Annotated in this window: 48 protein-coding genes (2 of these 48 running past the window's edge); 24 read left to right on the top strand and 24 right to left on the bottom strand. The window is 44.8% G+C overall.

Features of this window, described 5'->3' with window-relative positions:
* Together R8O11_RS03665 and R8O11_RS03660 are read left to right on the top strand one after the other, a co-directional pair.
* A protein-coding gene (locus R8O11_RS03665; protein ID WP_017821873.1) for an ATP-binding cassette domain-containing protein crosses the window boundary here: on the top strand, positions 1-682 show its 3' portion. The gene continues 251 nt to the left of window position 1, outside the view; only the last 682 of its 933 coding nucleotides appear in the window; its start codon lies off the left edge, out of view; the stop codon is at positions 680-682.
* Positions 682-1,149: a hypothetical protein gene (locus R8O11_RS03660; protein WP_005374501.1), complete on the top strand. Its 468-nt coding sequence runs from the start codon at positions 682-684 to the stop codon at positions 1,147-1,149. The genes R8O11_RS03665 and R8O11_RS03660 overlap by 1 nt, the downstream gene beginning before the upstream one ends.
* Before the next feature lie 289 nt (positions 1,150-1,438).
* On the opposite strand, the gene R8O11_RS03655 is transcribed toward R8O11_RS03660, so the two are convergent.
* On the bottom strand, positions 1,439-3,409 hold the full coding sequence (locus R8O11_RS03655) for a replication initiator protein RctB domain-containing protein (protein ID WP_005374502.1): 1,971 nt from the start codon (positions 3,407-3,409) through the stop codon (positions 1,439-1,441).
* A 1,238-nt stretch (positions 3,410-4,647) separates the two neighbouring features.
* Here R8O11_RS03655 and R8O11_RS03650 point away from each other — a divergent pair.
* The 4 genes from R8O11_RS03650 (at position 4,648) to R8O11_RS03635 (ending at position 10,911) form a co-directional block, all read left to right on the top strand.
* A complete protein-coding gene (locus R8O11_RS03650) occupies positions 4,648-5,865 on the top strand; it encodes an AAA family ATPase (RefSeq protein WP_005374503.1) in 1,218 nt (405 codons plus the stop codon).
* 7 nt (positions 5,866-5,872) lie between these two features.
* Positions 5,873-6,847: a ParB/RepB/Spo0J family partition protein gene (locus tag R8O11_RS03645; protein WP_005374504.1), complete on the top strand. Its 975-nt coding sequence runs from the start codon at positions 5,873-5,875 to the stop codon at positions 6,845-6,847.
* A 105-nt stretch (positions 6,848-6,952) separates the two neighbouring features.
* A complete protein-coding gene (locus R8O11_RS03640; RefSeq protein ID WP_213895633.1) occupies positions 6,953-8,980 on the top strand; it encodes a tRNA(Met) cytidine acetyltransferase TmcA in 2,028 nt (675 codons plus the stop codon).
* A gap of 251 nt (positions 8,981-9,231) precedes the next feature.
* Entirely contained in the window at positions 9,232-10,911 is a 1,680-nt protein-coding gene (locus R8O11_RS03635; protein ID WP_064369548.1) for a DUF342 domain-containing protein, read from the top strand.
* Positions 10,912-10,966: 55 nt separating this feature from the next.
* Here the strand turns inward: R8O11_RS03635 and catC are convergent, their stop codons facing one another.
* Positions 10,967-11,626 carry a type C chloramphenicol O-acetyltransferase gene (catC, locus tag R8O11_RS03630; RefSeq protein ID WP_318193921.1) on the bottom strand — a complete coding sequence of 220 codons (660 nt, stop codon included), beginning with the start codon at positions 11,624-11,626 and terminating at the stop codon, positions 10,967-10,969.
* 88 nt (positions 11,627-11,714) lie between these two features.
* Here catC and R8O11_RS03625 point away from each other — a divergent pair, with 88 nt between their 5' ends.
* The gene (locus R8O11_RS03625) at positions 11,715-12,626 is read left to right on the top strand and encodes a LysR family transcriptional regulator (RefSeq protein WP_318193920.1); all 912 of its coding nucleotides are present in this window, start codon (positions 11,715-11,717) and stop codon (positions 12,624-12,626) included.
* A 208-nt stretch (positions 12,627-12,834) separates the two neighbouring features.
* Here R8O11_RS03625 and R8O11_RS03620 read toward each other — a convergent pair whose 3' ends face one another.
* From R8O11_RS03620 to murQ, 3 genes are all read right to left on the bottom strand, one after another.
* Positions 12,835-13,890: a porin gene (locus tag R8O11_RS03620; protein ID WP_033907247.1), complete on the bottom strand. Its 1,056-nt coding sequence runs from the start codon at positions 13,888-13,890 to the stop codon at positions 12,835-12,837.
* 148 nt (positions 13,891-14,038) lie between these two features.
* The gene (murP, locus tag R8O11_RS03615) at positions 14,039-15,493 is read right to left on the bottom strand and encodes a PTS N-acetylmuramic acid transporter subunit IIBC (RefSeq protein WP_033907248.1); all 1,455 of its coding nucleotides are present in this window, start codon (positions 15,491-15,493) and stop codon (positions 14,039-14,041) included.
* A gap of 28 nt (positions 15,494-15,521) precedes the next feature.
* Complete coding sequence (gene murQ, locus R8O11_RS03610) at positions 15,522-16,424, bottom strand: N-acetylmuramic acid 6-phosphate etherase (protein ID WP_017635657.1); 903 nt, start codon at positions 16,422-16,424, stop codon at positions 15,522-15,524.
* Between the two features lie 242 nt (positions 16,425-16,666).
* On the opposite strand from murQ, the gene R8O11_RS03605 reads away from it, so the two are divergent.
* Entirely contained in the window at positions 16,667-17,518 is an 852-nt protein-coding gene (locus R8O11_RS03605; RefSeq protein WP_033907250.1) for a MurR/RpiR family transcriptional regulator, read from the top strand.
* 19 nt (positions 17,519-17,537) lie between these two features.
* On the opposite strand, the gene mpaA is transcribed toward R8O11_RS03605, so the two are convergent.
* Positions 17,538-18,248, bottom strand: a complete 711-nt coding sequence (gene mpaA / locus R8O11_RS03600) for a murein tripeptide amidase MpaA (protein WP_033907251.1) — start codon at positions 18,246-18,248, stop codon at positions 17,538-17,540.
* A 141-nt stretch (positions 18,249-18,389) separates the two neighbouring features.
* On the opposite strand from mpaA, the gene R8O11_RS03595 reads away from it, so the two are divergent.
* Positions 18,390-20,015, top strand: a complete 1,626-nt coding sequence (locus R8O11_RS03595; protein ID WP_005383575.1) for an ABC transporter substrate-binding protein — start codon at positions 18,390-18,392, stop codon at positions 20,013-20,015.
* Between the two features lie 63 nt (positions 20,016-20,078).
* Here R8O11_RS03595 and R8O11_RS03590 read toward each other — a convergent pair whose 3' ends face one another.
* On the bottom strand, positions 20,079-20,663 hold the full coding sequence (locus R8O11_RS03590; protein WP_033907253.1) for a flavodoxin family protein: 585 nt from the start codon (positions 20,661-20,663) through the stop codon (positions 20,079-20,081).
* Positions 20,664-20,894: 231 nt separating this feature from the next.
* Here R8O11_RS03590 and R8O11_RS03585 point away from each other — a divergent pair, with 231 nt between their 5' ends.
* Complete coding sequence (locus R8O11_RS03585; protein WP_033907254.1) at positions 20,895-21,233, top strand: hypothetical protein; 339 nt, start codon at positions 20,895-20,897, stop codon at positions 21,231-21,233.
* 301 nt (positions 21,234-21,534) lie between these two features.
* Here the strand turns inward: R8O11_RS03585 and R8O11_RS03580 are convergent, their stop codons facing one another.
* From R8O11_RS03580 to R8O11_RS03550, 7 genes are all read right to left on the bottom strand, one after another.
* Complete coding sequence (locus R8O11_RS03580) at positions 21,535-22,128, bottom strand: mechanosensitive ion channel family protein (protein ID WP_033906604.1); 594 nt, start codon at positions 22,126-22,128, stop codon at positions 21,535-21,537.
* A gap of 493 nt (positions 22,129-22,621) precedes the next feature.
* Positions 22,622-24,736, bottom strand: a complete 2,115-nt coding sequence (locus R8O11_RS03575; RefSeq protein ID WP_005374556.1) for a type I secretion system permease/ATPase — start codon at positions 24,734-24,736, stop codon at positions 22,622-22,624.
* A gap of 15 nt (positions 24,737-24,751) precedes the next feature.
* Positions 24,752-26,665, bottom strand: coding sequence for an EAL domain-containing protein (locus R8O11_RS03570; RefSeq protein ID WP_005383568.1), 1,914 nt, complete (start codon positions 26,663-26,665; stop codon positions 24,752-24,754).
* A 5-nt stretch (positions 26,666-26,670) separates the two neighbouring features.
* Positions 26,671-27,354: a transglutaminase-like cysteine peptidase gene (locus R8O11_RS03565; protein ID WP_005374561.1), complete on the bottom strand. Its 684-nt coding sequence runs from the start codon at positions 27,352-27,354 to the stop codon at positions 26,671-26,673.
* Positions 27,355-27,468: 114 nt separating this feature from the next.
* The gene (locus R8O11_RS03560; protein ID WP_005374562.1) at positions 27,469-28,860 is read right to left on the bottom strand and encodes an HlyD family type I secretion periplasmic adaptor subunit; all 1,392 of its coding nucleotides are present in this window, start codon (positions 28,858-28,860) and stop codon (positions 27,469-27,471) included.
* Positions 28,861-29,033: 173 nt separating this feature from the next.
* Positions 29,034-30,257, bottom strand: coding sequence for a sigma-54-dependent transcriptional regulator (locus tag R8O11_RS03555; RefSeq protein WP_053308003.1), 1,224 nt, complete (start codon positions 30,255-30,257; stop codon positions 29,034-29,036).
* A complete protein-coding gene (locus tag R8O11_RS03550; protein ID WP_053308002.1) occupies positions 30,250-32,124 on the bottom strand; it encodes a sensor histidine kinase in 1,875 nt (624 codons plus the stop codon). The genes R8O11_RS03555 and R8O11_RS03550 overlap by 8 nt, the downstream gene beginning before the upstream one ends.
* 115 nt (positions 32,125-32,239) lie before the next feature.
* Between R8O11_RS03550 and pdxH the strand changes: the two genes are divergently transcribed.
* A complete protein-coding gene (gene pdxH, locus R8O11_RS03545) occupies positions 32,240-32,875 on the top strand; it encodes a pyridoxamine 5'-phosphate oxidase (RefSeq protein ID WP_149191681.1) in 636 nt (211 codons plus the stop codon).
* A gap of 73 nt (positions 32,876-32,948) precedes the next feature.
* Here pdxH and R8O11_RS03540 read toward each other — a convergent pair whose 3' ends face one another.
* On the bottom strand, positions 32,949-33,668 hold the full coding sequence (locus R8O11_RS03540; RefSeq protein WP_017820063.1) for a PAS domain-containing protein: 720 nt from the start codon (positions 33,666-33,668) through the stop codon (positions 32,949-32,951).
* Positions 33,669-34,639: 971 nt separating this feature from the next.
* Between R8O11_RS03540 and R8O11_RS03535 the strand changes: the two genes are divergently transcribed.
* The 4 genes from R8O11_RS03535 to putP all read left to right on the top strand — a co-directional run bounded on the left by R8O11_RS03535 (position 34,640) and on the right by putP (position 41,338).
* Entirely contained in the window at positions 34,640-35,452 is an 813-nt protein-coding gene (locus tag R8O11_RS03535) for an AraC family transcriptional regulator (protein WP_017820064.1), read from the top strand.
* A 405-nt stretch (positions 35,453-35,857) separates the two neighbouring features.
* Positions 35,858-38,989, top strand: a complete 3,132-nt coding sequence (gene putA, locus R8O11_RS03530) for a bifunctional proline dehydrogenase/L-glutamate gamma-semialdehyde dehydrogenase PutA (protein WP_318193919.1) — start codon at positions 35,858-35,860, stop codon at positions 38,987-38,989.
* Between the two features lie 11 nt (positions 38,990-39,000).
* Positions 39,001-39,708: a 1-pyrroline-5-carboxylate dehydrogenase gene (locus tag R8O11_RS03525; RefSeq protein WP_006740880.1), complete on the top strand. Its 708-nt coding sequence runs from the start codon at positions 39,001-39,003 to the stop codon at positions 39,706-39,708.
* Between the two features lie 136 nt (positions 39,709-39,844).
* Positions 39,845-41,338 (top strand): sodium/proline symporter PutP, encoded by a 1,494-nt coding sequence (gene putP / locus R8O11_RS03520; protein ID WP_005374582.1) that lies wholly within the window; start codon positions 39,845-39,847, stop codon positions 41,336-41,338.
* Positions 41,339-41,462: 124 nt separating this feature from the next.
* Here the strand turns inward: putP and R8O11_RS03515 are convergent, their stop codons facing one another.
* Positions 41,463-41,996, bottom strand: coding sequence for a GNAT family N-acetyltransferase (locus R8O11_RS03515; protein WP_042522265.1), 534 nt, complete (start codon positions 41,994-41,996; stop codon positions 41,463-41,465).
* A gap of 148 nt (positions 41,997-42,144) precedes the next feature.
* Between R8O11_RS03515 and R8O11_RS03510 the strand changes: the two genes are divergently transcribed.
* Positions 42,145-42,384: an RNA recognition motif domain-containing protein gene (locus R8O11_RS03510; RefSeq protein ID WP_005374587.1), complete on the top strand. Its 240-nt coding sequence runs from the start codon at positions 42,145-42,147 to the stop codon at positions 42,382-42,384.
* Between the two features lie 91 nt (positions 42,385-42,475).
* Here the strand turns inward: R8O11_RS03510 and R8O11_RS03505 are convergent, their stop codons facing one another.
* On the bottom strand, positions 42,476-42,910 hold the full coding sequence (locus R8O11_RS03505) for a hypothetical protein (RefSeq protein WP_017820067.1): 435 nt from the start codon (positions 42,908-42,910) through the stop codon (positions 42,476-42,478).
* Between the two features lie 18 nt (positions 42,911-42,928).
* Positions 42,929-43,462, bottom strand: coding sequence for a GNAT family N-acetyltransferase (locus R8O11_RS03500; RefSeq protein ID WP_085569453.1), 534 nt, complete (start codon positions 43,460-43,462; stop codon positions 42,929-42,931).
* Positions 43,463-43,820: 358 nt separating this feature from the next.
* Here R8O11_RS03500 and R8O11_RS03495 point away from each other — a divergent pair, with 358 nt between their 5' ends.
* A complete protein-coding gene (locus tag R8O11_RS03495; protein ID WP_005374593.1) occupies positions 43,821-44,069 on the top strand; it encodes a hypothetical protein in 249 nt (82 codons plus the stop codon).
* A 292-nt stretch (positions 44,070-44,361) separates the two neighbouring features.
* Positions 44,362-44,838 (top strand): Lrp/AsnC family transcriptional regulator, encoded by a 477-nt coding sequence (locus R8O11_RS03490; protein WP_005374595.1) that lies wholly within the window; start codon positions 44,362-44,364, stop codon positions 44,836-44,838.
* 102 nt (positions 44,839-44,940) lie between these two features.
* Here R8O11_RS03490 and R8O11_RS03485 read toward each other — a convergent pair whose 3' ends face one another.
* Both R8O11_RS03485 and R8O11_RS03480 read right to left on the bottom strand, forming a co-directional pair.
* On the bottom strand, positions 44,941-45,648 hold the full coding sequence (locus tag R8O11_RS03485) for a DUF445 domain-containing protein (protein WP_005383549.1): 708 nt from the start codon (positions 45,646-45,648) through the stop codon (positions 44,941-44,943).
* 591 nt (positions 45,649-46,239) lie between these two features.
* Positions 46,240-48,090, bottom strand: a complete 1,851-nt coding sequence (locus tag R8O11_RS03480) for an ABC transporter ATP-binding protein (protein ID WP_005374597.1) — start codon at positions 48,088-48,090, stop codon at positions 46,240-46,242.
* A gap of 404 nt (positions 48,091-48,494) precedes the next feature.
* On the opposite strand from R8O11_RS03480, the gene R8O11_RS03475 reads away from it, so the two are divergent.
* Complete coding sequence (locus R8O11_RS03475; RefSeq protein WP_033906610.1) at positions 48,495-49,496, top strand: arginine deiminase-related protein; 1,002 nt, start codon at positions 48,495-48,497, stop codon at positions 49,494-49,496.
* A gap of 265 nt (positions 49,497-49,761) precedes the next feature.
* Positions 49,762-51,000: a DEAD/DEAH box helicase gene (locus R8O11_RS03470; RefSeq protein ID WP_033906611.1), complete on the top strand. Its 1,239-nt coding sequence runs from the start codon at positions 49,762-49,764 to the stop codon at positions 50,998-51,000.
* 66 nt (positions 51,001-51,066) lie between these two features.
* Here the strand turns inward: R8O11_RS03470 and R8O11_RS03465 are convergent, their stop codons facing one another.
* Positions 51,067-51,759 (bottom strand): MOSC domain-containing protein, encoded by a 693-nt coding sequence (locus R8O11_RS03465; RefSeq protein WP_033906612.1) that lies wholly within the window; start codon positions 51,757-51,759, stop codon positions 51,067-51,069.
* 111 nt (positions 51,760-51,870) lie between these two features.
* Here R8O11_RS03465 and R8O11_RS03460 point away from each other — a divergent pair, with 111 nt between their 5' ends.
* Positions 51,871-52,686: a helix-turn-helix transcriptional regulator gene (locus R8O11_RS03460; RefSeq protein ID WP_318193942.1), complete on the top strand. Its 816-nt coding sequence runs from the start codon at positions 51,871-51,873 to the stop codon at positions 52,684-52,686.
* Positions 52,687-52,774: 88 nt separating this feature from the next.
* A complete protein-coding gene (locus tag R8O11_RS03455; RefSeq protein WP_042522260.1) occupies positions 52,775-53,767 on the top strand; it encodes a zinc-dependent alcohol dehydrogenase family protein in 993 nt (330 codons plus the stop codon).
* A 73-nt stretch (positions 53,768-53,840) separates the two neighbouring features.
* Here the strand turns inward: R8O11_RS03455 and R8O11_RS03450 are convergent, their stop codons facing one another.
* The 3 genes from R8O11_RS03450 to R8O11_RS03440 form a co-directional block, all read right to left on the bottom strand.
* Positions 53,841-54,536 carry a VC0807 family protein gene (locus R8O11_RS03450; protein ID WP_005383527.1) on the bottom strand — a complete coding sequence of 232 codons (696 nt, stop codon included), beginning with the start codon at positions 54,534-54,536 and terminating at the stop codon, positions 53,841-53,843.
* A 166-nt stretch (positions 54,537-54,702) separates the two neighbouring features.
* Complete coding sequence (locus tag R8O11_RS03445) at positions 54,703-55,233, bottom strand: sigma-70 family RNA polymerase sigma factor (RefSeq protein WP_318193941.1); 531 nt, start codon at positions 55,231-55,233, stop codon at positions 54,703-54,705.
* A gap of 120 nt (positions 55,234-55,353) precedes the next feature.
* Positions 55,354-56,040, bottom strand: coding sequence for a DJ-1/PfpI family protein (locus R8O11_RS03440; RefSeq protein WP_053350144.1), 687 nt, complete (start codon positions 56,038-56,040; stop codon positions 55,354-55,356).
* A gap of 126 nt (positions 56,041-56,166) precedes the next feature.
* Between R8O11_RS03440 and R8O11_RS03435 the strand changes: the two genes are divergently transcribed.
* A complete protein-coding gene (locus R8O11_RS03435; RefSeq protein ID WP_017820076.1) occupies positions 56,167-57,123 on the top strand; it encodes a LysR family transcriptional regulator in 957 nt (318 codons plus the stop codon).
* A 127-nt stretch (positions 57,124-57,250) separates the two neighbouring features.
* A protein-coding gene (locus R8O11_RS03430; RefSeq protein WP_031778865.1) for a CAP domain-containing protein crosses the window boundary here: on the top strand, positions 57,251-57,671 show its 5' portion. It continues 119 nt past the right edge of the window; the window shows 421 of its 540 coding nt (coding positions 1-421); it begins with the start codon at positions 57,251-57,253; its stop codon lies off the right edge, out of view.

Here is a 57,671-nt window from a genome sequence, read left to right as displayed (position 1 = left end):
ATCGGCTCTACAAGAATATCGCAGTAAAGTACAAATGGTGTTTCAAGACCCGTTTGGCTCTCTCAATCCAACTCATACCATTCGCCATCACCTAACACGTCCTTTAAAAATTCATAAACAAGTCAAAAACGAGCGCGACATCCCAGCCCGCTTGGAAGAGCTCCTAAAGCTGGTGGAACTACCTGAAGAGACATTGAATAAGTTCCCTCACGAACTCAGTGGTGGGCAACGTCAGCGAGTAAACTTAGCAAGGGCTTTAGCGGTAGGTTCGCAAATCATTCTTGCGGATGAGCCTACGTCTATGCTGGATGTTTCTATTCGCTTGGGAGTGTTGAATTTAATGCAACGAATGAAGCAAGAACTGGGAATTGGTTTTTTATACATCACTCATGATCTGGCGACTGCGCACTACATCGCGGAAGAAACCGCAGTAATGTACAAAGGGCAAATCGTTGAATGGGGCGACACTCATTCAATACTTAAGAATCCGCAGCATCCTTATACTAAGCTGTTGATTTCTGCCGTTCCTGATCCTGACTTACCTTTTGGTAACTTAGTGAAAAATGAGCCAAACTATTCGATAGATGCCGATGAAATTCGTCAACGTAGCAGCATAATTGTCGACGAATTTGATCAAATAGGGCCAAATCACTATGTAAAACAATGGACTGAGGCAGCGTAATGGATTTGAGTACTTGGCAAGATCAAATCGCCATGTGGTACGAACAGCGGAAACATGATCAAGTAGAAAAATTGGAAACGATCTTATATCAGGTGCCTGATGACGTGTTTGGACCCGAATTGAGTGATCTTCAAAGTAAAGCGATTGCTTGCTGGTTGGATGGATGTTTACGCGTGTTTCAACATGCAAGGTACCAAGACCCTCAGAAAGCATATCAAACCTTGCTTTATACGAGTGCAAAGCTTGAACAAGCAGCATGCCAAGTCTCGACTGATATTCTGATCAAAGATTGGTGTTTGAGACGACTTCAGCATCTCACCGTTGTGGCTTTAGAGTTTTGTAATCAGCAGTGTGATCAAAACAAGTGGCAGGAACAAGCCCATAGCTTAATCGAATCACATGTTGCGTTGATGCGTTCATTACATTGGAATGAACCCAAGAAGCATGATCAAGGTTTACCTCATTAGTCCGGAAAAATGATCAAGGCTTAATTAGCGGAATTTTAGGCAAAAAAAAGCGAGTTTCCTGAGGAGAAACTCGCGAAGTCTATTCAGAATGAATGTAACAATATGAGCCAATCTATTAATCATCAGAAAGGACAAAAGGTTGTCTATTCGGGATAAATAGTAGTATTAGGCTTAGCTTCTAATGTCAGTGGTTTGTAAGAGTTAAGTCTGTTTTTTATCATCGAAAGACATTGTTACATTTCAAACCGATACATCACACCTATAGCTTGATACACATCAAGCGACACTTTTAAATCGCCATTTCATCCAAGGCACGAAATACCATTTCATCCATGTGACCATCGAAGATTTGACGACAAACTTTCCGACGCACCGCTAACCCCGCAATCAGTCGCTCGATGGTAAGATGCTTAACATCGTTCTGGGTGTTAAACAGCTCGACGGTTTTACTTAATGTCTCATAAGGAATCGGCTCATCCCCTACCCTTAGCCAATCGAGCTTCTCTATGTAATCTGAGCACTCTTCTTTGATTGAGGCATACGAGTGCCCTGTCATCGCAGACAAAGCCGTTATACTGCGTTCTAGAGCCTCTGGTGAGGTATATTTAGATAGAGTAATGGTGATCTCATCAGCATTGATCTCTACCAAATGTTTTCTTTGCTTCACGCGTCGCCCTAAATTTCCTCTTGGAGACGGTGCTTTGCGTTGAATGGGCTCAAATTCGCCGTCTATGATGCCTGAGAGCTCCTCAAGCTGCTGTCGGGTTACCATCTCATTACGAAGCGGGTTTGGCAGCGTAGGCGCCATGTTGCGCTTGCCTGCGTTGGTTGTACGAGCACGTGAGTAACGCAGTACCTCTTCGACGTCACATTTGATGTCGATCTGGTAATCCATCACTTTATCATTCTCGATCATAGTTTCGATCGTTAAGTGATAGCCCCATAAGTTCACCACAAAAAGATCGTCTGTCCCTTTGCCGTCTGACAAGCGTTTCAGCTCACGGATCAGATCCATGGAGAACCGACGCCATTCAATGTTACGTGCAAGCTTCTGATTTAACTCACTCAGTAGCATGCAATCCGTGTGACGACGAACCATGCGACTACGGAAGAAAGAGTACAGTTGAAACACCAACGTATGTTGTTTCAAGATCTCTGGCGGAAACAAGAAGAAATAATCGCGTGTTAACAGCTCTTCATAAAACGAAGGTTCCCAAACTAAAATATATAAGTTTGGCTTGATACGAATTTCACCATCGCTACCCTCCACTGGTGCCTCTTCAGAGGCTGTGATGGTTCGTGCAAGAAAACGAAAACGATCACTTTTGAAGCCCTCTGGCATGTTTTCACTTAGCCAACGTCCAGTAAGTTCATGGAGCTGAAAATCAGTGAATTCAATGCGATCAATGCTATCGCGAATGGAATCACGAGCTGGCCCACTGTCTTTTTTGCCTCTGAGCGACAAAATATCAGTGATGTATAGCGGCGTTTTGTTTGGTACGTGAGCCGCATCAAGCTGATACTGATCTTTGTGATGATCATGATACTGAACCGTTAACGTGAAGAGAGCGAACAGGGTCATGAGATCATCCACAGTCATGATATTTTTGGATGATCGCGTCTCGATAACGGCTTTTGTGCCAGAGATCGACACCATGGATTTCTGATAACTTTTTCGAGTTCTTGGTGGCGCAAGTGCTTGATCAATGATCCCAGCCCAATTTGTTGGAGATACAACAAATTGATCGGCTTCATCTTTCATCGTGGGAGGTGTGTTTAACCCGTGCTCATTCAACAAACGTTTGTTTACTTGAGTCTGAGCCAATGCTTTCGAACGTTTTTGTTTCTCGTTCTGGCGAACTTTGTCGGTAACAAGACTTGTTGCTCCCAACACAGATATAAGCTGATTGGGATTCACAAATTTATGTAGCATCGTTTTACCAGCAAGTCCCTCTTCAAAACGCACTGGAGTTTGAGTAAATAAACCAATATTTACTGCCGCGCGCAAACGTTGTTGCAGGGCTGCGCGTGTGAGTTGCCCATCTGTTGCTTCCACAATCTCAGTGGTTGAAACCAAACCATCCTTGCTGCTGAAGCCTCGTAATGAGATCAGATTAAGCAACTCTAAGATGCTTTTGGTCACCCCTTTGAAATGTTGGTACTGCTCTACCCAATCCGCAGAGGATTCATGTACCTCAAAAAGATGGCCATCTTTGTGGCTTCTCGGTGCTTTAATCAGAATTTTTTCATCAGCCGTCATTTTAGATCCAGATCACACTAGCCGTAGTTGTGCTATGGTTCCGAAGAATAAAGAAAAACAGATCATAAATAAAGAAAAAAGATTGTTTTTTAAATAACTGATCTTTTTGATTAATCTGATCTTAATTGATTATATGATCTAATGATCTGGCTTGAAATTTTTCGCTAAGCTTTTGTTCTATAAGACTATTGCTTCCATGTATTTCGGAACTATGATCATAAGAAGTCTGAAAGTATGATCAACAATAACCTGAAAGCATGATCATATTTATTCGTAAGCATGATCATTAAGGTTATGAAAAGATGATCAAAAGAGTCTTGAAACGATGATCATGATGTTTTTACAGGTTATCCACAGATGCAGTATTTAATAATGATCTTCACGATGATTATATCGTGCATTGGTGATGTTATTTATACTCGGATCGATGATCAAGAGCCAATATATCTATCGTTCTGGCGTCCATATTGATGAGATATCACTCATCTGATTAAAATACATTCAAGTCGCTCATATTTAGAAGTAAATCCTAGTCTCTGCTTATTTACAGGAAGCATGATCATGAGAGCGTGATTTATCATAGCAACTTGAGCAATTTCATTGTTCCGGCTTCTATACCGTCAATTTCTGCTCAATCCCCCATTCTGTCTGCACTCAACCGTAAATCAGAGAAGAAAACTCATGCTTCCGAGAGATTCTAAGGCTTGATCATATTTCCGATTAATGGATCTTATTTTATTTGAGTGTTTACACCGTACTCTGCTCTATTTTTCCATGATCATGCTTTCGGATTTGTTTATTAACACGGAAGCATGATCATAAGCATACCTTGATCATACTTCCATAGATGTTTCGCTGGAACTGCCCTATTTTGCTCGGAGACATGATCAAGGTGTTCAGGTCTTTATTGTTCCGATATTACTTACTATTTTTCGTTTAAATTAGGTTGGTCTAACATAATCCGTAATTTAGCTTAAGATTATAATCGTTCCGGTAGAAAATTGATTTACATTGTAAATGAGTGACGCTGTAACACTTTTTATTTTTAAGTTTAGGTGTCCACTTATGAGAAGATTATTTGATTAAAAATAGTTATCTTTTTGACCATAAATCATAAAAGCGTCGATTTGGGTGTTTTTTTATGTGATGGTAATTCAAAATGTTCGTGCACCTTTTTGTTGTTTTTGGTCTTTACTGCTGTACAATTGCAATTATAAATCCTTCCAACGGAATTTGGCATGAAAAGAGAAAAAACGATTGAAAACCTTCTTGAGTTAGCGGAGCTGACTCAGCAGGTTCAAGCTGACCGTATTGAAATTGTTTTAGAAGAGCGAAGCGATAACTACTTCCCACCAATGTCGAAAGCGATGATGGAAACCCGTTCTGGTCTAACTCGCCGTAAGCTCGACGACGCGATTGGTAAAATGGAAGCCGCTGGGCATCAATTTACCAAAAACAACGCGAATCATTATTCAATTACGTTAGAAGAAGCACACATGCTCATGGATGCGGCTGAAGTGCCTAAATTTCATGAGCGTAAAAAGAATTCAGGTAACAAACCTTGGATTATTAATGTGCAGAACCAAAAGGGCGGTACAGGTAAATCAATGACCGCGGTTCATTTAGCGGCATGTTTAGCGCTAAATTTGGATAAACGATACCGTATTTGTTTAATCGACTTAGACCCACAAGGCTCGCTACGTTTATTCCTCAACCCGCAAATCAGCATGGCAGAGCATGATAATATCTATTCTGCGGTAGACATTATGTTGGGTAACGTGCCTGATGGTGTGGAAATTGACAGTGAATTTTTACGTAAAAACGTATTGCTGCCAACGCAATATCCGAACTTAAAGTCGATTTCAGCGTTTCCAGAAGACGCGATGTTTAATGCGGAAGCATGGCAAACGCTATCTGAAGACCCATCACTCGATATCGTCCGTCTGCTGAAAGAGCAACTGATTGATAAAATTGCTGATGACTTCGATATCATTATGATTGATACCGGTCCACACGTTGACCCATTAGTATGGAATGCAATGTATGCATCAAATGCCTTGCTAATTCCTTGTGCCGCTAAGCGTCTGGACTGGGCTTCAACAGTAAACTTCTTCCAGCATTTGCCTACGGTATATGAAATGTTCCCGGAGGACTGGAATGGTCTTGAGTTTGTTCGCTTGATGCCAACCATGTTTGAGGACGACAATAAGAAGCAAGTTTCTGTTTTAACTGAAATGAACTATCTTCTAGGTGACCAAGTTATGATGGCTACTATTCCTCGTAGCCGTGCGTTTGAAACCTGTGCCGATACCTACAGCACAGTATTTGATCTGACAGTAAGCGATTTTGAAGGCGGTAAGAAGACACTAGCCACCGCGCAAGACGCTGTTCATAAAAGCGCACTGGAATTAGAGCGTGTGCTGCACTCTAATTGGCCGTCATTGAATCAGGGGTAATAAGTAAATGGCTTTGAAAACGTCTGAATTAAACGCGAAATTATTTGGCAAAACGAATAAGCGTCGTGTTGTGACTCCGCAAGAGGCGCAAACTGCGGCAAAAGAGAAAGCTCAAACGATTGAACTAGCAGTTGCAGGTGAAAATATTGTTCAGTTTGAACTTGTGCGTATTCCTGCAAATAAAGTTGCGACAGAAACAACAGTATTTGTTGATAACGCTCGTGAGCAATCGTTTTTAAACGAACATGCTTTATCTGATGTTTTGGTCACACTCAAAGAGCGTGGCCAACAATATCCAGCTGTGGGTCGTAGAACTGAAGATGGCAAGATCGAAGTTTTAGATGGTAGCCGTCGTCGCATGTCTTGTATCCTCGCTGAACAAGATTTTTTGGTTTATGTTGCTGACAACATCAATACTGACCATGCTAAGTTTTTGTCTGATGTGGCAAATGCTCACAAGCCGCTCTCTTTATACGAAAAAGGGAAAGAGATGCAAGCTAAGCTTGATAGTGGTGAAGCTGAGGATCAGAAAGCATTGGCAAAAATGTTCCAGTGCAGTGAAGCGTTGGTAAGTGGCGCTTTAAAAGCCGCAGCATTACCGTTAGAACTGCTTCAAGCGTATCCGAATGTTGGCGATCTCGGTCGCCCAACAATCGTGAAACTGCACAAACAGTTTTCAACGCTAACGCCAGAGCAACAGCAAGAGCTGTTAGATAAATGTCGCTCTAGCGAAGGATTCTTATGGCAGCGAAGCACAGCTCAAGGCGTTGCTCGTCTGACAAAAGAAGTCACGGAAAGCATCGAAAATTGGATTACTGAACTTGCACCAGCAAAACCTGGTAAGAAGACGGAAAAAGTCGACTTAGTTAAAGGTCGAGCAAGCTATAGCCGAAAAGGTAGCAGCCTGGCGTTGAACTTGAAGAAAGTTGACGACAGCTTAATGGAAGAGATTCTTGCGTTTGTACAAACCAAACTGCAATAACAAATGATGATTGAATCAACCGCCTCCGGGCGGTTTTTTTATATCTGAGAAGCGTCAAATTAAAGATGTGATACCATTACGTCAGTTCAACGTTGGATAGACAAAATGCAGACACAATCTGATTTCCTTTCATCACTTCAACATCAAGCTCACCAATCTTTCCAAAGGATTGGTGTTGTCATTCAAGGCGAGGCTTCTTGGCAAAATGCGTTGATGTCAGAGTTCCATAAAACGCAGCGCCATCAACGTTGGTTTTCTGTTGGTGATTTTGGTTTGAAAAACGTATCCAGTGTTTCGTCTAAACAAGGGCACATGTTGCTAGGCAGAGAGTGTGACGTTCTATTGTTTGATGCTCGAAATGGCTTTGACGCTAATAGTTTTACCGCCGCGCTTGGCTCATTGGTTGGCGGCGGTTTTCTTATTGTCATTACTGAGCTGCGACAAAATGCGAATTTTGCTCAGCAATGGATGCACAAACAATGGGAGAAGCTCGTTGTTATTGAGCAAGACAAACCATTGCCAACGGCTCCAGACATCAAGCAAGCAGAAAAAGAAAGCCACTACACGGAACAAGAACATGCCATTTCTCTAATTGAAAAGGTGGTGACAGGACATCGAAAGCGACCATTAATTTTGACCGCTGATCGTGGACGTGGAAAAACAAGTGCCCTCGGAATTGCGTGTGCGAACTTATTACAGCAGAAGCCGCTTAGAATCTTAATTACGGCACCATCTATAAAAGCCGTTGAGCCTGTTTACCAACATGCTTTACGTTTACTCCCTAGCGCACAGCGTATTAAGAAGGACAGATTAGAATCAGGGCAGGGAGCCATTCAATTTATTGCTCCAGATGAACTATTATTGAGTCGACCTGAATGTGATTTGTTACTTGTCGATGAAGCGGCTGCAATTCCAGTTCCTATGCTCAAAAGCATTACCGAACATTATCATCGACTCGTTTTTTCTACGACTATTCACGGTTATGAAGGTTGTGGCCGGGGCTTTACGATTAAATTTGTTGATTGGCTTCAGAAACAGCGTTCGGGAATGAAAACATGGCACATGACACAGCCCATCCGCTGGAGCATGAATGATGCGCTTGAATCATGGCTCTATGACGCGTTTTTGTTGGATGCGGAGTTAACGCACCATCAACTTAAACAGGTCGACTCAATTTCCCTTTCTAAAGCCGATAAGAAAAATTTGATATCGCAGCCTAGTTTGCTGCGTGAGTGCTTCGCTCTTTTGGTGAATGCTCATTATCAGACCTCGCCGAATGATTTGATTCACCTTTTGCAAGACGACAACAGTCAGCTCTATTTTGCTAAGCAAGATAATGCGGTTGTGGGGGTGATATTAGCGGTCGAAGAGGGGGGCCTTGACGATGAATTGATTGAAGAAATCCAGCTTGGTAAGCGTCGTCCTAAAGGACACTTAGCCCCAATTACGATTGCAAACCACCTAGGATTCCCGAATGTCGCGAATCTATCGACGCTGCGAGTCATGAGAATTGCTGTTCATCCGGAATTGCAAGGAAGAGGCATCGGTCAAAAAATGCTGCAGCAACTTGATCAAATGGCGGCTAAATACATTGCTTACTTATCCACGAGTTTCGGTGCGACGGAAGAGTTGGTCCATTTCTGGCTACAATCGAACTTCCGTGCAATTCGTTTAGGGTCAATGCGCGATGCTGCTAGCGGTTGTTATTCAGTCTTGATGGTCAAACCTTGTGATTCCCAACAGACGGCTTGGGTCGATGAATCTCAGGCGCTATTTGAAGAAATGTTGTCTAACAATGTGGCTGACGTCTATCCAAAATTAGAAGCCTCTATTTTTCGAGCTCTATTACCGCAACCTTTGGGAATGAGTCCACTTCATCCCGCTAAGTTATTACTAATTGAATGCTATGCTGATGGTGGTAACAGTTATGAGTCCGTGTCTGCTTGGCTTCAGCAGTGGTTACTTAACTTAGGTTTGAACTCCGCTTCCGACTTGATGATCAGTAAGCTTTTTCTTAACCGTAGTTGGACTGAATGTGCTCAGCAATTTGGTTTACCTGGAAGAAGGCAAGTTGAGCAGCAGTTAAGGGACGAAGTAAGACACATTTGGAACGATTTACACTGTAAACACTAAAGGGAAATTTACACTGTAAATGAAATTATTAGGAGCTGATTTTACACTGTAAATCCAGCTCCTTTTTATTTCGGCGTGTATTTTGATTGAGCTTTAGGTTAAATCGAAATGCTCTCTTAATATCTGTTTAACCGTTATTGATGGATTACTTTCTTTAGTGACGTGAGCCCTATAATAAGAAATGCGAGGTTTGTTCAGAAAACGGATTTGGGTAGACTGAAAGTGTTGATGGGAAGCAAAGTGGTAAGGGTATGTGGAAGCTGTGTCTTGAGTTATCTGAAGATAAGACCAAGGTGATAGCCCGTCTTCCGGGAGAAGTGGACCTCGGTGGTGAGCTAAATCAAAATGAATTAAACGAGCAGCTCGTCGCAATGAACGCTGAAAAGATGTTTGTTGTTGAGGGGGAAGTCGTGAGATTCATTAACTGCGCCAAAGAACGTAAAGCCGAGGCCTACGAAGGCATCGTCATTGCGGAAAAACGCAACGCGCAAGTTGAGGTTGAATTATCGAATAATGACATGCTCGCCAGTATGAACGTTGTCGGCGCGTACGGAGGCCGAGGTTTACGTGGCCCCGAGATTGTTCAAGCCCTTGCTCAAGCGCGAGTTTCGAAAGGCATCAACAAACTGGCTTTGAAGAAAGTGTTGGTTGTCAGCACTCAGCTCAAACCCGGCGAAACTTTTTCTCAACCTGTAGCGGTTGGTAAGCAACCTATCAAAGGCAAAGACGCTCTTTTTACTCCTCTTGTTAAAGACATCACCAAACGCATCCTCAAACCCAAAGACGGCCAATCTGCTAGCGACAAAATTGATTTACGTAACCTCGGTGAAACTATCGCGGTTGACGTAGGCGATGAGGTGATGCGCCGCACGCCTGCGACCAAAGGTACGCCTGGTTTTACTGTTCAAGGGCGAGTGATTCCTCCACAAGCCGGAAAAGACAGCCCAATGAAGCCAGGCAAGGGCACCGAGATAAGCAAGCAAGACCCAAACCTATTGATTGCATCGGTATCCGGTACGCCTCTGATTAAAGACAAAACCATCGAAGTTGATAACGCACTCTGCCTCAATAGCGTTGGCGTGAATACAGGCCACGTGAAATTCAAAGGGAATGTGATTATCGGTGGCAACATTGAATCTGGCATGATTGTTAAAGCGACGGGTTCTATTACTGTAGGCGGCTTCATTGAATCGGCTGACGTACAAGCGCAAGACGACATTCAAGTTGGTAAAGGGATCATTGGCCACACCGTGAGTGATGGCCAGCCAAAGAGTTGTCACGTCAAAGCCAAAGGTTCGATTCGTGCCAGCTACGCCCAATATTGTGATTTGCAAGCTGGCGAAGATATTGAGTTGGCGGTGCACAGCATGAATAACGATATTGTTTGTGGGCGCAATCTGACGGTGCTGGATGCGAACGGTAGGAACGGTACGCTCAGCGGCGGAGATGCAAAAGTCGGTGACAAAGTGGTGTGCTTACAATTGGGCGTAGAAGGCGACACCGCCACTAAGGTAGAAGCGTTCGCGCGCTATTCTGCATTTAAGGAGCGATTAGTTGAGCTCAAAGATCAATACAAACGCGCTCAAGAAGGCACGATGGATGTGATTCGTAAAGAGCTCGAATTTAAGAAACGTCCTAAAGCCGAACGTACCGACGAAGAACAAGCTCAGATTGACGTGATGAAAACACAAAACAACGAGCAGCTTGAAGCGATAAAGCAAAAGCTAGAACAAACGGAACATGACTTTGAAGTCGCGTTAGAAGAAAATATTGTCGAAGCCAAAGAGCGTGTCTTCACACGCGTGACGGTGCAGTTTGGCGACGAACAAGTAACGACAAAGCGCACTCATGGCGGTTGTTCGTTCCGTTTCAATCAATACGAAATTAAAGTCTCGGCGAACTTGGAAGAAGAGGACGTCGCTGCGGTTTAAGCTTTCTTACTCACTGAGCCCACACGTCGCAACAAGATGTGTGGGCTTTTTTTATCTACAAATCGACAATGTGCTCTTGATAGTAGTCCGCAAGCGCACCGACTTGGCTGCTACACATTACTTTCATTGCTTGTTTAATGTGTTCTATTGGCCAGTTCCACCATTGGATATTGAGTAGAGTTTCAATCTCTTTATCGCTGAATCGTTGACGGACGACTTGGTTGTTTCCAACCACTACCGAATAAGGTTGCACGTCTTTCGTCACTACGGTGCGTGCTCCGATGACGGCTCCGTCACCGATTTTTACTCCGGGCATGATCATCGCCTCGCTGCCAATCCAAACATCGTTCCCCACCACCGTGTCTCCGGCACGCTCGAAACCGTCTTGTACGCCTTCTCCGAAGTCTTCAGGAGAGAAGGGGAAGGTCGAAATCCAGTCAATGCGATGACCTTGGTTTCCTGCCATCATGAAGGTAGCTCCAGAAGCGATGGAACAAAACTTGCCAATGATTAATTTGTCGATGCTATCGGGTTCTCTACTTTGCCATTCTTGAAGTGTGACGGGGTCACCCAACAAGTAGCGTACCGCTTGCTCTTCGAAGCTTTTTTGATGATAGAAGCCCGAGTAATAGCTGTAATCGCCAACGATGATATTGGGATTAGTGATGTGATCTTTAATGACTTGACCTTTTAACCACGTGTCGAAAACACTCATAACTCATCCTTTCAAATTTAGGTTGTACAGAGTTTAGAGGCTTTCTATTATTTCCAGTAGTTTGATTTTAGAGATTCAGAATTACTGTATGGAAATAAAATGGCTCAGCTACGTACCACTTTACGTCGCTTTGTGTGAGGAACGAAGTATTGCTGGTGCAGCAAAGCGACTGAATTGTTCGAATGCGCATGTAAGTCGGCAACTTAAACAGCTTGAAGACATATTGTCGGTGCAGCTTATTCAGCGAACTACGCGCCAGTTTAATTTGACCTACGACGGTTTGCGGTTTTATCAGCAGGTAAAGCAACTGCTCGAAAGCGCTGAGCAGATCAATGAGCAAGTCATGGCAAACGAGATCGTATCGGGAAAATTGAGAATAGCGGCGTCCGCTTCTTTCGGAGCCGCGTTACTCAGCCAAACATTGATCGAGTTTCGATTGCAACATCCACAAGTGAGCGTCGAAGTGATCTTCACAGAGACACCTCTCGACTTGATTGAGGCTGGGTTTGATATCGCATTCTACTTTACCGATACTCCCCCAGAGGGATACGTCGGCCATCAGCTACGCACTTTACACTGTAAACCGATCGCTCATCGCTCGTATTTAGCTGATAAACCAAATGTAAGTACGCCAGAGGAGCTTGGTGACTTAGAGCACATCCTTTATAAAAGTCGCGACTTGGTGTTAGATAAGTGGACGTTTATGCATAAGCAAACTCAACAGCAGTGCAGCATTGAGTTAGAAAGTACGCTGAGTTTTAATCTTGTCCAGTCCATGTTGCATGCTACTTTGGCTGGCTGTGGTGTAGCCATGTTAGATGAATTTGCACTGGCTAAACTCGACCCTGCACAAAAAGAAAAACTCGTGAGTTTGCTGCCAGAATGGCAAACGGATGCGATTTTGCCGCTTTATCTGCTTTACCCAAAACGTGAGCACTTACCAAGAAGAACGCGAGCGTTCATTGATCACTTTAGGAACATATATTCTGTCGGCGAATAGCGACAACAAACTCAGCAACAATTGTGGAAGCAAAGGAATGCGAAAACACTGTCACCAGCTTCCCTGATGCAGGCGTGTTTGTTAAAACAGGTAACGAAGAAAACATATGGCGAGGGTGAGCTTCTTCAAATCAGCATTAAAGGCAATAACTACTGACCGGACACAGAAGAAGCTCATGGATTCAGCTAACTTACATTAAGTATCGTGCTTACAGCTCGTAACGTAGACCTAAGTGGTAGTAGCTTTCGTCTGCGTGCGCACCGCCAAACGAGACTTCTTGTCCATTGCTGTAGCCACGCGAGCCGTTACGATCAACGTAGTTTGTGTAGATAGAAGAACGAGGCGTCAGTTTGTATTGCACTTCTAGCGTTGTATCTTTCAGCTCTAGCTCGTCACCATCACTGTTTTCTAAAGAACGATAACCAGCACGCAGTACCCATTTGTCATTTACACTGTAAACCGCCGTTAGTTCCATCACTTTGTCGGTACTGGTTTGTGAGTAATAGCCCTCTAGTTCATCTTCCGAGTACAACGCACCCAACATCAAATCACCTAGGTAGTAACGCGTACCTGCGCCCCAGAATGTGTAATCGGTGTCGTTGCTTTCACGTGCATCACCTTTATTCTTCTGCATCGCTATCACTGGTGCCAAGGTACCCAAATTCCCCATGTCTAGCGTATAACGCAGTGCAGCGTTGTAACCGTAGTCGAGCTCAGAAGTGTTGTTTCCTAAAATGTACGCGACAGAAAAATCGACATTACCTAGGCTGTTTTGGTATTGCAGCGTGCCATCTTGACGGAAAACTTGCGTTGCGGTTTTGTCGACTTTATTCGCTTGGCGCGCCATAGAAACATCGGAAGAGGCGAACACATCACCAATGTCGGTAAACATAATCAACCCAGATGCCACGCGACCACCAGTAATGCGACCATAATCTTTCGCATCAATACCTGCCCATACATAACGTGCGGTCAGAGACGGTTTGTCGTTTACTTGGTTTGCGTATTCAGCGGCACCCACTTGGTATTGCGCTTGGCCGATGATCGACGCGTACTCGTTGATGGTTTGTGAACCGTTTAAACCAATACGGCCATCAAACTCGCCATTTGCATCGCCATGCTCATCATTTTTACTGGTGACATTGAAACCAAGACGAGAGTAAATATTTAAAACTGACCCATCTTCCGCTTGATACAGCTGCGCTGCCATTGCGTTTGATGCCATCAATGTAGGGAGAAGTAGAGCCAAAATGTGCTTTTTCATGATTAACGACCTTTCATTTCTATTGTTTTAGGTACGACAAAGCCCCTTCCGAGTAACGGAATAAGAAAAATTGTCGTGAAGTAGAGAGAGGGTGCGCCCTTGTTTGCCAAGGACGCGAGCTAGTCCATTCCTATAGGGGAAGAATGATTTAGCTTAAATCGACGTCTTTGCAGCCAAAGAAGTAAGTCGCGAGGAAGCCGACGATGTAAGAGATAAGCAGGCCAGCAACAAACACCATCATTCCCGGGAAGATGCCATTTTCTGATGTCATGAGAGGAATCGCCACGATACCGGACGGGCCAAACACCGTATTAAGACCAACTGGTAAGCCAAGGTAAGAAACTAAACCGATAAAGAAGCCGCCCGCAGCGCCGCCAATACAAGCGGTAACGAATGGTTTTACGCGTGGTAATGTCACGCCGTAAATCAATGGTTCGCCAATGCCTAGAAGGCCAGGAATAATAGCGCCTTTAACTTGAGTGCGCAGTAGAGCGTCTTTTTTGGCTTTGAAATACAGCGCCATTGACGCGCCAACCTGACCGCCACCAGCCATCGCCAGGATAGGGAATAGCGAGTTAAAGCCCTGTGCTTCCATCAATGCAAAGTACACTGGAACAAAACCCTGGTGGATGCCAAATACCACAGAAATTAAGAACAAACCTGCCAAGATTGCAGCGCCTAATGGGTTATCGTTCAAGTTGAGGAACAACCAAGACATCCCTTTAAACAGCTCGCCGCCGATTGGCATGATGATCAAGAAGGTTACCGCACCCATGATCAACAGAGTGATAACGGACGTTAAGATCATGTCCAGATCATCTGGCATGTGTTGACGAACCTTACGCTCGACTTGCGCACCGATGATCGCCGCCAAAAGTACGCCGATAATGTTGCCGCGCGGATCAATCGCAAAGCCGAAAAACTCGTTCATGCCAGAGTAAATGCCGGATGTCGCCTCTGGGTTGTAACCCAGCACAAACAAAGAGGCGAGAATGGCACCATTAACACCAGAGCCGCCAAATGCTTGCTGCGCGTTGCAACCAATCAGAATACTTAGGAAAGCAAAAAGACCCTTACCAAAGACTTTCATGTAGGCGATCAAATCCAACATAAACTGGCTTGGTGTCTGGTCGAGAACAAACATCTGTTCCAATAACGTCGCAAAACCTAGCAACAAACCAGCGGCAATAAAGCCTGGGATCAACGGCGTAAAGATAGTGGCAAACTTGCTTAAAAAACGCTGAACCGCACTGGTTTGCTTACTCTTCATCTGTTTTTTCTGCTCGGCTGCGACGGCAGAAAGATCTTGTTGCGGCATATCTGCTTCTTCACTGTCACCAGAGGTTAAGCTGTCGATCAATTGATTCATCATCTCAGCCGCTTGTTGAGCTTTTCCGGGACCGAGAATGATCTGAAACTGCTCATCGCTTTCCACCACACCCATTACGCCGGGAATTTGCTTGATAACTGATTGATCAGCCAAGCCATTGTTGGCGAGCGATAAACGCAAACGCGTCATACAGTTACCACATTTGCTTACGTTGCTACTGCCACCCACTGCGGACAGCAACTGCGATACTGTGTTTGAAGTTATTTTTGCCATAGGGTCTATCCTTCAGAACTCGGATTATTTAGTTATTATTTAGTGCTGCGCGAATAAAGCCGTTGTGCGCGGCGAGGCGTGATTTGGCTTGTTCGGCATCCAAATCGGCCAAAATCATTAAGATGGCGGTTTTGCAGTGGCGACCGCAGGCATTTAATGCTCGCTCTGCTTCTTCTTTTGATGCGTCGGTTGCTTCCACAACAATGTTGGTTTGGCGTTGTATGAGCTTGGCGTTAGTGGCTTCTACATCCACCATTAAGTTGCCAAATACCTTACCGCTACGAATCATTGCGCCTGTCGTGAGCATGTTTAGCACCAGTTTTTGTGCGGTGCCAGCTTTCATGCGAGAAGATCCAGTGACAACCTCTGCGCCAACTATCGGCAGAATCGCGATGTCGGCCGCTTCTGCCATGGCACATTCTGGATTACAGGCGATAGATGCGGTCGTGGCTCCGATGGATTTAGCGTAGTCCAAACCACCTAGTACATAAGGTGTACGGCCACTCGCTGCAATGCCTACAACCACGTCATGCTTGGTGAGGTGAAGTGCTTTTAAGTCGTCTTGACCCATTTTCGCGTTGTCTTCTGCGTTTTCTACCGCTTTTAAAATCGCTTGATGTCCACCAGCAATTAAGCCAATCACCATATCTGGATGCGTGCCGTAGGTAGGAGGACACTCGCTTGCATCAAGAATGCCTAAGCGACCTGACGTACCAGCTCCCATGTAAATTAAACGGCCACCATTTGCAAAAGCTTGGGTAATTGCGTCAACTGTCTCTGCAATTTGTGGTAGCACCGCTTTTACCGCGAGCGGGACTTTTTGATCCTCTTCATTAATGACTTGCAGCATCTCGATTGTCGAAAGCGTATCGATCTCGGCACTGGCTGGGTTACGGCTTTCTGTCACCAATCTGCTTAAATCAATTTTCATGTTTTGCACTCTTTGTAATGTTCAATCTGAGGGCGATTTTATGGAATAAAATATTCAGGTTTGGTGATAAAAATCACACTTGAGGTTATTCTTTATGCAGGAGAAATTTGGAATAATGAGAGAAAATATACGTCTATTACATCCGGGATTAACTGTCTTGGTTAGAATAATCAGGGGGTTAAATCAAACGCCTATTATTTCTGTTTTGGAATAATTTATTTAAATTTTTTGAGGTTTTTGTTGTGTCAGTTATCAATAAGATAGTCGCGAGGCGTACTCAGCTTTCGCAAAGTGGTCGTTTGGTCGGCGATTGGATTGTTGAAAACGCAGAAAAGGCGGCGCTGCTCACCAGCCAAGAACTTGCGGCGCAAGTAAAAGTGAGTCAATCGAGCATTGTGAAATTTACTCAGCGTATCGGCTTTAAAGGTTACAGCGAGTTTAAGTTAGCTCTGAATGAAGAGATTGGCCGTAAGCATGCGATGCAGTCGACACCGCTGCACAGTGATATTTTGGCTGACGACCCCATTGCGGTAATTTCACAGAAACTGGTGAAAGCGAAAACCGACGCTATGTTTCAAACTACCAATACGCTGTCTTACGAAGCGTGTCACCAAGCGGTGAAATGGTTGAGTGAAGCGCGTCGAGTGCAAGTGGTCGGGATTGGGGGCTCTGCACTGACCGCGAAGGATTTAAGCTTTAAACTGCTTAAACTTGGTATTACGGCGCTTTCTGAACAAGACAGCCACGTGCAGATTGCTGTTGCCCGCACGCTCTCTCCAGAAGATGTTCAGATCGCTATCTCGTTTTCGGGTGAGCGCAAAGAAATTCTCGTCGCGGCAGAAGCGGCAAAAGAGCAGGGCGCGAAGGTGATTGCGTTATCTGCGCCTGGAAGAAGTCGCTTGCGCGGTATTGCCGATATTACGTTTGATACGATTGCCAATGAAACGGAACATCGCAGCTCATCCATTGCTTCGCGTACCGCGCAAAACGTGATCACCGATTTGCTGTTTATCATCTTGGTTCAGCAAAGAGACGACAGTGCCCGTCAGTTGATCAGCGATATCAGTACCGACATCAAACAGATCCTCACATGATCGCTTGTTTAACAGCGGACTAGAGATCCGGATCGTGCCTCAGCAAAGCAATAAAAGCAGAGAGATGTTTTTCAATGGTGAGATCGGCAGAAATCGCTGGTAACTCCAACGTGATGCAAGGTAAATCACGTTCACTACACCAAGTGCCGAATGAGCCGGGTGTTTCGTAGTCGATATCGTCAACGATTGGCAGTTGGAACTGTTCGCCGAGCCATTTGGCAAGGTCGGAATGTTTGGGATCATCCACAAAAGCAAGCGGTTCATGAAACGACACCACAAACTTTGGCTTGCGCAGTTCAATCAAGTTAATTAATGCGCTAACTTCAGGCTCTAGTTGGTTTTTAGTGCCAGTTTTCACCTGTACGTCTCGAACGGGTGTGTGAGAGCTCCATCGATACACTGTGCCATGCTCAGTCCAATTTTGGGTTGGAAACGCGCGATTGAGATCCACTTGGTTTGCATTTGCGCGTGTGCCTAGTTGGTTGCCGTCAGGATTCATTGACAGAATCACATCATGTCGTAAGTTTTCAGCAGGCAAGCTTCTTAGCGCGCAGGACAAACCTGCAATCGAGGCCGTCTCGTCCCCGTGAGTGCCTGCCAAAATCAAACCTCGCGAAGCACTTTCGACTTGAGCCGGAAAATACAGTAATGGCGCACCAAGCACGGATTGACCGTATGATGTTGGCCGAATTAAAAATGCCGCTCTTTCCGTTCTTGGAATTAGACTCACCGTAATCTCCTGATTGATGAAGTAGTATCAATATCTAAGCTAATTACACCTAGCTAAACTGAACCGTTTAAACTCGTCAACGGTTGAAATGTTAATTGTGGCACTTGCTTCACAAGACGCGTTAGGAGAACGAAAAACGATATGGATTTTAAAAAACATTCAACGGCGTTGCTGATTTCCTCTTTATTCACCCCTTTTCTTGCTACATCAGTTGCTGCGGAGACCTTACCTAAAGACATTCAACTTGCCGCAGAACAGCATTTAGTACGTGCGAATGACGCAGAGGCGGCGACGCTTGACCCAGCGAAAGCCGAAGGTCTGCCAGAAATGCATGTGATTCGTGACTTATTTGAAGGGCTTGTGATTCAAGATCGTGACGGAAACATTATTCCCGGTGTGGCAGAATCATGGGAAACCAACGACAACCAAACCTTTACTTTTCACTTGCGCAAAGACGCGAAATGGTCGAATGGCGAGCCTGTGACAGCGGATGATTTTGTCTATTCACTGCGCCGAGCGGTGGACCCGAAGACCGCTTCTCCAAATGTTTGGTATCTCAAACTCACCAAGATCAAAAACATCGCCGATGTAGCAGAGGGCAAAAAGCCTTTGGACGATCTCGGTATCAAGGCAGTGGATAAATACACCCTACGTTTTGAGTTGGACAGTCAAGTGCCGTACTTTGTTGCTATGACTGGGCACACGTCCATGATGCCAGTGCATCAAGCGACAGTGGAAAACCGCGACAAGCCGTGGAGCGATCCAGACCAATTTGTTAGCAACGGTGCATTCACATTGGATAAGTGGGTCGTGAATGAGCGCATTGAACTGGTTAAGAGTCCAAGTTACTGGGACAGCGCAGATACGCATCTAAACAGAGTGACTTACATTCCGTTTGAAAACCAAAACGCGTCGATCAATCGTTATGCGGCAGGAGAGTTGGATATCACGTCCGATGTGCCGACTCATATGGCGCAGAAGCTTAAACAAGATTACAAGCAGGCTTACACGGTGGTGCCATTACTGTGCACGTATTACTACGCGTTCAATACCACTCGTCCGCCATTTGATGATGCGCGAGTGCGTCAAGCGGTGTCGTACTCCATCATGCGTGATGTGATTACGAATGGTGTCACGCAAGTGGGCAACCTTCCTGCGTATACCTTTGCGCATCAGTACACTGCCGGTTTTGATGCGACGCCCCCTGAGTATAGTAAGTGGAGTCAGCAACAACGTGACGAGAAAGCGCGTCAGTTGTTAAAAGAAGCGGGTTACAGCAAAGACAAGCCGCTCGATTTTAAATTGCTGTACAACACCAGTGAGGCAAACAAATCGATCGCGGTTGCGATAGCGTCGATGCTACAAAAAAATCTCGGTGCAAACGTGGAGTTAGAAAACCAAGAGTGGAAGTCGTACTTAGTGGCGCGTAAACAAGGCAATTTCGATGTGATGCGTGCTTCCTGGTGCGGTGATTACAATGAAGCGTCTACTTTCCTGAGCTTACTTCGCTCAGGTTCTTCGGGTAACTTTGCACGTTACAGCAATGCAGCGTACGACAATGCGATGAACAGTGCATTGGCTGCAACCGATGAGAAAGCGCGCCAAGGATTTTACGACCAAGCTGAACGGTTGCTGGCGGCAGATATGCCCATTGCGCCAATCTATTATTACATGCAAGCGCGTTTGGTTCGTCCAACCGTGGGTGGCTTTGCAAAAAACAACGTAGAAGGGCGCATTTACTCGAAAGATCTCTACATCAAGAAGTAGCGCTCAAAACAAGCGATAAATACGAAGCCCCGAAGATGTGTCTTACGGGGCTTCTTTTTATTGTTAGCGAGCGGAGAGCTTGTCCACTAGCATTGCGATTCGTTTGCCAAGATACTCCGCCGTTGCAACATCAGAGGCATGCAACTGACCACCTTCACCACCTTGTGCAACAATACCACCTTGTACACCATAACGATTCAGGTTTTGCTCCCCAGAATTGCTGATCTTATCCAACCCGATCCACATCATGCCGTGTTGGTTAGCGAGCGTTTGTAGATATTGTAATGTGCAAGATTGGTCGCCATTCATTGCTCCACCACTGGTAAAGCCAGCCGCGATTTTGCCCGCCCATTTTTGGTAATACCAAGATTCACTGCTTGCATCGGCAAATGCTTTAAACTGCGCTGCTACACCGCCCATATAGGTCGGTGAGCCAAAGATAATCGCATCACACTCAGCAAGTTCATCCATTAGTTTAGGGTTCACAAAACGTCCCTCAATAATCTCACTGCCTTCAATTCGGTGAGAGAGGATTTCACATTCATCTTGCTGCTTAATGCCTTGTTGTTCAACGCCTGTGGCAATCGCGCGAGCAAGCTGACCAGTAACGTCGGTTTTAGAGAAATAAATAATCGCAATTTTGGACACAATGGTTCCTTTTTTCATTGTTGATTTTTAATCGTGCGACTAAGGCTAAAACCTCAAGCTAAGTTGAGGTCAAGAAGAGATTTGAGATAGATAAAGTACGAATTGGTATCTAAAGAGCTTTCTTATAGGGTAAGTCGACGGCATAACTACAGTGAATGCAATGACGATGAATGTCGTTTATAAAAGCGTTAAAGGAAGATCTTAAAGATGTAGAAAACTCTCTTGGAAACAATGATAAAGGTACTGATGCTAGTGATGATTAATAGGCGGAAAAATAGATTAAAATATGTAAACTCAGACCTGATCCAAGGCGGGAAAAGTACATTTCATCGTTTCTTAAGGCGAGGGATTATTATCATTATGGTAGGAGGCCTTTCTACAGCCTCTTCCACGGTATTTGCACACTTTATAGCGGGGGTGTTTGATGTGGATATGAATGTTCATCCAGAGAGCTTAGAAGAAAAAGTGCATGCACTACTTTTTGTTTCGTTCAGTCTTGTTTTTTACCTCTTTTATGCCCTTATCTCGCTAAATATTAGTGGGTGGCTCATAATGAAGCTAAAAATATAAGCCTAACTAAAACCATGTCCTTGTATTTTAAGGAAGATGGAACTAGTGACGATTTTTTCTTTGCTTGCACCATCTCTATTTTTTGTATTTATTTAAGGTTCGTAAAGAAGAAGCTTACTTTGGTTAAAGTGGCGCTTTTGGTTTCGGCGGTGTGTCATGTGTTTATCATGAAAGAATACAGCGGTGACCTTTCAGTTTATGCGTTTTGTCTCTTCACTGTTGTTCTCCATTAACTTTGGGTTATTTGTGACTACCAAGTGATATTAAAAAGCCGATGTAGATACATCGGCTTTTTAGTGGGTTATTTCTTTCTGCGAGTATAAATTCGAGATTTGGCTTTACTTGGCTCTGGCTTGTTTTTCGCCAGCTTTAGTACCGCTTTTTGCAAAATCTGGTTGTTTGGGTAAGTGATCAAGTTTCCGTTGTCGTGCTTAATTAACACGTGAAACATACTGATTTCTTGAATCTCACCGCAGATGTCTTCATCTTTGTCTACGACTTTAATTCGGTCACCCACTCGGTACGGGAAGACAAAAAAGATCAAAAAGCTGGCAGTGATGTTGCTCAGAATTGACCACTGCGCAATAAACGCCACACCTAATACGGCAAAAATGGACGATAGGAACAAAGACACATCGCCATAGCCAATACCTGTGATAATGGCAAAAATAGAGGCGGTCAAAAATAGCAGCGCGACATTGAAACAGCGCTGAATAAAACTCAAACGAGCCTTTTTTACACCTTTCGCTGTTGCCAAATTTAGGATGGCTCTATTTACAATCCTCTTCAGGATGCGATACGCGATCAGGACAAAAATGCCCATCAATAGTTTGTAACCGAGGGAGCCCGTAGTGAAATACTGGCTCACTTGCTCTAATTGGATCCAATCATTCATTTCTTCATCTCGACGATATCTAGAAAGCGGCTTTTATAGCTGATTTTTTGCTGTAAGTAATCACAATTTTTCTTTACACCATTTGTCTCTGTGTTGAGGTTCCACAGAGTGCTATATAAGTTAATCAAAGACTTAGTGAGTATTACAAACTCTTTGGCTTTATTACTTATATTCAACCAAAGCTGACGTGATTTTGAAAAGAGCAATCTTTGAGCTGTATCCCATATCCGACATTCTATGACGCTAGTTCCTTATAAACGAGCTGAATATGACTTTTGTCCTGATAACCTAAGGTGTATTAATTGAAATAGCTTTTAGGGCGTTGAAAAATGGAAGAAGATGAAAAGGCGATTATGATTTTATTCGTGATTGTTGGCCTTGTACTCGTTTGGGTCGCGCTTGAAGAACTTAATTATCTCGGGCTCCCAATAAAATAAGCCCCGTTAAACACAAGTTAAACGGGGCCCTTGTTTTTTATCAATGTGAATTCAGGCTAGCTAACCGCACGCACTTTGCCTTGTTTCAAATCGTTCAGCACTTGCGCTTTAGGGCCATCTGCGATGATGCTGCCTTTCTCCATCACAATTACGCGATCAACGATGTCGAGCATAGACGTTTTATGCGTAATCAGAATCAGCGTTTCACTAGGTTTCAACTGTGCTAATTGATGTTTAATGTGCATCTCTGAGCGATTATCCATCGCACTGGTTGGTTCATCCATGAGTAGAACAGGAGGACGACCCAAAAATGCACGAGCGATCGTGACTGCTTGACGTTGACCACCCGAAAGCATTGCACCGCCTTCACCAACTTGGCGTTCTAAGCCCGCTGGGTCAGATTGCGTAAACGCAGTAACACCGGCACGATTCGCTGCGTCTAGTACGTCACGGTCATCGGTTAATGGGCGACCTAGCGTAATGTTGTCGCGGATAGAACCAAAGAACAGATTCGAATCTTGCGGCACACAACCAATATTACGGCGAATGTCGACATGATGCAGTTGTGCGATGTCGGTATCATCAATGCGAACATGACCTTCCGTCGGCTGATACAAGCCCATGATGAGACGCTCTAACGTGGTTTTACCCGAACCGATACGGCCTATGATCGCTACTTTTTCGCCTGGGTTAATGGTCAAGCTCAAATCTCGAATCGACGCCACCGGTGAATCTGGGTAGTGGAAGGTCACGCGTTCAAGTTCAATTTTGCCTTGTACTATTGGACGGTGAATGTAACGTTTACCTTCTTCTTGTTCATCCGGCATTTCCATGACTTGATTGATAATTGTCATAGAAGACTTCGCTTGGTTGTAGCGCGTAGAGAGTAAGGATAACTGAACCAAAGGACCAATCGCGCGGCCGCTAAGCATGGTTGCGGCAATCAAACCACCCATGGTTAAGTCGCCCTCTGCAATCAAGTAAACGCCTAGGATGATCATCCCTACGTTACTACTTTGCTGCACAAAACCTGCTGCGTTTTGAATGCTATCCGTAATTCGGCGGCTTTTTATATTCCAGTTCGCCATGTGCGCAACTGCCTCTTCCCAGCGGTATTGGAATTGGCTTTGCGCACTGAGCATTTTTACGGTTTCTAACCCAGCCAAGCTCTCTATCAAATTGGCATATTTTTGCGATGCTAGGCGTGAACCCTCCTCAATGGAGCGGCGCAGCGGCCCTTGTATCAGTAGCGAGTGAATAATCAAAATGACCACGCCCACCATCGGTACATACACAAGATCGCCAGCCATTAGCCATATAATCACTAAGAACAAAATGGCAAAAGGCAAATCAATGAGAGCACTGACGGTCGCTGAAGTAAAAAACTCTCGAATAGATTCGAATTCTTGTAAATGGCGAGCGAAGGCACCGACCGAAGGCGGCTTCGATTCCATTCTAATCCCCATCACTTTGCTGAACAGTTTGGATGAAATCAGAATGTCAGACTTCTTGCCCGCCACATCAATGAAGTAATTTCTCAGCGACTTGAGAATGAAGTCGAACAGGAACACGACAAAGATGCCGCTTGCTAGTACCCATAGGGTTTCAAACGCAAGATTCGGAACCACTTTGTCGTACACCAAGCGAGTGAATAGCGGAGCGGCAACCGCAAAGAGGTTGATGAGAAGTGATGCGATTAAAACATCACGGTAGATGCGTTTTGACTGCCACAAGGTTGACCAGAACCAGTGGCCTTCGTTGGTTTTGAGCACTTCGGGAGAACGCTCATCGAAACGGAATTGCTTTTTAACTAAAAAGTACCGACCAGTGTATTGCTCAAGTAGGTCTTCTAATGGAATAGAGATCGGCACCATTCCACTTTCTAGGGTGGTGACTTCGGCCTCGCGTTTCTCCATATTGATGCTGTTGAGAACGCAAGAGTCTCCGCCTTTAAGAACTAAGATTGCCGGCAGAATTAGGCTGGAGATGCTCTCCAGCTCTGCGCGGTTTTCCTTGGCAACCAATCCGGCCCTTTCCGCTGCTCTTGGTAGCAAAAATGGGGTCAGTTTACCGTCAGATAGCGGTAGTCCGTTGACTAGCGCTTCTGGCGAGTTAGCTAACCCATAGTAACGGCTAACGTAGATGAGCGAATTCAGTAAAGGGTCTTTCATCGTTGATAAACCTTTTTATTCCTTGTCGACGATGAATCCTTGGAATACCTCAACAAAATGTTCAGTGAGGAAGTCCAACTGGATTTGAGTTTCGATACGCGATGCGATAGTCGTAATACCAAGGTTGTGGGCAGTACGAGATATCGACGTTAGCGTGAATTTCTGTTTTTCGTCGTGCAAGTTGTGTGTGAATAGGTAATCGAGCTTCACATAGTTCGGGCGGAACTCTTGGATGTATTCCAAAGATTGGAAGTTACGTCCGTAGTTATCTACGCCGAACTCAGCACCTGATTGGCGAATGGCATTACATAACAGTGCTGTGTGGTGAGGCTGATCGATAAAGCATTCCTCTGGAATTTCAAAATGTAGCTTAGAGGCCACTTTGGCGTGTTTTTCCAGCATGCTAGTTGTCCAGCGAATAAACGATGGTTGAGATAAGCTGCTTTGCGCGATGTTAATCGCGACTGGGTCATTAAGTTCACCACTTTCTAGCATCTTAATCATTGATTCAATGACATACTGGTCAAAGATGTTGGTGGCGTCTAACTGTTCTAGTGCGAATAGGTATTGATTCGCACGATACGTTTCACCATCTTTTTCGATGCTTGAAAATACTTCGTTGTGGAATACTTTACCCCATGTGTTTTTCGCAGCTTGGAAACGGAATTTAACCCAATCACTATGAATGGCTTCTTCAACCAACGCTTTCCATTGCTGTTTACCCATCAAACTAGAAGGTGTATCACTGCCAATGAAGCCGTATGGCTTGTCTGGTTGCGCTTTGGCTTTCGATAGTGCGTTGTCCACCATCGAGAGGATTTCAGAGCGCGTTTTCTGATCTTTGCTGTGTGCAACCCCTAGTGACGCTTTAGGTTTTGCTAAGCCTGTTGGGTCAGTATTTAGGCCGTTAACACAATTGACGATGCTGTCCGATAAAATGCGTAACTCGCTCTCATCCATATGAGGGAAAAGCAAGCCGAACTCATCACTAGACAAGCGAGCAATAGTGGCACCCGGTACATCAATGGTGTTTTTCAAACGTTGAGACAGTTCTTTAACGTGGGCATCTGCGCGTTGGTAATCTTTGGTCTCGTAAATGTCCCCAATGTATTCAGCATGGAGTAGCGCGATACCCCCTTGCGTTTGCTCTGCAAGCCATTGGTCGATTTGGTTGATGTAGAATGAGCGGTTACCCAATTTAGATATAGGATCGAGGTAAGCCTGAGCACGCAGACGTTGCGCCTCTTTGGCTTGCTCTTTGAATGATAGCTCGATTTGAGCAGACATCATGTTAATGCCATCTACCACCGCGATAAGATCTTTGGTTCTTGGACGAGCAAGCGGTTCACCAAATTGGTTATTCGCGATTTCATGCATTTTATTTACGATGGCCGTTAATGGTTTTAGCGAGCGACGTAGGATGTATGAAATTGCCACTAAACCAGCTAGAAAAATGACACTGAATACAGACAGCAAGCCAATAAAACCTTGCCAGAGCTGCTCGTAAGCTGCGCCTGGGTGGCTAATGATTTCTACTTCGGCGAGCTGCATCCAACCACTGGTCACAACACGCTTATCGTGAATCGCTTTAAATAGATTCATGTCGATAAACCATTGTGGCACCGTACTTGGTTTAACTGGGTAAGTACGCACGATCTGGTAGTCAGAATCTAATGCTGTAAGACGAACAACTGAGTAGGTGCTGCCGTCAAATAGAGCATTAATCACGGACTCAACCGCGACTTTATCTTTGTCCTTTAGGTAAGGAGCCAATGCCAAACCTACGGTGTTAATAGTGTTGTTGACCTCTGAACGTTGCTGTTGCTCCAAGCTGTCTCGAGTCGTGTTGAATTGGATTACGAATACTGATGCCAACAAGAGTATAAAGACCGTAACCATCCCCACCACAAGCTTCTTATATAGGGTCATGTTTCTCACTCGTCATAGTTAATTTTAGGTTTATTTAACTGCAACTTACGTTCGCGCGAGCGTAAGTCATTCCAAAGGCTCAACCGTGATGCTTTCCCTGCCAGCTCTCCAGTGCTAGCAGATGACTTCATCAACCACAGGTTTGTACCATTAAAACTGTATATCGGTAGCAAGTCGCTACGCTTAGAGGCTCGGACAATGTCAGGATTGATATTATCGAGAATGAGCGGCTCAGAACTTGGGGTAGGGTAGTAAGCTAATACCATGTGAAACTGATTCAGTTCGATGGCTTTTACGTATATTAACCGCATCTTTGAATCTGGTATTCCTAGCTCGAGTAAAGAGAAGTACTTAGCAATAGTGAAATCTTCACAGTCTCCTGCGTTACTCCCTAAAAATTCGAGTGGCGTAGCCCAATAATCTGTCTTTCCCCACAGTTTTATGTCGTCAACGAAATACAGCTGATTAAAAAAGTCGTTAACGCCAGCGAGCTGTTCATGAGTCTCTAATTGTTTAAATAAGTCGAGGTTCTTTCGCCATGTATTTACGCGCAATCCCGCACGTTCGCCGTACACCGCTGTGACCGTATTGACCCATCGTTGTTCTTTACTGTTCAGCGCACCAAGTTGGAACGACAAACAACTTAAGCTGATTAATAATGTAACTTTACGCTGCAAATTGGATCGCATATTCGACTCGTATCACAAGTATACTCTTCTAGAGAGTTCGTCAGTGAGAAATAAGTGCTTTTTATTTAATCACTTATCGCTCAATACTCCCTATCGCGAGTATCTTAATGTGGTTTACTCCTTCAAGGCGTTCGTTTTGGCACTTAAAATCGGTTTAAGTAGATATTCCAAAACGGTTCGCTTCCCTGTGATGATATCGACCGATGCTGTCATTCCTGGAATGATTGGTAAATCTGCATCTTGACCAAAGTTTGTTTTTTCGGTGCGTACACGAACAATGTAGAAGCTGTTGCCTTCTTCATCTTGAGTGGTATCCGCGCTGATATGTTCCAACTCTCCCTCTAAACCGCCGTACTTTGTGAAGTCGTAAGCTGTAAATTTCACGATAGCATGAAGATCTGGGCGTAAAAATGCGATGTCTTTTGGCGCAATTTTCGCCTCTACCAATAGTGTGTCTTCTGTTGGTACGATCTCGACGATATCCATACCAGGTTGGATAACACCACCGACAGTATTGATGTTCAGTGTTTTGATTTTGCCTGTTACTGGCGAATTCACAACCGTTCGGTTTACTCTATCTTCCAAGCCCACCGCTGATTCAACCAAGGCAGATAACTGGTCTTGGGCGCTGTTGAGTTTCTCTTGCTGTTCAGAGCGGAATTTGAGTGCAACATCAATACGGTTGAGCATGGATTCTCGAATCGCTGATTGCAATACGGGAATCTTGAGCTCACTGGACGTCATTTCACGACGGGTATCGTTGACTTGGCGCTGTAATTTGAGCAGTTCAATACGAGGAACGACGCCCTCGTCTGCCAAAGGTTTGGTGATATCGAGTTCTTTTTTCGCGTATTGGTAGCTTTGACGCAAGTTCCTTACTCGTGCTTGGATCTCTACCAAGTCCTGCTGCTTTTGCTGCACTTGTTGGTCAATAACAGAAAGTTGGTTGCGTAAATTATCTAGATCTTCGCGATATTCTGCTTTTTGACGCTGTGTGAGTTGAGGTCGAGTCTCTTCCAAGGTTGGTGGGAAGGTCAGTTTACCGTAATCAAGTAGTACACTTTGACGCCAGTTTTCCGTTTCAAAATCACGATTAACGGCAACACTGTTAATAGAAGCGGATAGTTGCAGCACAGATGCGGTAAGGTTGGCAACTTGTTGCTCACGTTCACGAAAATCCGAGCGAAAGCGGGTGTCGTCGATAAGCAGTAACTGTTGGCCTTTTTCAACCAACTGACCTTCTTTGACCAAGATTTCTTTGACTAAGCCACCTTCTAAGTTTTGGACTACTTGTATCTGTGAGGAGGGAATCACTTTGCCTTGACCAACCGTGACTTTGTCGATTTCAGCCCAAGATGCCCAACCTATTGCTGCAATGAAAAATAGCACCATAACCCAAAGCATAAAACGCGCGCTGTTGGGGGTATTGAGGAGCAATGCTGCAGTTTTGTCATCAACAAAATCCAACTCTTCATCGTTGAGTTTGTTGTAGTTATCTCGGCTCATCACAGTCCCTGCTTATATAATTACGGATTATCTTTTTGATCTTATTATTATTAACCGATCGTGTCAGCATGCTCGGCTAATAAAATATGAGAAGAGGGTTATTCTCTCTTCAAATGAGCTTTCTTACACTTTCTAAATCAAACAAAAGCATAATTAGCGCCGGAGTATAGCTATTACGCCTTGAACTTGGCTTTATCCAACTGATGTTTTTTTAGTTTGTCGTACAAGGTTTTGCGTGATACCTGTAATTCTAGTTGAACCTCTTTGAGTCTGCCGCGATGTCTTTGCAATGCATCGAATAACAAGCAATATTCAAAGTATTCTGTGCGCTGAGTCATACTCTGAATTTCAAGACTTTTCTCACTGTTCCAATCTTCCATTCTAAAAGTATCTGGCTTGAGGGCACGAAGTTCAGCAAATTGGCGTAGCTGCTTAACGTTTTCTGGCCATTCGAGACTGGTGAGGTGTTTGACCTCTTCTAGGCTGATATGTGGCGGCTGTAACTGATATCGACTCGCGGTGTGGCGCACAAAGTGCTTGTATAAAGGCCCTATATCTTCCTTTCTCTCATCGAGCGTTGGTAAGTGAATTAGAGTCGCCAGGGATTTTAGAGGTGGCTCGGCTTGGGTGGTCGCGCCAAAAACACGCTCAAGTTTTGGGTGCTTGAATAAGTATTCCCATTGCTCAAATGATACATGCTCTGCGCTATGTAAGTACAAACTGCAGTGGCGTTTTCCTTCACTTAAGCGGTGTATGGCTTTGTCGAGCGCTTCTAATGAAAGCTCATAGAGGTCTTCACCAGAAGCGGCGATTAGCTCACTATCCGGTGTTGCATGTATGTCGTGGGCAAATTGTGCAGCGAGTCGCCGACCCGTACCATCTTGACCTACAAAAATGAGCGGCTGGCTTGTGGGCGCACTGATCAAGGCGCGACGAATGCTCACCATGGCCTTACTGTGACCAATCATTTTCGGACCAACATGAGTTTGCATGTCGAGCTCTTTCTTAAGCCAGATGTTTTCTTGCAACAAGTTCAGTTTATCGCTGGCATTGTTGAGCGATTTCATGAGCTGTTCCGTTGAAAACGGTTTTTCTAGAAAGTCGTACGCGCCGCTTTTCATCGCATCTACCGCGGTTTTCACATCTCCATGTCCAGTAAGTACGATGAATTGAAAGTGATCGTTTTTGCTTCGCAAAGTTCGCATAAACTCCAAGCCATCCATCACGGGCATATGGATATCGGTAATGATAATCGCAGGCATATTTGAGTCGATTACGCGTAAGGCTTCTACTGCGTTTGGTAAGCAGGTGACGTCTATCCCTTCAATCAGCAGGGCTTGAGACACGGCATCACGAATGTGTGGTTCGTCATCAACAAAGAAAACTGGGTTATTCATGGTCGTTTTCCACTTCTGGGGTACGTTTATTCTGATTGACAATTGGTAGCGTCACGATAAAGGTCATCCCTCCTGCTTGTTGTTCTGTGCTCTGATGTTTATAGGCACAGAGGGAGCCGTGATAGCTCTCTAAAATGCGTTTGGAGATGGTCAAACCTAATCCTAAGCCCTCTGGCTTAGTCGTAAAAAATGGATCAAAGATTTTTGCTAGGGCTTCGTCCGACATGCCAGGCCCGTTATCGGAAACAAGAATGTCGCAACTGTCATCATGACACTGAACAGCAATGGATATTTGCGGATCGATACAGTGGTTTTCCATCGCTTGTGCCGCGTTGTGGAAGAGGTTTATCAGCACTTGTTCTAATTCAACGCTGTGAATGGCCAGCTTCACATCATAGTCGATGGCCGGAACTTTTAGTGTTACTCCTTGCTTAATAAGCTTGTTGCTCAAAATGCTGGTGGCAGTATGTACCGCGTCGTGCAGTACTGAGATTTCATTGTGTGAATCGTGCGTGGCTTTCCGAGTAAAGACTTTTAAGCGGGCAATGACTTCCGAAATGGTGTCATTAAGTGTCAGCATTTTGCCCAAATTGTCGGCGACCATTGGGTATTTTTCCATTGCCAACAAACGCTGCGAGTTTTCGGTATAGGTTCTTAGTGCGGAAAGTGGCTGATTTATCTCATGATTAATACTGGCAGACAGCTCGCCCAACAGTGCCAATTTCGCGGCTTGCGTCAGCTCTTGTTGTGTTTGTTTAAGCTCTTGTTGGCTTTGTTCATATTGGCGGATGGTCTGTTGTAGCTTTTGGTTGGCTTCACTCAGAACTAGTGTCCGTTGCACTACTTTTTCTTCTAGGCTCACATTGAGATGGGCAAGGCGTGCTTTGTTAACTAGGGTTTGGAACCACGCTAACGCAATCAGCGCAATGAGCGCATATAAGATCAGGAAGACGATATCGGCCTGTAAAACGGCGGCAAGAACGCTGTTGTGGTTAATTAAGGCAACGACGCGAAACCCTTTATCCAATAAGTGTGTTGCGTATGCGAGGTAATTCGGTGATAGAAGCAATTGATTGTCATCAAACTCCGTGACACCACTGTGTGCCGTTAACTCACCAAAATATTCGGGTAAGGTATCGCCATATTGACGCGTTTCGGTAAGTTCATTTATTGCACTCGATGACAGTGGGAAAAGTGCACGATAGCGCCAGTCTGGTAAATTGCTCATAAACACGACATTGTGTTTATCTGTAATGAGTACGTCAGTCGTGGTTTGCGAAAGGCGCTGTTCTAATTGCTCCAAATTCACTTTTACTGTGATCACGCCAACGACTTCCTCATTTACCCACAGCGGAGATGAGAAGAAGTACCCACGTTTATTCGAGCGTACGCCTAATCCAACGTATTGAGCGGGCTCACCGCGTCGCGCATTTTTAAAATAGGGGCGATAGCTAAAGCTAGAGCCAACAAACGTATCTTCTTGCTGAAAGTTACTTGAGGCTATGACTAACCCGGTACGGTCATGAACGTAAATCGTATCGGCCAAACTTTGCTTCAACCAATCTGATAACAGTAGGTTGAGCTCTTGAGAGGGCGTTCCGCGCTCGACTGCTTTGAGTAGTCTTGGGTCGTGACTTAATAGGTTTGGTATCTGTTCAAACTTTGCCAGTTCGTAGTCCACTTCTTGTGATACTTGCGCGGCTTGTCTCTCTAGCTTTTGTTGCCATTGATCATGTTGGTATTGAGTTGCGTAATGATGAGTAAGCGCAAGCCCTGAAATGCCAACGGCACACAGTAGCAGTAAAAAATGACGTAGGGCTTTGGGGTTGAGTAAGTTCACGATCGGCTCACTGGTTTTTTGTGTCATGGTATCAAATGACGCACTGTGATGCTGTGAGCGGCAACGATAACAAGCACAATGATGTCCTTGTATTTCCTCAGTATCGGGAGCACAATCGACAAAAACGAGTGAAGGAGTAAAGATGGAACTTGCTGATATTCGTCGTGAGTACACCAAAGGTGGGCTGCGTCGTAAAGATTTGAAAGCTGATCCTATTGATCAATTTAATCTGTGGCTAGAGCAAGCAGTTGAAGCGGGTTTAACGGACCCGACTGCGATGACAGTTGCAACGGTTGATGAAAATGGCATGCCGTTTCAACGCATTGTTCTATTGAAAAACGTCGACAAAGATGGTTTTGTGTTTTACACCAACCTAGGCAGTCGCAAGGCCCAGCAGCTAGAGCATAACAGCAATATTAGTTTGCACTTCCCTTGGCACCCGTTAGAGCGCCAAGTTCATATTACTGGTGTGGCTGAAAAGCTTACCGCCGTAGAGAATATGAAATACTTTACTTCTCGTCCTAAAGAGAGCCAGTTGGCCGCAATCGCGAGCAAACAAAGTAGCCGTATTTCTGCCAGAGGTGTGTTGGAAGGTAAGTTTTTAGAGCTAAAACAGAAGTTTGCTAAGGGGGAAATACCAGTACCAACCTTTTGGGGTGGCTTTCGAGTAAAACCAAATAGCATCGAATTTTGGCAAGGTGGCGAACATCGCCTTCACGATCGTTTTCTTTTCTCCCAGCATGATGGAAGTTGGGACATTGATCGTCTAGCGCCATAGGCTTATGGTCCCTCATGAATAAACAAACACCGCCGAATTGGGGCGGTGTTTTTGTAGGTAGAAGCGATGCGAATTATCGCTCTCCATTCAACACAACCGATAATTGATGCTTAAGCAGCGTTTTGGGTACAACAGAGCCGTAGCCTGCTTCCATTGCTTTATCTATTAGCTCGTTCTTGCTGTTCGCTGCAAACTTATTACGTAAGCGTGCGACGTGACCTTCAACGGTTTTTGTTGATATGCCCATGACCTGAGAGATAAATTGAGGCTTTTTGCCATAGAGCAAGAGGAAAAGCGTTTCTTGCTCGCGGCATGTGAGCTTCTCTGGTTTTGGTTGTAAGTCAGAGAAACGAAAGATGGATTGTTGATTTGGGTTGGTACTGATTGCACGACAAACCCAATACCCGACTTCAATCACGGCGGTGTCGGTGAGTTCCCTTCCGTAGAAAATGGTGCCTACGATGTCGCCTTTGTCATCTCGCCACGGTGTTTTAGTAAATATATGTGCTCGCCAGCGGCCATCTGGATAAGGGTGGATATCCAGAATTTTTAGTGACTCGCCAGTTTCGAGAACGTGTTTATCTTGGCGTTGAAATTCTTGCGCGCATTCAGTGGTTGGGCTGGCCATATCAAAATCAGTTTTACCCAAGCACTCCTCGGGCGACGTGTGCCCTAACAGTTCTGCGTATTCCTGGTTTACGTATAGGAATACCGAATCTTTATCTTTGCATCCCCAACAACCTGGTAGCTGTTTAAGGAGGGATTGTTCTATGGTATCGACTGAAATATTCACAAAAGGACTCACTACATACTGCTTTTACCAATACAGAGACGTCCGTGTTACATGGCTCGTATTGATGTTGCCAAGTAGGCAGTTACGTTGCTAGAACACGTTCGTTGATTGGCGCTCAATCCAATTAAATTCGTGGTGTTCGATGTTTTCGTCAGGTAGTCATAGACAACGACGAAATGGAACGAAGAGTTTAATTGGGAAAATGGTCTGTTTCATTACAGATATGTGCGCTCACGGATGTCCGCCAATGTTCGGCTTACAACTCGTATCGTCCTTGATCATGCTTCCTACAACTCAGTTGTAATGTGGTTGACGTTCATATCACTTGTGAGCGAAAGAGCAGCACCTAAGCATATGAGAGGGACAGTGAGACAAAAGCTATGATATCAGCTTATGCCATTGTTTTCATTGTTGAGAAGCGAAAAAAAAGCCAGCCTGAAGACGGGCTGGCAACACAAGATATAATCTTGTCGACGTGTAGAAGAGGTTCTAAATTACCTAGCGAGGGTCTGCTAAGTAAGTTAGAGGTATCAATGAGATACCGAGAGCTTTAGATCGTATGCATCTTAAAGCTCGATAACTAATGTATTGAATCAGAGGCATATTAGTAAGGGGGGAAATCCCTCTATGTTGAGCTTAAGAGTGGGTTTCGATCCGTTTCAGGGACGACTTATCTAATATGGAGCACGGTGTTTTACAAAATAACAGATTGTTCGGTAACAAGGATCTTTACATTGATTGATTATGTATACGTAAGGTGTTGCCTATCTATCCGTTTTTGTTAATAAAATTGGTTGCTCACTGACCGTAAATTAACCTCGCATGATCATCGTTCCGGAACTATGATCATGTAAATGAACTTGATCATGCTGATTTGATCTTGTCGATTGAGTTGGGTAAAAGTTGCAACCCAACAAAGAAGGTATATGATGCGAAGACGTAAGCTGACCGTGTAAAGACGACTGTTTGAAATGAGTGACTCAGATAACCAAAAAATCCTTTCATATCAAGAGATTATTCTGCCAAAGCCGGCGGAGCTGATCACACTTCCGTCTTATATGGATTGCCACGATCATTCTTATACGCAGATCGTGATTGGTTTAAAAGGGCAAGCCGAATTTGAAGTGCGCGGGCGAGGTAATCTTGTCGGCCCTGGTCAAGGTTGTGTGGTCACCGCATGCTCTGATCATGCTTTCGGTGGCGTCATCAATCAATCGGATATTTTGGTGCTGAATATGCCCAAACCGACAAATGATGATCCTGAAATGCTTCAAAAAATCAATAACCTGGAGAGAGATCATGTCTACTTCCAGTTAGATAGTCAAATTCAGAAGTTGATACAGATGTTGGTTCAGGAAATGCGAAACCATCCGGATGACCTGCTGTTAAGTCGTGCGTGTAACGACACTGTGATTGCATTAATGCAGCGCCATATCTCGGCATTTGAGACCAGTCGAAAAGAGTCGCGCTTTGATTTGGAGGCGATTGATCGTTACATTGAGCAGCACCTGAGTCATAAGATTAGTGTGGCTCAATTGGCCGGGCGAGTGTTTCTTGGGGAAAGTCAGTTCCATTGCTTGTTTAAAGAGCAGATGGGGATTACACCTCATCAATATGTTCTTGGAAAGCGTATCGACATGGCTCGTGAATTAATCGAGCAAGGGCACCTTTCTTTAGGGCAAATTGCCGAGTTTACTGGCTTCTCAAGCCAGAGTACTTTTACTCATACTTTTACTCGCTTACAGGGAATATCACCTTCCCGTTATAAAAAACAAGTTGGATAACAACGCGTTTTTTAGGTCAAATAATCATCAATCAGAATAAAACCATGCACTATGCATGGTTTTTTTATGTTTTATTCACGTGACCTATCTCTCGTTTTTTTAAATTCTCTGTTCTTTGCAGTGGCTGATATGCCACTTGATCCTACATTTTCTCTTAGAACGAGCTCTTCACAAAAATCTTATTGATATTCTTAATATTTTGTTGTGAATGCAATGAAAAAATTAAAATTTACAACACAAAATATTACCTATTTGAATGTGACTATGTGGATGTTTTGTTATAAAAGCGAGTTTTTGGCAAAAATGTCGTAGTTTTTGACAAGTATTCTTATCGGCCTCAAAATACACTGCCAGCCATTGATAATCCTCGAAGCGGTTTTCGAGGAGTGAGATTGAGGAACACACATGTTTACAGCTACGAACGTGTTGACACCGGAATTTATCGGGCAGCCGCTTGATAAGTTGTGGTCACTGATCTCGCCATTATATATGGTGGACGAGTCTCAATGGCTAGAGCAACTATTGCCACTAGCGACGCCGACAGAGGATGAAAAATCGGCGATCACTACCCAAACGACCCACCTTATCGAAGCCATTCGTGCCGATAAGAAGTCAATCCAGATGATTGATGCTTTATTGCTGGAATACAGCTTAGATACTCAAGAAGGTATCTTGCTGATGTGTCTTGCAGAAGCATTAATGCGCATCCCAGATGCCGCGACAGCAGATTCTTTGATTAAAGATAAGTTGAGTGTCGCAGACTGGAAATCTCACCTGAAGAACTCTGACTCTGTGTTTGTTAACGCATCAACATGGGGCCTCATGCTAACAGGTAAAGTGGTTGGTCTTGGTGAGCAAGGCACCCAGAGCCCAGGTCAGGCTGTAAACCGTCTGGTAAATAAATTCTCTGAGCCCGTGATTCGTAAAGCCATGTATCAGGCAATGAAGATCATGGGTCACCAGTTTGTTCGTGGTCGTACGATTGAAGAAGCGCAAAAGAACGGTCGTCCGATGCGCGACAAAGGTTTCACCTACTCATTTGATATGTTAGGTGAGGCGGCGTTAACTACAGCGGACGCGAACAAGTACTTCAAAGATTACCTAATGGCGATCGAAGCGGTAGGTCGAGAAACTTACGGCAATGACACCAGTCCAGCGCCTTCGATTTCCATCAAGCTTTCTGCATTACACCCGCGCTACGAAGTCGCAAATGAAGAACGTGTAATGACAGAGTTGTATGACTCACTAATGCAACTACTAAAACGTGCTATTGAAGTCGACGTTGCAATCACAATCGATGCAGAAGAAGCGGATCGCCTTGAGCTTTCCCTGAAGCTATTTGAGAAAGTATACCGTAGCGATCTTGTGAAGGGTTGGGGCAAGTTTGGTTTGGTTATTCAAGCCTACTCAAAACGTGCGCTACCAGTCTTGGTGTGGCTAAATGCACTCGCAAAAGAACAAGGTGACGTTATTCCTCTGCGTTTGGTTAAAGGCGCGTACTGGGACAGCGAAATCAAGTGGTCTCAACAAGCGGGTTATGCAAATTACCCAGTATACACTCGCAAAGAAGCGACGGACGTTGCATACCTAGCTTGTGCTCGTTTCCTACTTAGCGAAGGTGTTCGCGGTAATATCTACCCACAATTTGCAAGCCACAATGCTCACACGGTGACGGCAATTGCTGTCATGGCGGAGCACAAAGAATACGAGTTCCAGCGCCTGCATGGTATGGGTGATTCTCTGTATAACCATGTTATGAAAATGTACGGTCAGCCAGTACGTATTTATGCACCTGTCGGTAGTCATGCTGATCTTCTTCCGTACTTGGTTCGTCGTCTGCTTGAAAATGGTGCGAACAGCTCGTTTGTACACCGTCTAGTTGATGCGCGTTGTCCAATTTACGAGTTGACCCATCACCCTGTGGATGTGTTGACGGGTTTTGACACGCTACACAACGACAAGATCCCATTACCTGCCGACATTTTCCCTGAGCGTAAGAACTCATATGGCGTCAACATCGACATCGACAGTGAAGCGAAGCCATTTGAAGCTCAGGTCGAAAGCTTCATGGACAACCAGTGGGTTGCAGGCCCGATGATCAATGGTGAACGCTTTGCCGAAAGCATGATCAAGGAAAATGCGGCTGAGATCATCACCGCACCATACGATCGCCGAATTGAAGTCGGCAAAGTGGCATTTGCAACTCTTGATCACGTTTCCGCTGCAATTGATGCGGCGCAAACTGCTTTCTCTGATTGGAAAACCGTTCCTGTTGAGCAAAAAGCGGCTTGTTTAGAAAAGCTTGCTGACTTAATGGAAGAAAACCTGGCTGAGCTGGTGGCGATTTGTCACAAAGAAGCGGGTAAAACGATTCACGATAGCATTGATGAAGTTCGTGAAGCGGTGGATTTCTGTCGTTATTACGCGAAACAAGCGCAAAACCTACAGCCATTTGAGCTAGAAGGCTTTGATGGTGTGAAACGCATTTCTAGCCGTGAAGGTCTTGGTGTGTTTGTGTGTATCAGCCCTTGGAACTTCCCGTTGGCTATCTTCCTTGGTCAGGTGACGGCAGCACTGATTGCGGGTAACACTGTGGTTGCAAAACCTGCTGAGCAAACAAGCTTAATTGCCGCTCGCGCTATTGAACTAATGCTTGATGCTGGCTTCCCTGCTGGTGTGATTCAGTTACTTACTGGTCGCGGCGCTGAGATCGGTCATGCACTGACTTCTCATGATGCCATTGCTGGTGTGGCATTCACTGGTTCAACGGCAACGGCGCAACGCATTAACGTCACGCTCGCGGAGCGCAGCGCGAAACCGGTTCCGTTTATTGCGGAAACAGGTGGCCAAAACGCAATGATTGTGGACAGTACTGCATTGCCAGAGCAGGTGGTGCGTGATGTGATTCGTTCGGCGTTTGCATCTGCTGGTCAGCGTTGTTCTGCCCTTCGTGTTCTATTTGTACAAGAAGATGTAGCAGACCGTATGATCAACCTGATTCAAGGTGCGATGAATGAACTGCATGTTGGTTTACCTTACCTACACAAAACAGATGTTGGTCCGGTTATCGACAGCAATGCAAAACAAAAACTCCTCGCTCACCTTGAGCAAATGAGCAAAACACAGACTAAAGTCGCTCAGCTACAACTGGATGAATCCTGCCAGCATGGTGACTTTGTCTCACCAAGTGCGTTTGAAATCTCGGGCATCGATGTGCTGAAAGAAGAACAATTTGGTCCAATCTTGCACATTGTTCGCTTTAAAGCGTCTGAATTACCGAACGTGGTTGCGCAGATCAACAGAACGGGTTTTGGCTTGACGATGGGTATCCATAGCCGTAACGAAACCACGTACCGTTGGATTGAGAAACATTCTCGAGTAGGTAACTGCTACATCAACCGAGACCAAGTTGGCGCTGTGGTTGGTGTACAGCCGTTTGGTGGTCAAGGCTTGTCGGGTACTGGCCCGAAAGCTGGTGGTCCACACTACCTATTCCGCTTTACTCAACATCTTCTTGCTCAAGCAGAAAACGCATAAGGAGTCGCATTATGGTTCATCAGATCACCTATTTTAAAGATGCATTCTCTGCGTGGGAGCAGTGGAATCTGACTGATTTTGATTACAAATGCGAGCATGTTCTGGCATTTAAATCTGCACTAGAAGGGCAGCAGTCTACCGTTGCCAAAGTGGTTTCTTACCACTTGCAACAAGCATCAACTCTTCTTGCAGAAACTCACCAGTTAGTTGGCCCTACAGGGGAAACTAACGAACTGTATGCCGCAGGACGCGGTGTGGCTTTGGTGATTTGTGAAAACAACATCGAGCCTGCTGATAATGCGTTATACAGTGCTTTTGCGATGATCACCTGTGCCTTAATTGCAGGCAACAGTGTGGTCGTTTGCAGTGACAATGCAGAGCTAAACCAACTGGTTAAGCAAGCTGTAGCGTTGGCAAACTTCCCATCTAACTTAGTCCAGGTTGTTGCGTACGATGCGTCTGCCCCGTTGCTTGAGAGCGATGTACGTAGTGTGGGTTATGTTGGGCGTTCACAGGTTGAGCATGCGCTCAATCTTCAACTAGCTAAGCGTGACGGTGCAATCGTCGGCTTAGTTTCTGAAACGGATTTAGAGTCACCGAAATTGGCTCATGATCCTCATCTCTCGTTGCGCTTCATTACTGAGCGCACTCGAACGATAAATATTACCGCGGTGGGTGGTAACGCAACTCTACTCGAGTTGGGGAACGAAACTCACTAACCTGACTTGTAATGCCAATCTGGAGTAACTGGACTGAGAGCCGGTCCAGATTGGTTTGTTATACTCTGATGTATTGCTGAGACGGTAAAATATCAGGGCAGGCAAGGAAGGAAATAATTATAACGAGGACTATCTAATGATAGAAAATAGCTTTGCTATCACGTCCACTTTTGTGGCGTATTTACTGATTATGGTTGCTATTGGCGTTTACGCGTATAAGAGGACTTCCAATTCATCTGACTACTTCCTAGGTGGCCGTAGCCTAGGTCCGTGGCCTGCTGCATTATCTGCAGGTGCTTCAGACATGAGTGGTTGGTTGCTGCTAGGCTTGCCTGGCTATGCGTACGCTGCGGGTATCGAGGCCTTCTGGTTAGCCGGCGGTCTACTTCTTGGTACATGGGCAAACTGGCTCATCAGTGCAAAACGCCTTCGTACCTACAGTATCCAAACTGACGCGCTAACGTTGCCAGAGTTCCTGTCACGTCGCTTCAACGATAAGTCGAAACTGATTCAGACAATCTCTGCGTTTTTCATTCTTCTATTTTTCCTTTTCTACACCAGCTCAGGTTTGGTCGCAGGGGGCAAACTGTTTGAGACGGTATTCGGTCTAGATTACACCTACGCTGTTATCATCGGTACGGTGTGTGTCGTTTCTTACACACTATTCGGTGGTTTCCTAGCGGTATCTTGGACTGACTTAGTGCAAGGTCTGCTAATGGCGGCTGCGCTAATGATTGTTCCTATAGCGGTAATGGACGGTGGTTTAGGCCAGCTAAGTTCTGATCTACATGACATCAACCCAGAACTTGCAACGCTATGGAATGACGCGAAAGGCGAACCATTGTCTGCGATTGCCATTATCTCTCTAGCGGCGTGGGGCCTTGGTTACTTTGGTCAGCCACACATCCTAGCGCGTTTTAAAGCGTCTCGTTCAAACAAAGATCTAACAACTGCACGTCGTATCGCAGTGATTTGGACGGCACTATCTATGGTTGGTGCAATGCTTGTTGGTCTTGTTGGTCTGGTTTGGGTTACGGGTCATCCGGGTACTCAACTAGAAGACGGCGAGAAGATCTTCATGCTATTGGTTAACGCAGTATTCCACCCTGTCGTTGCGGGTATGTTGTTAGCAGCAATCCTAGCGGCGGTAATGAGTACCGCTGACTCACAGCTCCTTGTTTCATCTTCAGCGCTTGCAGAAGATTTCTACAAGCAAGTATTCAAGCCAGAAGCGTCTTCTGAAGAAATCGTAATGATTGGTCGTATCGGTGTTATCGTTATTTCGCTTGTTGCGCTATTCCTAGCGATGACGCCTGATAGCTCAGTACTTGGTCTTGTATCTTACGCTTGGGCTGGTTTTGGTGCGGCATTTGGTCCTGCGGTTGTACTTAGCCTTTACTGGAGCGGTATGAACCGTAACGGCGCGTTAGCAGGTATTCTTGTTGGTGGTATCACTATCGTGGTTTGGAAGCAGCTAACTGGCGGTTGGTTTGATGTGTACGAAATCGTACCGGGCATCATCTTCTCTACGCTTGCTATCATTGTGGTAAGTAAAGCAACGGGCGGTGCTGCGCAAGACGTGTTAGACCAACACCAGTCGTTCGAGAAAAAACTGGTTGAACTAGACTAGTAACTTCCCGTATATGAACACAAAGCCCGCTATTTTAGCGGGCTTTGTTTTATCTGAAACTTAATTAACGTTAATGGTGGTAGCTTGAGATCAGAGCTTAGCATTGCTCGGTTAGATTGGAGTGTTAGTCGCGACGAATTTTGGCGTAAATAACGGTGTTACTCAGCTCTCCCGATGTGGTAAGACGTTCGTTTCTGAGCTCTCCTTCGAACTCATAACCACAGCGCTCGGCTACAGCCCGGCTCTTTTGGTTGGTGCTATCAGCATGAATTGCGATTCTCTTGGCGCCCAAGTCATCAAACGCATAGCGCTCAACTTCGAGCACAGCCTCGGCAACATAACCATTGCCAACGGCAGCATTATCTAACCAATAACCTATCTCAAAGGATGGTACGTCGGGATCTCGAATCATCAGGCCGACCGCACCCAGTAAGCGATCGCTTTCCTTTTCAATCATGTAGTAACGCAGCTCTTCTTCGAAGTTTTCAAAGTTTGCGATGGCTTTCTCTGTCCCTTCTATCATCGCTTCTAATGTCAGCACATGAGGCACCCACGGCAGATAGACTTCGAGAGTTTTTTGGCTACGAACGACAGCTTGATGCGCCTCTTCGGCTCGTTCTAAACAAGCAGGGATGAGTTTGAGACGTTTCGTTTCCATGCCGACTCTCCTATGGGTGAAAAATGAACGGAAAATCATTTAAACAGATGTACTTAGAATGATCTAGTCAACGCCGTCATATTATTCACTTGGTTTGCCAGAGAGAAACTGAGAGAATCGAACCGTTATCAAACCAACTAGGTTCATTATGAAACTTTTAGTAAGAAACTTGGCTCGTCACATGACCGAGCAAGATATCCGCAAATTATTCTCAGCGTACGGCAAAGTAGAACTGTGTTCGCTAGTGCTTGATCAAGACACGGGTTTGTCGAAAGGCTTCGGTTTTGTCATCATGCCGGACGAAGCAGAAGCCATTTCTGCTCTTGAAGCACTGAATTTGACGAACGTAGAAAAAAGCAAAATTCGCGTGAAAGTCGCACAAGACTAATACAGAGAAAAGCCAGCGTTATTGCTGGCTTTTTTGTCTTTCTATTTAGAGACCAAATTGGCAACATTCTAGAATGTCTTCTCTTTTCGTTTTAGCGAGATTGATCATCAATTCTCTCTTCAAGTTGTTTCATTAAATCCTTTAACTGTAGAGAATCGAAATTGTCTGAATTCGGCACTTGGTAAGCGTCGTTGACTGTGTAGAGCATCAAACTTTTGCTAGAGAAGAACTCTTTCTGTATTTGGACTTTGACAATGTCATCAAGAGGTAGACGGAAGTAAACCGTTGAGCCCTGGCGGTACTTCAAGGTGTTGGTGCTTGCATCGATATCTAGCGTTTTAGGATTGAACGCGCGGCGCGTGAAGTACGTTGAGAGCAGTTTCAATCCTATTATTGTGAGTGCTACGAGTCCAAACTCGACGATCTTGTCTGCTAGGTAGGAAAAATAGAACAGCGACAACAATACAGTTCCTAGCAAGAAAGGGTTGTTCTTGGGCAGATTTTGTGAAGTCTCATGGATGATCATCCGACATATTCCTCGACTTTATTCAGAAGCGACGAACGTGAGTTGGTAGACACAAACCTTTCGTTCTTTGCCTTGCATGCGCAATGTTTTGTCACCGATGTAAGGGATATTTAGTTTTTGGATCACCGATTTAGAACGCTGATTGTCCACCAAATGCATCACGGTTATTCCGTTTAACTCAAAGTGCATTCGAGCAAATTCGAGTAAGGCTTTGGAGGCCTCGAATGCATAGCCTTTCCCCCAATGTGGCACGCCAACCCAGTAGCCTAATGTACCGTAGCCCTCTTCGATACGCGGTAAACTCACTGCACCAAGTAACTCCCCAGTGTTTCGCAAGGTAATAGCGTACGCCACGCCTTGATGCTGCTGATACATCGGATCGTGCCTATCTATCCATGCTTGCGCCATCGGTCGCTCATAAGGATGAGGGATGTTTGCTGTCATGTCGGCAATTCGCTTATCTCCAGCGAGTAAAGCCACTTGTTGGCAGTCATCGATATTGAATGGCCGGAGGACGAGTCTTTCGGTAGTGAGAATCGGTTGTATCGTCATGCATTTCTTCCTTGATGAGACGGCTATAGCTGCTAGCAACTGGTTTGCGGGGTAAATCGAGATAACAAGGCGTCTCGAAAGCTCGATCTAGCCAGGCGTGTAGTTGTCATGCGCCTTACTAAATAATAAGCCCGAACAATTGCTTATGTGTAATGTGTCGTATTATTACACACATAAGCACGTTTGCTCATATTGATGGTACAAAAGTTGAGGTCTGACCAATGTCTCAGTTTTTTGATACTTTCGTTCAATTTTTTGAAGATAGGGCACAAAAAATTAAAGGAGCTTTTTAATTGTGGAATTATTTTGAACAAAATATGTCAATTGTCAGTAGGACGAAAAAGTAGGGAGAAGAGAAATGCCGGATATATATTGCGCAGCTTGTAGAAAATCAACGCAACATAAAGTGATTATGAAGCGTTGCGAGCCTCAGTCTGTTGACTCGTTAACAGGCAAAATGGTGAGTTTTACACAGCTGATGGCGAAATTTGTATCAGGTGAACATTATTACGAGATGGAGCCTCAATACTACTGCCGTTGTTGTAATCATCGTGCAATTGGAGAGGTTGTTCCACATCCTACACGGCATACATCGGCCGCACTCTAATTCTGAGTGATAGCCATGATTAATGGCTAAATAGGGCAGTGTTGCCCGAACGACATATCTATACAGGCGTGTCATGCGCTTTCAAATTTGCGACTCCGCGGGAGCCGCTAGGTTGCTTTTTCTCTTCATATCACGGTTACTAAGTGAGCGGCAATAATCATAGCTCTTTCCCTCCTTCGTTGTTTTCTGGTTATTCTCTGCTGAATTTCACATGCTGTGCATTTGATGGTTTGCAATTGTTTGAGCAACGATTAATGTGATGCTTTCTAAGTGGTTACAAGGAAGTGGGTTAATGAGTTATCAATTGGACCGGATTGATTTACATATTTTGAGAGTGCTTCATTCGAGAGGCAGAATTCCAGTTGTAGAACTAGCAAAGCTGATTAACTTAACGACTTCTCCATGTTCTGATCGTGTAAAGCGGCTAGAAAAAGAAGGGTATATCAATGGTTATCATGCGGAGTTGAATGCGGAAAAGTTGGGGCTGGATGTGCAAGTATTCATCCATATTCGTTTAGACCAAACCAGTTTTTCTATTTTTGAAAAGTTTGCGAAAGCGGTGGAATTGATGCCTGAAATTGAAGAGTGCTACTCGCTCTCTGGAGATTTCGATACCATGATAAAAGTTCGTGTTAAGAGCATGAAAGCGTATCAGGAGTTTATGTCGAGCAAGTTAGGCACGCTTCCGGGCGTGATTCAAACTCGTAGTGAAGTGGTCATAGAAGAACATAAAACGGGATTTGGTGTTAATCCCGAGCTCCTTGGTTAGGCGAGGTATGTGTTGAGTCTCCTTATTGAGCGTGACTTGGCGTATTATTTTTTCAAGATAAAAAAAGGAGCCGAAGCTCCTTTTTAATAAATCGGTGAGCGATTATGCCCCGATAAAGGTGCTGATAACGCCAATTAAACCACCAAAAACACCGCCCCAAACGACTAGCCAGCCAAGGTGTTGTTTAATCATCTTTTGCACCATTTCTTTAACTAATGCCGGTGTTAATTCGCTTAAACGTTGATCGATGATACCTTCAATGTTCTGCTTTATCTCATCCATCATTGCAGGAGATTCGAATTGCTCTTTCAGTGCTTCTTTGATGTTATCGCTCTTGCTCAACTCAATGATGGATTCTTGCATCTTTTCGACGAAAGGTTGGCGCATGGGTTGTAGCGCTTCCGAGCCGCCAAACATCGCTAGCATGCCACCAAACTGAGAGCCTTCAATTACTTCCACTAGGGAATCAAATGCTGGATTTAAATCTACTTTCTCAATTACTGGTTGAAGATCGATGTTCACACCGCCCGCCATTTCTTTATTCAAGAATCGGTCAATGTTCGCTTCAGTAAAAAACTGTTCCATCATCAGGTTTTTGATAGCCAGTTTAAACTCTTCAAATCGCGCGGGGATCACGCCAGAACCGTATAATCCAGGCACTTTCTCAAACAGCATATGGATGGCAAGCCAGTTGGTGATGGCGCCTGAGAACGCAAACAGCCCTGCATACCAAAGATAGTCGTTTTGTAATTGATGACCTCCAGCCATCAAAGCGATAGCGAGGACATTCGTTAGCAAACTTTTGTTCATAGTGACCAGTTATATATGAATATCGGAAAGAATAAGTGGGCCTGATTCTATACCTAAGTCACATTAAGATGCTAGGTTTTGCCGTGATGAGTAGTCTTGTAGCGAAGGGAAAAAAATGAATGCTCGGAAAAACAAAACCCGACAATCATTGTCGGGCCACTGCTTTTTCTTAGAAAAACTAAGATTCTATTTTTAATTTTAGATGCGGTAGATCTTACAACAAAGTTGGCATTTCCATCTTTCTGAGTAGCCGAATAGCTTGTCAGCCCAACTTGGTTTGAGTTGTACGATCTGCATTGAACCACATTTACACATAAGCTAATTACCTTATTGTTAATATAATAACTAAGCCATCTATTGAGTATAGCTGTTTCTCAAAAAGTGAAATGACAAATGAAGACGGCTCAATACTCTGTATTGTGTTCATTGCAATGGATACGCAACGAGGCGGTATATTAGCAGAAAAAGTGTGAGCTTTATCATGGAGAGTGTTTCATATATGAGAAACCACAATGGCTATATGAGCATCTAGCCATGGATTAAAATAAAAAACGGCGCTTAAAGCGCCGTTTTTATTGAGCTTATCACTCGTTAAGAAGCGTGTTGATTGTCTAGTTCTTCAGCGATAAATCCGCCAGTTTGATGCGCCCAAAGCTGGGCGTAAATGCCGTTATTCGCAATGAGTTCTTGATGAGAACCTTGTTCAACGATGCTGCCTTTATCTAGCACGATGAGGCGATCCATTTGTGCGATGGTCGATAATCGGTGAGCGATAGCAATAACCGTTTTCCCTTGCATTAATTCATTCAAGCTTTCCTGAATCGCCGCTTCGACTTCTGAATCCAGAGCCGATGTTGCTTCATCCAATACCAGCAATGGTGCGTCTTTGAGTAGCACACGAGATATTGCGATACGCTGACGTTGGCCGCCAGACAGTTTCACACCACGTTCACCAACTTGCGCATCGTATCCGACATTACCAAATGGGTCGGTCAGAGTTTCGATAAACTCATGGGCATGCGCTTGCTTAGTGGCTTTCAGCAAATCTTCTTCTGTCGCATCTGGATTGCCATACAAAATATTGTCACGAATTGAACGGTGTAGCAGAGAAGTATCTTGGGTCACCATACCGATCTTTGAACGCAAAGAGTCTTGTGTGACTTCTGAGATGTTCTGTCCATCGATCTTAATGCTGCCGTCTTCGACATCGTGGAAACGAAGTAACAAGTTCACCAAAGTCGATTTTCCGGCGCCGGAGCGCCCAACCAAGCCTACTTTCTCTCCTGGTTTGATGTTGAGATCGAGATGGCTAATTACGCCTTTGTTCTCACCGTAATGGAAGCTGACGTTATCAAAGTGAATGCCTCCTTCAGTGACAACCAAGTCTTTTGCACCTGGTTTATCTTTAATATCAATAGGCTTAGAGAGTGTTTTCATTCCATCGACAACGGTTCCCATGTTTTCAAAGAGGGCGCCAACTTCCCACATTATCCACATCGACATACCATTTACGCGTAATGCAAGACTAACAGCAATCGCAATCGCGCCAACGCTAATGGCACTATCCAACCACAGGTAAATAGATAAAGCAGCAACGGAAAAGACCAAAATATAGTTTGAGATCTCTACAGCGACGTCGAAGCCGGTCACTAGGCGCATTTGACGATAGACCGTATTCAAAAATCCTTTCATGCCTTGCTCGGCATATTGGGTTTCGCGCTGGCTATGAGAAAACAGTTTGACGGTTTGAATATTGGTATAACTGTCGACGATGCGCCCTGTCATTGTCGAACGTGCATCGGCCTGTGCTGAAGCGACGTCTTTGAGCTTAGGGACAAAATAGATTTGGATAGCGATGTAAGCGAGTAGCCAGACAATCATTGGGATCATCAAACGCCAGTCTGCCGTCGCTAACATAATGATCATGCTGGTGAAGTAAACCGTAACGTAAACAAACACATCCATAGCTTTCATCACGGTTTCGCGCACAGCTAATGAGGTTTGCATGACTTTCGTTGCGACTCGGCCTGCAAAATCATCTTGATAGAAGTTCAAGCTTTGATTGAGCAAATACCGGTGTGCAAGCCAGCGGATAGACATTGGGTAGTTGCCCAATAACGTTTGATGAACGAGCAACGAGTACAAGATCACCAATATAGGCATGACAACCAGCAATAAGGCTCCGTAGAAAATCAAATCCGATTTGTTGTCTTGTAAGAACGTTTCTGGATTGCTGGTAGACAACCAATCAACCAATTGTCCCATGGCGCCAAACAACATTACCTCAACAACAGCCACAATTGTGGCCATCAAAGACATGATGATCAAAGGCTTTTCATAACCACGAGTGTAATAACGCAGAAAAGCGAACATCCCTGAAGGAGGCTGATCCGGTGTAGATTTGGGAAACGGCTCTGTAAAGCCTTCAAATCGTTTAAACATAACTCATCCTAAAGTTAAAACAGTGCCATTTGGGGTGGCTAAATCCATCGATTCACGCTGCTTTGGACGAAACCGCGTGTATGAGAGTTTTTTGCCTGCTCCTCGATAAAGCAGACCGATTGACGAGAGGGGCGAAAAAATAGTCTAACCGATTGTGTCTTAAATGTAACTAGTTGGTTATGAGTGTGATTGTCTATGGTTCTGATTCTTATGATGAATTCTTATCATGTTCATCGTGGTGCCATAAAAGCTTAAACCTGCAAAGTGACAATAAAATTTAAGGAAAAATGAACTTAATGCAGCAAAAATTACTTTTGGGCAATTAAATTAATTGTCAAAACAGCAAAACTGAAGTTAACAATAAATTTACAATCTCCTCATTCTAGTGATAAGGAATGTATTGGATGCTATTACACGAATCAGTGACCCAATTTGCTAATGGGAAAGAAGAAAGCACGCAAAGTGCTCAGCGCCAAACCGCAAACTGCGTAGTGATGGTGCCACCGAAAGAGTTTCGTTTTAATGAAGAAACCGCACAAGATAATGAGTTCCAACATAAAGTGTCACTCAGCCAAGAAGAAGTCTCACGTCGAGTAATGGCCGAGTTCGCGAGTATGGTTGCAACGCTGCGTCAAGAGGGCGTTCAAGTTGTTGAGTTTGATTATCCAACTTCAGATGTTGCAACGCCAGACGCGGTATTTCCAAACAATTGGTTTAGCACTACGCCAGATGGCACGTTGTACACCTTTCCAATGGCCTGTGAAAACCGTCAAAAAGAAGTACGTCCCGATGCACTTGTGGCAGCACTAGCGCAAGCAGGGCGAGAAGTTCATCGACGCAGCAGTCTAACTGAATATCTTGACGAGCAAGCGTATTTAGAAAGCACGGGTGTGATGGTGTTTGACCACCTAAATAAAACGGTCTACGCCGCACTCTCACAACGTTGTGATCGTCTGGTTTTAGAAGATTACGCCGATCGTATTGGCTATGAACGAGTGATTTCTTTCCAAACTCGTTTGCCGTCTGGTGCGCCGATTTATCACACCAATGTGATGATGGCGGTTGGCGAACAGTTTTGCGTGATTTGTGACGAAGTGATCCCAGAATTTGAGCGTCGTTTTGTAATGAAGTCACTCGCCAAAGACAAGCAAGTCATCTCAATTTCGCTTGATCAGATGAACCAGTTCTGCGGTAACATTCTGCAACTAGAAACGATCAACGGCGACAAGGTGATTGCGATGTCGCAATCGGCGTACGATGCATTCTCACCTGCACAAAGAAAGCAATTGGCAACGCACGGTAAATTGCTGCCATTCGACGTTTCTACCATAGAATCTATTGGTGGTGGTTCGGTTCGTTGCATGTTGGGTGAAGTGTTCTTACCGAATCGTAAAGCTGTGCTTTAATAAACTGCACATTTCTTTTCAGCCGCAGTGAAAGGCTGACGAAGCGTTCTCTTCAAGGGTTTTTAGCCGTTAGCTCTGTGGCAGTACAGACTAACGGCTTTATTGCGCTTTTTTGTTTTCTGACGATTTGCGTAGGCGACGCTTGGTTTAAGCGCCTAAAATAGGATGGTTCACCTAGCAGATTGTGGTAAAGTCCGCGCCTGCGTTTTACCGCATCTTCATTATTTTTATTGCTTCTTCAACCCAAAGTACAAGGTTTTCGTTAATGCCATTTTCTACTCTCTCATTGAGTTCTGAGCTGATTCACGCACTGCCAAAAGACTTCAAGAAACCGACCGATATTCAAGCGTTGGCCATTCCTGAGCTGTTGGCTGGTCAAGATCTATTGGCTTTGGCAAATACAGGCAGCGGCAAAACCCTTGCTTATGGTTTGCCTTTGTTGGAAAAGCTGGGTGTCAATCCAGAGCAAAAAGCGCTGATTCTTGTGCCAACTCGTGAGCTGGCAATGCAAGTGAGTGAAGCAATTAACCAAGTTGGTCAAGTTCTTGAACTCAACGCAGTGTGTTTGTGTGGCGGCGTTGATAAAGAGCAACAACAGCAGGCGCTAGCGACAAATCCTCATATCCTTGTCGCGACGACAGGTCGTTTGGTTGATCTGGCAAAAGACGGTTTAGACTTAAGCAATATCCACTACCTAGTGCTGGATGAGGCGGATCGTTTGTTGGATATGGGCTTTTGGCCTGACGTGCAAAATATTGCGGGGCTGATTTCAAACCAGCGTCAAACGGCAATGTTCTCGGCTACGTTTTCAGATGAGTTAAAGGGCAAAGCGAAGCTACTCATGCAGGCACCAAAGCAAGTCTCAGCGCATCAAGAAAACAGCACAAATCAAGACATCGTTGAAACGTTGTATTTGATCAATAAAGGCAGCAAAACCAAGGCGTTGATTGAACTTATCAAACAGAATGCTTGGACGCAGGCATTAGTCTTTATTGGTGCGAAAGAGAACGCCGATGGCTTAGCGAAGAAGCTGAATAAAGCGGGCATCTCAACCAATGCGCTGCATGGCAATAAGAGTCAAGATGAGCGAGAAGAAGCACTGGCGCAGTTTAAATCTGGGCAAATTCAGGTGTTGATTGCCACCGATCTACTAGCGCGCGGCATTCACATTGAGCAATTGCCTGTAGTGATCAACTTTGAACTGCCAATGCATGCAGAAACTTACGTTCACCGAGTAGGACGTACCGCTCGCGCAGGCGAACAAGGTGTGGCGGTGTCATTGGTTTGTCATGGTGAAATGGACGCACTAAACGCGATTCGTCACCTGACTCAACGTGCATTGCTAGTGCAAGATCTGGTTGGTTTTCCAGTAACGGATAAGCCATCAACTGGCGAGAGCAAACGCGCGCCACGCGATAAAAAAGCCAACCGCCGAACTCATGCTAAGAAGAGCATTAAGCAGTTCCAAGGTAAGTCGAAACGCCCAGCCCCGAGTGCGAAGTAAACCAAAAAAACACGCTCTGGCGGCATAGTCGGTTCAGAGCGTGGCTTAAAATTTTACTTTGGGGTGTTAACTCACAGTTGGGCCAACCAAGCGCATTTCCCAATCTTCAACTTCGCCGGTTTCTAGGCGGCGCTCGACTAACTTGCCCCAAGACTCGACTAACGGCAGTTCAGACAGCTTAGTGAGTTCTTCTCTATCTAAACAGCCAGTGAAAACCGCACCCATGATGCGAGCCAATGGCCATTCTGGATAAGGTCTTTCGCACAGAATAATCTCGTCACCTGCACCGATATCGCCTTCTTCCAACACTCGGAAATACCAGCCTGTTCGAAGCGTATCTTGCAGTCTTCTCGCCATGTCGTGTTGGTCAAAACGTACGTTAAGTTTCCAACAAGGCATGCGACCTTGCGACACTTCCAGTAGTGTTGAGCCGATGCGAATTTTATCTTTCAAGCAAATCGTGGATTCGGTGACGCCTTCGGAGCTGATGTTTTCGCCAAAGCCGCCGGCGGATTGGAAAATTGGTCTTTCGCCTAATTCTTGTTGCCAGATTGGGTAGTGTTCGCTTGGGTAAATATGAAGCGCTTTTTGAATGCCACCATGAAAGCGCGGATCACCTTGCTCATCACTGATAAAACCAAGCTCTGTTGCATGCTGGCGCTCAGGCAGCACTTGTTTGTTGATTGCGCTTTGCGCTCCATGAGCATAAGGGACGGTTTTCCCTGCTAGCACAGCTTTTACGACGCCGATTTTCTTCATATAACCTCCTTATTATTTGAATGAGAGATAAAGTGTTTATCTTCATTCGCGATGCGGAGCATGATAGCCTAGTAAACTTGTGTCGGTGTAGGGATGAAAAGACAACTAACAATGCTAACTCGCCAAATTGATTCGAAGTCAGGCGTCGTCACCTCCAATGAGATGATGGCCGCGAATCCCCATTCTCCTGTTTTAGTGAAAACCATCGACATGCCAAAAGGTTACATTGATGCGCTGCATCAACACACTTGGCATCAAATCATCTTTCCTATCAAAGGGTTATTGCAAACACAAACGGAGCATTATCAGCACTTGGTTCCACACACCTCTGCGTTATTTGTTCCTGCGGGTGTTCAACACGAGTCGATTGCTCTAAGCAATACGATATTTGTTGGCATTTACCTCAACCCTGAGTTTGGTGCGACGTACGAGCCACAAGTGAGAACCATTGCTTTAACGTCGTTTTTAAATGAGCTTTTACAAGAGATCCGCAGACTGTGTGAAGGTGAGACAAGCCACGAAGAAGTGCTGCATTTGCTGGCGGTGTTGCATGATCAAATTTTGAAAAGCAACGTGCAGACATTTCAGTTATTGCTACCACAAGACAGACGACTAAAACTGATTTTCGAGCAGTTGACCGACGAGCCCGCGTTGAGCTGTTCGCTAAAAGACTGGGGAGAGAAAATTGGGGCGTCTGAGCGCACTTTATCACGGTTGTTCGCCAAGGAATTCAATACTTCATTTCTGCTTTGGCGGCAACAAATTCGGCTAATTTACTCGCTTTCTTTGTTAGATGAATCGTTGCCAATCCAAGCCATTGCAGACCTAGTGGGTTATCAAAACGACTCATCCTACATCAAAGCATTTAAAGCCTATTTTGATATGACGCCACAACAGTTTAGAGTGAACGGCGCATCGCGCAGGTAGAAATACAGAGTTTCGACTTCACTTAATGCTTTTGAGTAGAAGTTACGAAACTTCCTTTTTGAATTTCAATTACATGGTATGAATAACAATGGCACCAACGATAAATACTCGAGTGAATCAATTCTGTTTTGGTCAACCCAAAACGTCGCTGTCGTTGGAAAAAGAGCCCCTCAAACCGCTTGCTCAGGGCAAGGTTCGGGTGAGACTCGAAGCTACAAACATTAACCCAAGTGACTTGCTTTCCATTCATGGTGTTGGGCAATACCGCCGCGTTCACGTACCACCTCGCGTGCCGGGATTTGAAGCGGTTGGGCGTGTGGTGGAAGTCAGTGCAGTCGGTCAAACTGACCTTCAAGTTGGGCAAAAAGTGTTGGTGGCGATGAGTGGTACTTGGCAATACTACATAGATGCTTCGCCTGAGAATCTTTTTCCGCTACCTGAGAGTTTGGAGAACGGCTATGCCTGCCAGTTGTACATCAACGCGCTAACCGCGTGGGTGATCACCACTAAAGTGGCGAAGTTGAACAAAGGCGATGTGGTGATCATCAATGCAGCAGGGTCAGCGATCGGTAAGATATTTGCCCAGCTCGCCCATTCACTGGGTTTTGCACTGATTGCTGTGACCTCAAAGCGAGACGAGTATCCGTACGGTACCATTCCAGTGTTGGACGCGAAGAAAAACTTACAAGTTCAGCTGCAAACGCGCCAACTGCCACAACCAACGGTCGCTCTGGACGCGATAGGTGGTGAGGCTGGCACGGATCTCATTCGTACCTTGAAAGAAAACGGCCAATACATCAACTACGGAACATTGTCGTTAACGCCTTATACGCCTGAGTTTTTTGAATCGATGAAGGCCAACAACATCGACTTTAGTACATTCTTTTTGCGGTATTGGGAAGAATCGGTAGGCAAAGGCGGGAGAAAGACGGTGTTTGCTGAAATGTTAGAACACTTTATTAGCAGCGACATAAAGTTAAACGTTGCATATGATCTGCCGTTAGAGGACTTTCAAACAGCGATTGAAATGGTTGAGCGACGCTCGTCAGCAGTGTCAGGAAAAATCATTTTGACGCTGTGAATTACAGTGAGCCTGTTGAGAAAAGGGAGGATAAAATCCTCCCTTTTTTATGGGTTTACTTGTAATGATTGGGCTATTTTAGATGGAAGATTTGCTCTGTTTCGAGCGATGTCATCGCACGTACTTGACGCCAAATGTAATAAAAAATACCGAACATCATCAACATACTTGGGATGGCAATCATTGGGTAACTGTACAGCGTCATTTTTCCTAACTCTTCGTTAAAGGCAGCAGTACCAGAAGGGCTAGTCACAATCCAAGTCGCAAGGAAGTAGTTCATTGCAGATGAGAACGCAAAAGTACTTGCAAACAGGTAGTTAGAAGACATAAGGCAACGTTCGAACGCATCGGTTTTACCATTTTCTTTTAAACGTTGGTTAATCAACGCGAGGTTCAACACAGTGTCATTCAGTACTAACTTCTGCATCAGCGGGTAGCGGGTAAACGTTGAACCCAAAACCGCTAAACCGATCAGGCCAGGAATCAGGGCTTCTTTTAGTGCTAACCAGCGTGTATCAAGCTCTAACAAGCCGATGCCACCAGTTAGTAGAACACTGATAAAGCCCAGAGCAGAAATAAAGTTAAATTTCTTGTTACGGACAAGGTCCATACCGCCATAAATGATAGGAAATAGCAAAGCGACAACCAGCGCCATTGCTGTCCCTAGATGCTCATCGCCACTAAACTTCATCAAAATGAAGGAAGGGATAAATACGTTGAAAAGGATTTCAAATAAGGGATTCGGCTTTTTCGCCGTCGTGTTACTCATAATGTTTTACTGACTCTACTCTATGTCGGCTGTTATTGTACTTTGACAAGAAGTGTTCATCTAGTCGCGCTTGATGTAAAGCGTTAAAGCGTCGAGTTGTGTAACGACTTATGAAATAGACCGGAGCATAGCCAGTTAGTTTACATGATTGACTACTTTTTGTGTCTTAATGACTCTCCTTCTGTGCGATGATCTGATTACGCGCTCTGAATAATCGAGTCGCCACTGTGTTGTGGTTGAGCCTCAAGGCTTGGGCAATTTCATCAAGATTCAACCCAGCCACTAAGCTCAAGAGCAACGGCTCTCGGTATTTGGGTTCGAGAATCATCATTTGTTTTTGAAGCCAATCTTGGGCCATGTCGTAGTCACTGCCAGGGTAGGTTTTTGTCTGTATTGCACACTCATCAATGTCGACAAAATCGTACTGTTTTCTATCAAAGCGCCGAGCATTCTCACGACGCAAAATAGTAATGAGCCAAGACTTCGCGGCGTTGGGGTCATTTAATTTATCAAAGAATCGCCACGCTCTCAGAAAGGTTTCTTGCGCTAAATCTTGAGCAAGGTGGTGATCTTTGCATAACCAATACGCGAGACGGTAGATCTCTTGGTATCGATCTTTCGTCAGTGCTTCGTAACGTTTATGTTTTTCCATAGCATTAAGATAAAAAGTTTGGAGAGCACGTTGTGTCTGCCAGATGAACGACAACCCTTTTTATCGCTTTTACAGTGATAAAAAGGGTTGTTCGATTAGGAAGACAAATTCGAAGAGTTAACCTTCCAAATATCGAAGGGTGACTCTGATTTCTTTCTTACACGCTTAAAATGGTTGGTTGGAAAAGCGTGAGTACTGGATGGCATCTGCGACTTCCTGAGCTTTAGACTCTGAAGTCATAAGGTGAAGTAGCTTAAGAGCAGCTTGATAGCTAACTAGGCTACCGTTCGAAGTGATAACGCCATCATCAATGACAAAATTCTGGTCGACTTGTACTTTGACTGCTGGGTAATCTCTTTGAAAGCCGTTTTCACCTCCGGCCCAAGTTGTTGCTTTTTTGCCGTTTAAAAGGCCAGCTTCGGCTAACAAATACGCGCCAGAGCAATTACTTGCCATCCAATCTGCCGCCTTTGAGGTAGTTCTAATAAAGTGAATGAGATCTTTATTTTCGATTAGTGCATCCATGTCATAGCTGGATGTTAAAACCAATACGTCGAGTTCCGGCAGATCACCAATCCAAGCATCCACACCAATTTTTAATCCTTCTTCAGTGGTGATGGTTTTCTGATCTGAGACGGAAATGGTGAGCACGTCATAATCACTAAACCAAGTGAGACGACTTGCGACGCCAAAGACCTCTAAAGGCGCAGTAACATCAGAGGTCAGTACGCCATCGTAAACCAGAATACCAATTCGTTTATCTGCGGCATGTGCTGTTTGAAGCACCCCAAAGAATAGGACTAGTGTCGCTATCAATAGTTGTAGTGCATTCTTCAATCCGTTTTTACCCATGGTTTTTTCCTCGCTAACAGAGCATCAAGTTATTGAGGTTCATTATATTTAGGCTAATTAGTGATTGAAGAGCCACTTGGTCTTTACTAAAGTGAATAAAATTCATGAATAGAGTTCATTGGTTATATGGATAAGATACGGTCCCTACGATTTTTTATTGCCACTTTAGATGGCGGTAGTTTTGCTGCGGCTGCCAAAGTGTATGGCACTGACCCTTCGACCGTGAGTAAAGCCATACATCGTCTTGAAAGCGATTTGGGTATACAGCTTTTTCAACGTTCTACGCGACAGAGCCGCCTGACAGAAGCTGGTCGTAGGTACGCAAATACTGCTAGGTTTGTACTGGAGGAGCTGGCGGCATGTGAGGATTCATTAAAAAGTCACAATGATGCGCTTTCAGGGCAGCTTAAGATTAATGTGCCAGTCTCGTACGGTCGCCTCTATATTCGTCCTTTATTAAAAGAGTTTTGTCGCCGCTACCCTAACATCACTATCGATATTCATTACGATGACGCCTACGTTGATATTATTGAGCAAGGTATTGATGTGTCGATTCGCTCTGGTGTCGTTCACGATAGTCAATTGATTGTGCGTCAGCTCAGCCCTATCGATTTTATCATTTGTGCCAGTCAGGATTACTTAGCGCGCCATGGTGTTCCGAGTGGCCCGGATGTATTCAATGACCATTCTTGGGTTCGTTTTCGTTTTAAACAAACGGGGAAACTGTTGCCGATTCGGATGCCAGAACCAGACGGTGCGAGTGAATATGACCCCGAAAGAAACTACATTGTAAATGACGGTGAATCCATGGCAGAGCTTTGCGCAGAAGGCTTAGGATTAACTCAGATCCCTCATTTTATCGCAAGAGACTGGCTTAAAGCGGGGCGTTTAGTGCCGATATTTCCGAGCATGCGCCAAGCAGGAAATGGCGTGTATCTTCTCTATGCCAACCGGGAATATGTGCCTGCCCGAGTGAGGGTGTTCATCGATTTTATCACTCAAGCAATACAGGATATGGATGAAACGCCATTCCATACTTGGGCTGAAACGTTGCCGATTTATCGACCGAACCAAGGCGATTGAAAACTTCATGTGAGTCTTTGGTTAAAAAAACCTAAGCTATATGGTGCTTTTATTGGTTTTTGTTAGTTTATTGGGCGTTATTATCGAAAAGCGCAGTTTGCTCTTCGTCACTCATAAAGGAAAGACAATGCCAACTAAGATCTTAGTGCCTGCTTTGGCCCTACTTCTCAGCGCATGTGGCGGCGATGGGGAGTCGTCAGCCCCAGCAGAAAGCGGCTCACAAAACACAGGTTCCACATCGTCACAAGGCACATTTGCCGAGCAGATGCTTGCAGCGGTCAACAGCGCCCGCTCTACTACACAACAGTGTGGCGCAACCACCATGCCACCTGTTGGGGCCCTGACTTGGAGCTACGATTTGGAAAGCGCCGCTTATCGACATTCAAGCGATATGGCGAACAGCGATTTCATGAGCCACACAGGCTCTGATAGCAGCAAAATGTCAGATCGAGTTAACGCAACGGGCTATGCTTGGAGCGCCATTGGTGAGAATGTCGCAGTAGGGCAAAGCAGCATTAACGCCGTCGTTAATGCTTGGTTATCGAGTG

It is taken from the genome of Vibrio sp. 1288 (assembly GCF_033344475.1).
The sequence above is the reverse complement of the archived record's forward strand: the minus strand, read 5'-3'. Positions and strand labels throughout refer to the sequence as shown.

Excerpts from the sequence above, each read along its gene's own strand:
- catC (WP_318193921.1), bottom strand. The coding sequence starts at position 11,626 with ATGAGTGTTTTCGACACGTGGTTAAAAGGTCAAGTCATTAAAGATCAC.
- R8O11_RS03450 (WP_005383527.1), bottom strand. The coding sequence starts at position 54,536 with ATGAGTAACACGACGGCGAAAAAGCCGAATCCCTTATTTGAAATCCTT.
- R8O11_RS03495 (WP_005374593.1), top strand. The coding sequence starts at position 43,821 with ATGCCGGATATATATTGCGCAGCTTGTAGAAAATCAACGCAACATAAA.
- R8O11_RS03535 (WP_017820064.1), top strand. The coding sequence starts at position 34,640 with ATGAGTGACTCAGATAACCAAAAAATCCTTTCATATCAAGAGATTATT.
- R8O11_RS03505 (WP_017820067.1), bottom strand. The coding sequence starts at position 42,910 with ATGATCATCCATGAGACTTCACAAAATCTGCCCAAGAACAACCCTTTC.
- R8O11_RS03510 (WP_005374587.1), top strand. The coding sequence starts at position 42,145 with ATGAAACTTTTAGTAAGAAACTTGGCTCGTCACATGACCGAGCAAGAT.
- R8O11_RS03480 (WP_005374597.1), bottom strand. The coding sequence starts at position 48,090 with ATGTTTAAACGATTTGAAGGCTTTACAGAGCCGTTTCCCAAATCTACA.
- R8O11_RS03650 (WP_005374503.1), top strand. The coding sequence starts at position 4,648 with ATGAAAAGAGAAAAAACGATTGAAAACCTTCTTGAGTTAGCGGAGCTG.
- R8O11_RS03655 (WP_005374502.1), bottom strand. The coding sequence starts at position 3,409 with ATGACGGCTGATGAAAAAATTCTGATTAAAGCACCGAGAAGCCACAAA.
- R8O11_RS03565 (WP_005374561.1), bottom strand. The coding sequence starts at position 27,354 with ATGCGATCCAATTTGCAGCGTAAAGTTACATTATTAATCAGCTTAAGT.
- murP (WP_033907248.1), bottom strand. The coding sequence starts at position 15,493 with ATGGCAAAAATAACTTCAAACACAGTATCGCAGTTGCTGTCCGCAGTG.
- R8O11_RS03625 (WP_318193920.1), top strand. The coding sequence starts at position 11,715 with ATGGAAATAAAATGGCTCAGCTACGTACCACTTTACGTCGCTTTGTGT.
- putP (WP_005374582.1), top strand. The coding sequence starts at position 39,845 with ATGATAGAAAATAGCTTTGCTATCACGTCCACTTTTGTGGCGTATTTA.
- pdxH (WP_149191681.1), top strand. The coding sequence starts at position 32,240 with ATGGAACTTGCTGATATTCGTCGTGAGTACACCAAAGGTGGGCTGCGT.
- R8O11_RS03490 (WP_005374595.1), top strand. The coding sequence starts at position 44,362 with ATGAGTTATCAATTGGACCGGATTGATTTACATATTTTGAGAGTGCTT.
- R8O11_RS03550 (WP_053308002.1), bottom strand. The coding sequence starts at position 32,124 with ATGACACAAAAAACCAGTGAGCCGATCGTGAACTTACTCAACCCCAAA.
- R8O11_RS03525 (WP_006740880.1), top strand. The coding sequence starts at position 39,001 with ATGGTTCATCAGATCACCTATTTTAAAGATGCATTCTCTGCGTGGGAG.
- R8O11_RS03475 (WP_033906610.1), top strand. The coding sequence starts at position 48,495 with ATGCTATTACACGAATCAGTGACCCAATTTGCTAATGGGAAAGAAGAA.
- R8O11_RS03560 (WP_005374562.1), bottom strand. The coding sequence starts at position 28,860 with ATGAGCCGAGATAACTACAACAAACTCAACGATGAAGAGTTGGATTTT.
- R8O11_RS03455 (WP_042522260.1), top strand. The coding sequence starts at position 52,775 with ATGGCACCAACGATAAATACTCGAGTGAATCAATTCTGTTTTGGTCAA.
- R8O11_RS03460 (WP_318193942.1), top strand. The coding sequence starts at position 51,871 with ATGCTAACTCGCCAAATTGATTCGAAGTCAGGCGTCGTCACCTCCAAT.
- R8O11_RS03580 (WP_033906604.1), bottom strand. The coding sequence starts at position 22,128 with ATGAATGATTGGATCCAATTAGAGCAAGTGAGCCAGTATTTCACTACG.
- R8O11_RS03640 (WP_213895633.1), top strand. The coding sequence starts at position 6,953 with ATGCAGACACAATCTGATTTCCTTTCATCACTTCAACATCAAGCTCAC.
- R8O11_RS03465 (WP_033906612.1), bottom strand. The coding sequence starts at position 51,759 with ATGAAGAAAATCGGCGTCGTAAAAGCTGTGCTAGCAGGGAAAACCGTC.
- R8O11_RS03440 (WP_053350144.1), bottom strand. The coding sequence starts at position 56,040 with ATGGGTAAAAACGGATTGAAGAATGCACTACAACTATTGATAGCGACA.
- R8O11_RS03645 (WP_005374504.1), top strand. The coding sequence starts at position 5,873 with ATGGCTTTGAAAACGTCTGAATTAAACGCGAAATTATTTGGCAAAACG.
- R8O11_RS03435 (WP_017820076.1), top strand. The coding sequence starts at position 56,167 with ATGGATAAGATACGGTCCCTACGATTTTTTATTGCCACTTTAGATGGC.
- R8O11_RS03470 (WP_033906611.1), top strand. The coding sequence starts at position 49,762 with ATGCCATTTTCTACTCTCTCATTGAGTTCTGAGCTGATTCACGCACTG.
- R8O11_RS03500 (WP_085569453.1), bottom strand. The coding sequence starts at position 43,462 with ATGACGATACAACCGATTCTCACTACCGAAAGACTCGTCCTCCGGCCA.
- R8O11_RS03515 (WP_042522265.1), bottom strand. The coding sequence starts at position 41,996 with ATGGAAACGAAACGTCTCAAACTCATCCCTGCTTGTTTAGAACGAGCC.
- putA (WP_318193919.1), top strand. The coding sequence starts at position 35,858 with ATGTTTACAGCTACGAACGTGTTGACACCGGAATTTATCGGGCAGCCG.
- R8O11_RS03620 (WP_033907247.1), bottom strand. The coding sequence starts at position 13,890 with ATGAAAAAGCACATTTTGGCTCTACTTCTCCCTACATTGATGGCATCA.
- R8O11_RS03595 (WP_005383575.1), top strand. The coding sequence starts at position 18,390 with ATGGATTTTAAAAAACATTCAACGGCGTTGCTGATTTCCTCTTTATTC.
- murQ (WP_017635657.1), bottom strand. The coding sequence starts at position 16,424 with ATGAAAATTGATTTAAGCAGATTGGTGACAGAAAGCCGTAACCCAGCC.
- R8O11_RS03575 (WP_005374556.1), bottom strand. The coding sequence starts at position 24,736 with ATGAAAGACCCTTTACTGAATTCGCTCATCTACGTTAGCCGTTACTAT.
- R8O11_RS03635 (WP_064369548.1), top strand. The coding sequence starts at position 9,232 with ATGTGGAAGCTGTGTCTTGAGTTATCTGAAGATAAGACCAAGGTGATA.
- R8O11_RS03485 (WP_005383549.1), bottom strand. The coding sequence starts at position 45,648 with ATGAACAAAAGTTTGCTAACGAATGTCCTCGCTATCGCTTTGATGGCT.
- R8O11_RS03660 (WP_005374501.1), top strand. The coding sequence starts at position 682 with ATGGATTTGAGTACTTGGCAAGATCAAATCGCCATGTGGTACGAACAG.
- R8O11_RS03585 (WP_033907254.1), top strand. The coding sequence starts at position 20,895 with ATGATAAAGGTACTGATGCTAGTGATGATTAATAGGCGGAAAAATAGA.
- R8O11_RS03555 (WP_053308003.1), bottom strand. The coding sequence starts at position 30,257 with ATGAATAACCCAGTTTTCTTTGTTGATGACGAACCACACATTCGTGAT.
- R8O11_RS03570 (WP_005383568.1), bottom strand. The coding sequence starts at position 26,665 with ATGACCCTATATAAGAAGCTTGTGGTGGGGATGGTTACGGTCTTTATA.